Genomic DNA, 57290 nt, shown 5'->3' on the forward strand with positions numbered 1-57290 from the left:
CAACGTGAAGCCGGCCGGCGCCGGCACGGTCAACTACGTCGCCGACTGGATCGGCGAGGTGCTGGACGATCTGGTCGGCCAGATCGATGAGAGCATCAAGGTCGAGACCACGATCGATCCGAAGCTTCAGAGCGTGGCGGAAGCCGCCATCATCGACGAGCTCGCGGCCAAGAGCGTCAAGTTCAATGTCAGCCAGGGCGCGCTCGTGGCGATGACGCCTGACGGCGCGGTGCGCGCCATGGTCGGCGGGCGGAACTATTCCGACAGCCAGTACAACCGCGCGGTCACTGCGAAGCGCCAGCCGGGCTCCTCGTTCAAGCCGTTCGTGTACCTGACCGCGCTCGAGCAGGGGCTGACGCCGGACACGGTGCGCCAGGACGCGCCGATCGAGGTCAAGGGCTGGAAGCCCGAGAACTACACCCATGAATATTTCGGCGCGGTGACGCTGACGCAGGGGCTGGCAATGTCGCTCAACACCGTCGCCATCCGCCTCGGTCTCGAGGTCGGGCCGAAGAACGTGGTGCGGACCGCGCACCGGCTCGGCATCTCCTCGAAGCTCGAGCCCAATGCCTCGATCGCGCTCGGCACCTCCGAAGTCTCGGTCGTCGAGCTGGTCGGCGCCTATGCGCCCTTCGCCAATGGCGGCTTCGCCGTGGCGCCGCACGTCGTCACGCGGATCAGGACGCTCAGTGGCAAGCTGCTCTACATGCGGCAAGCGGAAGAGCGCAACCCGGTCATCGACCCGCGCTATGTCGGCATGATGAACACGATGATGCGGGAGACGCTGATATCAGGCACCGCCAAGAAAGCGGAGATCCCCGGCTGGCCGGCGGCCGGCAAGACCGGTACCAGCCAGGATTACCGCGACGCCTGGTTCATCGGCTACACCGCCAACCTCGTCACCGGCGTCTGGCTCGGCAATGACGACAACTCGCCGACCAAGAAGGCGACCGGCGGCGGCCTGCCGGTCGAAGTCTGGTCCCGCTTCATGCGCACGGCGCACGAGGGTGTGCCGGTGGCCGCCTTGCCGAACTCGCAAGCGACCTGGGGCCTCTCGAATCTCGCGCAGGCGGCATCGCAGGTATCGCCGCCGACGGCAACGACGGCGCCAGGGCCGGCACCGGCGAGCAGCGGCGGCTATCGCCCGCCTCCGACGCGCGCCAATGTGCGGCCGGAAGCCGCAGCAGGCCTCGACGGCTGGCTGATGGACCGGCTGTTCGGCGGAAATCGGTAGCCTCGAGCTGAGGTCCCCAGGGCCTCAAAACAAAAAACGTGAAAACAACCCCATGCACAGTAGCCGGTGATATCCGGCGCGATGCGCGGTGAAGCTCGCGAACTCATTGGCGCGTCAGAGCATTCGGTCGCCAGCGCGCAAGGCGTGGCGGCAGCATAGCATTTGACGATTGAGTGGACCGAATGCAGCTGCAATGCACGCATTCGAACTCATTCGCGCGATGCCACAGTCCGCGGTTCCCAAAGGCAAGTCCTGCCTATGGCGGCAAGATTTACCGACGCCGGGAAGTTTCCGAACGCCAAAACACCAGTCTCTTCAAAGCTCCGACATCGGCCCAGGAATTGCTCTCTTAGGTTGAGTCGCGAAGACTCGGGTTTAGTGGGAAGGAGCGTTCCATGATTTCAGGCCTGTCCAACCCGGCATCGAGCTATCTGCGTCCCTCATCAACGTCCAATTCAAACCCGACATCGGGTGTCCTCTCGGAGGCGCCCGCCGAGACCGACGCAGCGACCAGCGCACCTGGAATTGACGTGTCGCAGCTCAAGCCGCTGCAAGGCGCCAAGCCGATCTCGGTGGCGGATAACCCGGTCCTGCGCGACCTGATGGCAACGAATTGGCTGATGACCCACGGCGCGAGCGCGACTCAACCGGCCGTCTCGGACGATGCGCCTGAGAATACCTATGCCCAGGTGAAGGTTGACGGCAAGGTGGTGGCCACTCTGTACAATGGCGGGTCCTCGACGATGACCAACGCGGCGGCCGCAAAGATCGGCAAGCTCGAGGATCCTCCCGGTCTGAGTGGACCCGATCTGGCGCAATGGCGAGCCGACAATTACGCCAAGCTGCTTGGCGGCTCCGTCGAAAAAGCGTCCACCGCGATCACGCAATCGCAATGGACACCGCGTCAAAGCAATTCTGCGATCTATAGCCGCGATCAACTCGACGCGGCCTTCCAGGCGATGCTGGCCGAGGGTCAGAAAGCCAGCGCCCAATTGCAATCGTTCTATCTCGCGTCACGGGCGCAGCCGGGAGCAAGCGCGGATTACAGCGCCTGATCCGAGCGACGAATTGATACCGCGGGTCAGCTGTCGTCCGCTGTCATTCTCCGCCACCGGGTCTCGCCTTCGGCGAGCCCGATGACGGGCTCCAACGGGGAATCCGGTACGCCGCGGCGTTTCGGCTCAACAACAACAGTCTCTGGAATACTGGGTCGCCCGGTCAAGCCGGGCGACGACAGTCAGTGTTGGGCTAGCAGCGCGCCCTAATTCTCGACGCCGTAGCGGTGCAGGTCGTTGCCGTGCGTGTCGAGCCACTTCTTGGCGCGCTCCATCGACGGGCAGACCTTTCCGCAGACGCGCCAGAACCGCGCCGAGTGGTTCATCTCGACGAGATGGGCGACCTCGTGCGCGGCGAGGTAGTCGAGCACGTAAGGCGGCGCGAGGATCAGGCGCCAGGAGAACGACAGCGAGCCCGCCGAGGTGCAGGAGCCCCAACGGCTGGACTGATCGCGGATCGAGAGGCGCTTGACCTTGACGCCGAGCTCGACGGCATAGGCCTCCGCCGAGCGCTGGAGATCGTGGCGCGCCTCGCGCTTGAGGAAGTCGCTGACGCGGCGGTCGACATATTCGACCCCGCCGGCGACGCAGAGAATGCGTTCACCGCTGTCGCGCACTTCCGTCCAGACCGTGCCGCGCGTGCCGGCACGATGAACGATACGATGGGGGTTGCCGCGTAGCGGTATCACTGTGCCGGGTTGGAACGGCGCAGCCTTCGGCAAACGCCCGAGACGCGCAGCGATCCACGCACCGTGACGTTGCGCGAAGTCCTTGGCTTCGGCCAGCGTGCCGCGCGGCGGGATGGTGAGGATGGCTTCGCGATCGCTCGGATGGATTCTGAGCGTGTAGCGGCGCGCGCGGCGGTGCCGGCGCAATCGAATCGCAAAAAACTGCGATCCATGGGTGATGACCAAGGTCTTCGGCTCGTGGGGCCGCCGATAGAGAAGTGCGCGAGTGGCCATGTCTGTCAGTCCGGGGGGCAGGAGGGCGCCCGGATTCTGCCATAACCGCCGCCAGGGAAAGCGCTCGGCGCAAAAACAAATCATTTGCCCAATATACAGCGGTCCAGCGTCCGGGAGACCCTACAGACTGGGGTTGGAACCCGGTTTTTTCGCCCCCGCTGGACGCATGCGGCACCCCCAAGGGGTGAGGTAGGAATCACTCCTACAAAGCTACCTAAATACCGCGAATCTGGAGGGAACCAGCCCCTGCTGGAACCCCCGGCGAAGTGTTGATTTTCAGCGGGAAAGCCGAAAAACGCGCTTATTCGGCCGCGAGAGCCTGCAACGAGCTCGGATTCGCAGCCGAGACCATGAAGTCATGGATGCGCGGCACGATTTCCGACTTGAAGCGCGAGCCGTTGAACACGCCGTAATGTCCGACGCCCTTCTGGACGTAATGAACGCGGCGATGATCGGGGATCGAGCTGCACAATGTGTGCGTTGCTTCGGTCTGACCGAGCCCGGAGATGTCGTCGTTCTCGCCTTCGACCGTCATCAGCGCCACGCGCGTGACCTTCGAGGGGTCGACGCGTGTTCCGCGATGGGTCATCTCGCCCTTCGGCAGCGAGTGCTTCACGAATACGGTATCGACCGTCTGCAGATAATACTCGGCGGAGAGATCCATCACCGCGAGATATTCGTCGTAGAAGTCGCGATGCTTGTCGACGAGGTCGCCGTCGCCCTTCACCAGGTTGGCGAACAGGCGCTTGTGGGCGTCCATGTGCCGGTCGAGGTTCATGCTGATGAAGCCGTTGAGCTGCAGGAAGCCCGGATAGACGTCGCGCATCATGCCCGGATGCGGGAACGGCACCTTGGTGATGACGGTGTTGCGGAACCAGTCGATGCCGCGCTCCTGGGCGAGCTTGTTCACGCCCGTCGGATTGCGGCGGGTGTCGATCGGGCCGCCCATCAGCGTCATCGAGGTCGGCACGAAGGGATCGCGCCGCGCTTCCATGATCGAGACGGCGGCAACGACGGGAACGGAGGGCTGGCACACCGCCATGACATGGGTGTTGCCGCCAAGGACGTGCAGCATCTCGATGACGTAGTCGATGTAGTCGTCGAGATCGAAGCGGCCTTCGCTCAGGGGCACCATGCGGGCGTCGGCCCAATCGGTGATGTAGACCTCATGCGCCGGCAGGAAAGCCTCGACCGTGCCGCGCAGCAGCGTCGCGTAGTGGCCGGACATCGGCGCCACGATCAGCACCCGCGGCTGCGGGCTGCGCAAGGGACGAGCGAACTTGCGATCGAAGTAGAGCAGGTTGCAGAACGGCTTTTCCCAGACCGAGCGGACCTCGACGGGGACGCGGATGCCGTTGACCTCGGTGTCGTTGAGACCCCATTCCGGCTTGCCGTAACGGCGCGTGGTGCGTTCGAACAATTCACAGGCCGCGGCGACCGACTTGCCGACCTCGGTGCGCGCCCACGGATTGAGGGGGTTCTGAAACAGGAGCTTGGTCGCGTCGGTGACCGCACGCGCCGGATTGAGAGAGGCCTGCGCCATCTCGTACATCCAGTACATCGGCGTCGTCAGGACCGGACTGCCTTCGGCCGCCAGGGGCGGCGCGCCGCCGAACTCACCAATAGGCATCGTTATATTCCTCTTCGCATCGCAGCATACTGCCGAATGCGTAATATTGCGTCAATGCATGGTTCCGTACATCTACGGGCCCTGAACGGCCAAACCAGCCTGAATCCACGGGAAAGTGAGGTTATTCACCGCTCGAGAGCAGCGAGCCGTGCTTCTTGGCGCTCCGCAAAAGGGCAAGGAATGCCCCAAAAGATGCAACCAGCAGCACCGCATTGATGGCCAACGCACTCAACATCAGATCGGTCCTGAAGGTGTGTTCGATCAGGAGTGTCCGCATTCCCTCGAACACATAGGTCGGCGGCAGCGACCAGGCGACGTATTGCAGCCATGCCGGCAGCACGCTGACGGGATAGTAGACGCAGGCGAGCGGCATGATGGCGAACATCAGGGTCCAGACGATGCTCTCGGCGCCGAGGCCGTTTCGCAGCACCAGCCCCGAGACGAAGATGCCGACCGCCCAGCTGGTGAAGATCAGATTGCAGAAGAACGCGATCAGCGGCAGGCCGAGGGCGTAGACGTTGAAGTGAAACAGGAACAGCGCGAGCAGCGTCATCGGGATGACGCCGATCGCGAGCCGGATCATGCTCATGATCATCAGCGACAGCAGAAACTCGATCGGCTTCAAGGGACTCATCATGAGGTTGCCGATGTTGCGGGCCCACATCTCCTCCAGGAACGAGATCGAAAAGCCGAGCTGGCCGCGGAACAGAATGTCCCAGAGGATGACGGCGCCGATCAGCGTGCCGCCGGCGCGCGCGAAGAAATTGGCGTTCTCGGCGATGTAGAGCTGGAGAAAGCCCCAGGTGATGACCTGGAGCGCGGGCCAATAAAGCAGCTCAAGCAGCCGCGGCCAGGACGACATCAACAGATACCAGTAGCGCAGGATCATCGCGCCGATGCGATGGATGGAAATGCCGCCGTGGAGGGAGAGCTCGGTCATCGCGCCGCCTCCTTCGCACCGTTCACCCGCCCGCGCGCGACGTCCAGGAACACCTCCTCCAGCGTGGTGCGGTTGTAGCGCGCCATGATGGCCTCCGGCGTGTCGTCGTCCTCGATGCGACCGCGCTTCATGATGATGACGCGGTCGCAGAGCCGCTCGACCTCGAGCATGTTGTGCGAGGCCAAAAGGATGGTGGCGTTGTTCTCCTTGCGATAGCGCTCCATATGCGCCCGCACCCAGTCGGCCGTATCCGGGTCGAGCGAGGCGGTGGGCTCGTCCAGCAGCAGCAGCTCGGGCTGGTTGATCAGCGCCTTCGCCAGCGCGACGCGGGTCTTCTGCCCGGCGGAGAGCTTGCCGTTGGCGCGGTCGATGAATTCGGTGAGATCGAGCTCGTCGGCCAGCCTGGCGATGCGATCGGAGACGTCCTTCACCGCATAGAGCTTGCCGAACACGGTGAGGTTCTGCCGCACCGTGAGCCGCATCGGCATGTCGACATAGGGGCTCTCGAAATTCATCCGCCCCAGCACCGCCGCGCTCTCCTCCGGCATCCGATGCCCGAGCACCTGCACGCGGCCCGAGGTCGGCAGCACCAGGCCCATGATCATCGCGATGGTCGTGGTCTTGCCGGCGCCGTTGCCGCCCAAAAGCCCGGTGATGCTGCCGCGCGGCAGCGAAAAGGAGATATCGTCGACGGCGCGGGTCTGCTTGTAGACCTTGACGAGGTGATCGACCGCAATGGCCGCAGAGGAGCCGCGCTCCGCGACAGTCGGCGGACTTGAAGCTTTGTCGTTCCCGGTCATGCTAGCCGTTCTTCTGCTATTGCAGCGGGGAGCGCAAGGCTTGTAATCCGGGTGGTTCCGCGAGCCCTGCGTTTGTGACCGAGAAGGCACCACCACATTGGCCGAGATGACTGAGACCGCCGATACCGACTTCCGCCATGCACAGCGGCACATCCGCCTGGACACGATCCTGCGGCTGCGCTGGCTGGCGGTGCTCGGCCAGCTCGCCGCGATCTTCATCGTGGCGCAGGGGCTGGAGTTCAACGTCGAGATCGTCCCCTGCGTCAGCATCATCGCGCTGTCGGCGGCGCTCAACCTGGCGCTCCAGACCGTGTCCAATCCGCTGCAACGGCTGGAGCCGATGCAGGCGGCCGGACTGCTCGCGCTGAACCTCGTGGAGCTGGCGGGGCTGCTGTTCTTCACCGGCGGACTGCAGAACCCATTCTCGTTCCTGTTCCTCGCGCCGGTGCTGATCTCGGCCACCGCGCTGCCGGCCCGCTTCACCTTCGGCCTCGGCCTGCTGGCGGTGGCCTGTGCCTCGGTGCTGTTCTTCTTCCATCTGCCGCTGCCCTGGGATTCCGACGATCCCCTGGTGCTACCGCCGATTTATCTCATCGGCATCTGGCTCTCGATCGTGCTCGCGATCGGCGTCACCAGCCTCTACTCGTTCCAGGTGACGGAGGAGGCGCGCAAGCTCGCCGACGCGCTGGCTGCGACCGAGCTGGTGCTGACTCGCGAGCAGCATCTGACCCAGCTCGACGGCCTGGCTGCCGCAGCCGCGCACGAGCTCGGCACGCCGCTCGCGACCATCTTCCTGATCTCGCGCGAGCTGGAAAAGACGGTGAAAGACCCAAGTTTCGCCGCCGACCTGAAAACCCTGCGCGAGCAGACCCAGCGCTGCCGCGACATCTTGAGCAAGATCACCCAGCTTTCCTCCGAAGGCGCGCCGTTCGACCGCATGAAAATGTCTGAGCTGATCGAGGAGGTGGTGGCGCCGCACCGCGATTTCGGCGTCGACATCAAGGTGCGGATCGCGGTCGCGGCCTTCGCCGAGCCGATCGGCTCGCGCAACCCGGCGATCCTCTACGGCGTCGGCAACATCGTCGAGAACGCGGTCGATTTCGCCCGCACCACCGTCGAGGTAAATGCATGGTGGAACAAGGAAACGATCGAGCTCGTGATCTCCGACGACGGCCCGGGTATCCCGCCCGACATCCTTAACCGGATCGGCGAGCCCTATTTGTCGCGGCGGCGCAATCTGGATGACGGCGGCGGCGAACGGCGCGGGCTCGGACTTGGCGTGTTCATCGCGCGCACCTTGCTGGAACGCACCGGGGCCAAGGTTTCGTTTACCAACCGGACCTTTCCGGAACACGGTGCTGTGGTTCACATCAGTTGGCCGAGAGAGCGTTTTGAGACTATCGAGACGCTCGAAGAAACAATAGGATAGCCCGCGACCTTGCGTCGCACGGCAGGGCCGATCGACTATTTGCGGCCTTGGCACCGCCTGATTGCGACGCCATATGTGGATGTGCAGAGAGAGGACAACACCTTGAACGCCATCGCCGAACTGAACGAACAGACCGACCGCTCGCTTCTCATCGTGGAGGACGACAAGCCGTTCCTGGAGCGGTTGTCGCGCGCGATGGAGACCCGTGGCTTTGCGGTGACGTCGTGTGACACCGTCTCGGATGGCCTCGCGCAGATCGGCAAGGCCGCGCCCGCATTCGCCGTGGTGGATCTGCGGCTCGGCGACGGCAATGGTCTCGACGTCGTCTCCGCGCTGAAGAAGAAGCGCCCCGAAGCCCGCGCGATCGTGCTGACCGGCTATGGCAACATCGCCACCGCCGTGACCGCCGTGAAGATGGGTGCGATCGATTATCTGTCGAAGCCCGCGGATGCCGACGACGTCGTCGCCGCGCTGCTCTCGACCAGCTCGGAAAAATCCGAGTTGCCGACCAACCCGATGTCCGCCGACCGCGTCCGCTGGGAGCACATCCAGCGCATCTACGAGATGTGCAACCGCAACGTCTCGGAGACGGCGCGCAGACTGAATATGCACCGTCGTACGTTGCAGCGGATTCTGGCCAAGCGCGCGCCGCGGTAACGGTCTCGTAGGGTGGGCAAAGGCGCGTAGCGCCGTGCCCACCATCCCTGCTTCAATCGTGGTTGGTTGAAATGGTGGGCACGCTTCCGCCTTCGCTCTTTGAGCTACGGCGGACAAGTCGCTTTGCCCACCCTACGGCGTCCGCGCCCGCGGCGCCGCTATTCCCAAAAATCCGCGTGGCCCTGCGGGTCGACCAGACGGTTGATCCGCAAGGCTGCCGCCATGGCAAAACGCACCGTCATCTGCTTGCGCGTGGCAGCGGCGATCTTGTGCTCGGGCGCCTCGCAGTGCAGATGCGCGCCGTAGGCGTCCGCGATGATCAGGCCGGTGTCTTGCGGGAAGATCTCGCACGGCAGATCCTGCGTGAAGGCGAAGAACAGCCGATCGCAATGGGCGCGGTATTCGTGCCATTTCTGGTCGGCACGCAAATCCTCGACCGACGATTTGATCTCCACGATCCAGATCTCGCCGCGCTCGTTGAGCGCCACCAGATCGGCGCGCCGGCCCGACGGCAGCGGCAGTTCGCTGATGCAGGTAAAGCCGAGCGAGCGTAAGAGCCGCGCCGTGCCGCGCGCGATCGCCAGCGCCGTCTCGGACTGGCGGCGGTCGGGCGGCGGAACCAGGGCGATGTTGCGGGCGGTGCTGTCCATGGGGGGAGCTTAGCCGATTCCGGTGGGCCCGTCATTCCGGGGCGCGCGGCTTGTCCGCCGTAGCTCGAAGAGCGAAAGCGGAAGCGCGAGCCCAGAATCCATAACCACAGGGAGGAGTTGTGGGGCGAAGCCGGCAACCCCGAGTCTTCGCAAAACCACTCCCTGTGGCTATGGGTCCCGGGCTCGCGACTTCGTCGCGCCCCGGGACGACAGCGGAGCGCGGGAACCTCCCCTTCCCCACGCACTTATCACGCAGCCGCCGCACCTCGGCGGAGCATCGAGGCGGCGCGCGCATGATCGACGATCTCTGGTACAAGAACGGCGTGATCTACTGCCTCTCCGTCGGCACCTATATGGATGCCAATGGCGACGGCGTCGGCGACTTCAAGGGCCTGCTGCGGCGGCTCGACTATTTGCACGGCCTCGGCATCACCACGATCTGGCTGATGCCGTTCCAGACCTCGCCGGGCCGCGACGACGGCTACGACATCGCCGACTATTACAGCGTCGATTCCCGCTACGGCACGCTCGGCGACTTCGTCGAATTCACCCATGGCTGCAAACAGCGCGGCATCCGCATCATCATCGACCTCGTCGTCAACCACACCTCCGACCAGCATCACTGGTTCAAGGAGGCGCGGCGCGACAAGAATTCGCCCTATCGCGACTGGTATGTGTGGTCGGACAAGAAGCCGGCCGGCGCCAACAAGGGTATGGTGTTTCCCGGTGTGCAGAAATCGACCTGGACGCGCGACAAGGAAGCCGGCGCCTGGTTCTTCCACCGCTTCTACGATTTCCAGCCCGACCTCAACACCTCGAACCCGCGCGTGCAGGCCGAGATCCTGAAGATCATGGGCTTCTGGATCCAGCTCGGCGTGTCCGGCTTCCGCATGGACGCCGTGCCGTTCGTGATCGCCACCAAGGGCGCGAAGGTGAAGAAGCCGGTCGAGCAGTACGACATGCTGCGCGTGTTCCGCGAATTCCTGCAATGGCGGCAGGGCGACGCCATCATCCTCGCCGAAGCCAACGTGCTGCCGGAAACCGACATGGAATATTTCGGCCGCGACGGCGACCGCATGCACATGATGTTCAACTTCCACGTCAACCAGCATCTGTTCTATGCGCTGGCATCCGGCGACTCGCGTCCGCTGGCGAAGGCGCTGAAGGCGACCAGGCCACGGCCGGCCAGCGCGCAATGGGGCCTGTTCCTGCGCAATCACGACGAGCTCGATCTGGGACGCCTGACCAAGGCGCAGCGCGACATCGTGTTCAAGCGCTTCGGACCGGACAAGGACATGCAGCTCTACGATCGCGGCATTCGCCGCCGCTTCGCGCCGATGCTCGGCGGCGACCGAAGGCGGCTCGAGCTCGCCTACAGCCTGATGTGCACGCTGCCGGGGACGCCTGTCATCCGCTACGGCGACGAGATCGCGATGGGCGACGATCTCGCGCTGCCGGAGCGCAATTGCGCGCGCACGCCGATGCAATGGTCGACCGAGCCGCATGGCGGCTTCACCAAGAGCAACAAGCCGGCATGCCCGGTCATCGACACCGGCCCCTACGGCTACGAGCACGTCAATGTCGCGAAACAGCGGCGCGATCCCAATTCCATGCTGAACTGGACCGAGCGCATCGTCCGCATGCGCAAGGAGGTGCCCGAGATCGGCTGGGGCGACTTCGCGATCATTCCGACGCGCGATCCCGCCATGTTCATCATGCGCTACGACTGGCGCAACAATTCCGTGCTGTTCGTGCACAATCTGGATGAGAAGCCGCGCGAGATCGCGTTCTCGGCGGGATTGCCCGGCGACGCCGGCGCGCACCTGATCAACCTGCTCGCGGAGGATCACAGCCACGCCGACAAGCGCGGCCAGCATCGCGTCGTGCTGGAGCCCTATGGCTATCGCTGGTACCGCGTCGGCGGGCTGGATTATCTCTTGAAGCGGAGTGATATCGACGGGAATACGGCGGGCAACAAGCATCCGGGGTGATGTCGAGATGCCGTGGCCTGCACCGCTGCTTCAAGGATCGTCATTGCGAGCGTCGCGAAGCAATCCAGACTTTCGCCGCGAAAAGATTCTGGATTGCTTCGCTGCGCTCGCAATGACGGGGAGATAGCGGTGGCCACCTCTTAGCTCTGCTCTTGCGGGACGACAGCTAGGTATGTGGCTGCATCACCACCACGCCCTCGTTCCCGCGCAGGTCCAGCACGCCTTCCAGCCTCTCGCCCTCGCGATCCAGAAACGTCGACAGCAAGATCTCGCTGTCGAAACGGATCGCACTGGTGGTCACGGCGATCGGGTCGGGCCCGAGATTGAGCACGACGATCACCGCGGTGCCCTCCGCCTCGCGGCGATAGATCAGGAGATCGCCTTGCGCCGCGATCGGATGGTAGTCGCCCTCGACCAGCGCCGGAGATGCCTTCCGCAAGGCAATCAGCCGCTTGTACAGACTGAGGATCGAACGCGAATCGGCTTCGAGGTCGGCGACGTTCTCGTGGATATGGTCCTCCGGCAGCGGCAGCCAGGGCCTTACGCCGGAGAAGCCGCTGGCCGGCGACGCATCCCACTGCATCGGCGTCCGGCAGCCGTCGCGCCCGACGCCGATGCCGGGCACGTTCTTCTCGAAGGGATCGCGCACGTCCGCAGGCGCAATTGCCAGCTGATGCATGCCGATCTCGTCGCCGTAATAGAGCGTCGGCGTACCGCGCAGGGTCAGCAGCAGCATGGCGGCGACGCGGGCCTGCTCCGGCCCGACACGGCTTGCGACGCGCGGACGATCGTGATTGCCGAGCACCCAGTTCGGCCAGGCGCCCTTCGGCAGCGCCTTCTCGTAATCCTCGACGATTGTCTCGATCGAGCGCGCGCTCCAGAACGTCGAGAGCAGCGCGAAGTTGAACGGCATCTGCGCGCCGGTGAGATCGTTGCCGTAATAGGCCATCAGCCGGTGCAGCGGCAGATAGATCTCGCCGATCAGCACGCGGTCGCGATATGCATCCGTGACGCGCCGCATCTCGGCGATGACGTCATGCACCTCCGGCTGGTCGGTGGAGTATTGCGTCAGGATCTTCTCGTTCGGCGGCCGGCCCTCGACGTAATGCGGGTTCGGCGGGTTGTCGCGGAATTCGGCATCCTTGATCAGGTGCCAGATCACGTCGACGCGGAAGCCGTCGACGCCCTTCTCCAGCCAGAACCGCATCGCGTCGTAGATCGCCACGCGGACATCCGGATTGCGCCAGTTGAGATCCGGCTGCTCGGCAAGGAAGGCGTGGTAGTAATACTGACCTGCCGTCTCGTCGAACTGCCAGGCGCTGCCGCCGAATTCGGACAGCCAGTTGTTCGGGACCCCGCCATCGGCGGCCGGATCGCGCCAGACGTACCAGTCGCGCTTGGGATTATCGCGCGAGGACCGGCTCTCGACGAACCAGGGATGCTGGCTCGATGTGTGGTTCGGCACGAGGTCGAGGATCAGCTTCAGGCCGTTGTCATGCGCAGCCGCGAGCAGCGCATCGAAATCTTCCATCGTGCCGAACAGCGGATCGATGCCGGTATAGTCGGAGATGTCGTAGCCGAAATCGGCCATCGGCGAGGGAAAGATCGGCGACAGCCAGATCGCGTCGACGCCGAGCGATTTCACGTAAGGCAGCCGCCGCAAAATGCCGGCGAGATCGCCGACGCCGTCACCGTCTGTGTCCTGAAAGGAGCGCGGGTAGATCTGATAGAAGATGCCGTCGCGCCACCAATTGTCGCCGCCCTGAGCCATGCCGGAAAACCCACCCAAAAATCTGCGTCTCGCGCGAGTGAACGCGGAACGAACGCTGCGGTTCAAACCAGCAGGCGAATTGGGACGGCCGTGTGACGGTAGGTGCGGCCGTTCCGGGGCGAGGCACGAATCTTTTGCTTGGCGGCATGGCAAAAATCGGCATTGTGAGGCCCATGACCGAGCAAAATGACACCCAAGAGTCCTCGCAAGCCAAGGCCGGCGCGATCATCGTCCCCGTGACGCTGTTCGAGCAGAACTGCACCATCATCTGGGACGAGCCCGGCAAGAAGGCCGTGGTGATCGACCCCGGCGGGGACGTGCCGAAGATTCTGGACGCGATCAAGCAGACCGGCGTCACCGTGGAGAAGATCTGGCTGACCCACGGCCATATCGACCATGTCGGCGGCGCGGCCGAATTGCGCGATGCGCTGAAGGTGCCGATCGAGGGGCCGCATGTCGCGGATAAATTCCTGCTCGACAACGTGGTCGAGAGCGGCGCCCGCTTCGGCATGACAGGCGGCCGCAATTTCGAGCCGGACCGCTGGCTCGACGAGGGTGACAGTGTGTCGATCGGCGGGCTGCATTTCGACATTCTGCACTGCCCGGGCCACTCGCCCGGCAGCGTGGTGTTCTTCAACAAGGACTTGCGCTTTGCCCATGTCGGCGACGTGCTGTTTGCCGGCTCGGTCGGGCGCACCGACCTGCCTGGCGGCAGTCACGCCACGCTGATCAACTCGATCACGACCAAGCTTTTGCCGCTCGGCGACGACGTCGGCTTCATCTGCGGCCACGGCGCCGGCTCGAGCATCGGCCAGGAACGGATGACCAATCCGTTCATCACCGGTGAGATGTGAGCGTTACTCGGCGGCCTCCGCCAACGCTGCCGTCTCACTGAGGTTGCGCTCGCCCCATTCGCGGATCGCCGCAACGACCGGCACGAAGCTCTTGCCCTTGCGGGTCAGGCGATACTCGACCTTCGGCGGCACCTCGCCAAAATCCTTGCGGTCGATCAGGCCGCTTTGGGTCAGCGCCTTCAATTCGCGGCTGAGCACGCGCGGGGTGATCTCGGCGCTGCCGGCCATGCCGCGCAACAGGCCGCTCCTGATCTCGCCATAGCGGCGCGGACCGTCCCTGAGGTCCCAGACGATGCGGAGCTTGTACTTGCCGCTGATCATCTTCTGAAACGCAGCGACCGGGCAGGCGCGAGCCGGAATTGCCTTTGCCATGTCGTCTCCTCCATGCGCAGCCAGCCATTCTTGTTTTGACGCGTTTTCTTTACGCGAACCGGTATCCACTTCGCTCGAAAACGCTATGCGAAAGCGACGGCGAAAAAGTCCATACTATCAATTTTGTCCATACTTGCAGGGTCGCCTGCAAGGCGCAGATGATGGCGCACATGACGAACAGGGAGCGTCACATGAAGCACTTCATGATCAGGTACGAATTCAGGAACGGCACGACGCAAGCCTGGCACCAGGAGATCGGCCGCTTCATCAAGGCGATCGAAGGCGATCCGGAGTTGAAGGGGCGGATCGGCTATCGGGTCCTGAAGAACCGCGACGACGCCAGCTACTTCCACCTCGCCAGCGTCACCGACGAGGCCGCGCAAAAAGCGCTGCAATCGCGCGACTTCTTCAAGGCCTATCAGGAGATGACGCGGAAGGTCGCCGGCGGCGAGGTGACCGTGGCGCCGATCGAATGGATCGATCAGACGGCGTAGCCGTCATTCCGGGGCGCGCGACTACGTCGCGCCCCGGGACGACAGTGGGGTTACTTCATCAATCCCGCGGCGGTCAGCGCGCGGGTGATGATCTGGCCGAGATCGAAGCCGCGCGCCGCCGCGCGCTTCGGTTCGGCCGACTCTTCGGCGATTGCGGCACGGATCGAGCGGGCGAGATGCGGCGCGGGTGAAAGCGCCGGCTGCAACGTCCCGGGCCCGGCCTTCTTCCCGGCCGCGTCCGGAATCCAGCCGGTGAGGCCGAAGAACTTCGCGATGTGGTACGACGAGGAAATACCGGCCTCGATCAGGAACGCGCCTTCGATGCCGTAACGCTGATCATTGTCGGCGAGGCCGAGCGGCGTGCCGTGGGCCATGTCGGTGATGGCGTAGGACTCGACCAGCGTCTCGCCGTCCTTGTTCCACCAGGCCTGGCGCGGATAGCCGTCGACGATGGTCTCCGCCATCGGCACGGCCGGCAGATCGTGCAAATCGAGCCACTGCTTGACGATCTCGCTGGCGTTGCCGGGATTGACGGTGCGGTCGGCGCTGCCGTGCCACACCGACATCTTCGGCCAGGGCCCGCGATGGTTCGAGGCGCGCCGCACGAAATCGCCGAGCTCGCGCTCCGGCCGCGCCGGCGAATGAAACATGCCGTCCAGCGCCTCGCGCAGGTTCGAGGCGATGCCATAGGGCAACCCGGCGATCACCGCGCCGGCCGCGAAGACTTCCGGATAGGTCGCGAGCATCACCGACGTCATGCCGCCGCCGGCGGAGAGACCGGTGATGAAGACGCGCCTGGGATCGATGCGGTGCGCTTCGGCCATATGCGCGATCATCTCGCGAATCGACCGCGCCTCGCCGCCGTCCCGCGCAGTGTCTTCCGGATTGAACCAGTTGAAGCAGGTGTTGCCGTTGTTGACGCGCTGCTGCTCGGGCATCACCAGCGCGAAGCCGTAATGCTTCGCGAGCGTCGACCATCCCGCACCGAGATCGTAGCTAGCGGCGGTCTGGCCGCAGCCATGCAGCACGACGACGAGCGCGCGCGGCTTCTGGAGCTGCGCCGGCACGAACGCGAACATGCGCAGGCTTCCGGGATTGTCGCCGAAGCCCGTGACTTCTTCCAACGGGCTGGACACGTCCGCGCTCCGGCCGAATTCGGCAAGGCGCAGACCATCCACCTTTGGCAGATGTCTCAAGAGAGCAAGATTTTTGGCAAGCGACACGGCAACTCCTGGCAGGCGACGTTCAACGTTCACCCAAACCAAATAGTTGCTGCGGTGCAAAATAAAAAGCCCGTGTGCTGTCAATCACCCGAAATCACGCAGAAATCCGCAGGAATCCGCATAGATTAACCGCAATGCCTCAACTTCATGCAGAGACGCGGCGCATCCACGCCAGAAATGCGGCGCAGATCGTGATTAACGCCGCAAACACGGCGAGCGAAACGAACAAGCCTGCGCGCGCTGATTGCAGCGCTTCAACCGTGAAGAACACCGCGCCGATTGCGGCCACTCCGGCCGCATTTCCGATCTGCGCCGTCGTGCCGTACATGCCGGACGCCGAGCCTGCCGCGACAGGCTTCACCGTCGAGAGCACCGCACCGGATAGCGGCGCCATCACCAGCCCCTGCCCGTAGCCGAAGATGATCATGACGAGTGCAAGCAAGATCGGCGCTGGCGCATCGATATAACCTGTGACCAGCGCGAGTGCGGCGAGGCCCGCGATCTGCAGCATGCAGCCTTCGATCAAGACCTTGGTCCCGCGACGGCGCGCCCGCGCGCCGCTGTGACGCGATGCGACCACGAAAGCCAGCGCGAGCGGAATGAAGGCCATGCCGGCCGCGAGCGGCGGGATCTTCAGACCGCGCTGCATGAACAGCGTCATGACGAGATAGAACGAGAGATTGGCGACGAAGAAAAAGAACGCCGCGCCGAGCCCGCGCAGGAAGGCTGCGTCGGACAGCAGCGTCAGATCGATCAGCGGCATGCCGCCGGCGCGCGCCACCGCATGCTCGAGCTTCAAGAACGCGACAAGGATGGCGCCGCCGCTCGCCATCACGGCCCATAGCCAAGGCGCCCAGCCGACATCGTGACCGAACAGCAGCGGTCCGATCAGGCACAACAGCCCCGCGAACAGCACCATGCTCCCCTTGATGTCGAGCCGCGTGCCGGCCCGGCGCGGCACCGACGGCATGATGCGCCAGGCGGCGGCCGCAATGACGAGGCCGCAGGGCACGTTGACGAAGAACACCGAGCGCCAGCCGGTCCCGGCGAGGTCGATCGTGACCAGGAGACCACCGAGCAGGAAGCCCGCGGCGCCTGCGAGCCCGAGCACGATGCCGTAGATGGCGAAAGCGCGGCTGCGCTGTTCGTCGGTGAACAGCAGATGCAGTGTCGCCAGCACCTGCGGTACCATCAACGCTGCAGTCGCGCCCTGCGCCAGCCGCGCGATGATCAGCTCCGCGCCAGATTGCGCGAGGCCGCACCACAGCGAGGTCACCGTGAAGCCGAGCACGCCGGCCAGGAAGACATTCTTCGTGCCGTGGATGTCGCCGAGGCGACCACCGGTGACGACAAGTGTCGCGTAGGCGATCAGGTAGATTGCGATGACGGATTCGATCTGCGCCGGCGTTGCATGCAGATCGACCGCGATGGTCGGAATGGCGACGTTCACGATGAAGGCATCGACGCCGAACATGAACTGCGCGGCGACGACGATCGCCAGCACTCCCCAGCGGCGCGACGAATCGACTGGTTTTGTGACGGTTTGATGCATTTTCGCGCGAGCCTTCAGCGATTTATTTGCGCGCAAAACTCGCAGATCGGCGTCATCGGTGCGATTACCTCCGAGGTAGGACTTGCTTTCCCCTTGCCGCTTTGGCCCGATTGCTGCATGTCGGTTCCCACTGGGTTTGCGGGCGCGGAAGTCTTCCGGATGTACGACTACGACATGGTGGTGATCGGCTCGGGCCCGTCGGGGCGCCGGGCCGCGGTGCAATGTGCCAAGCTCGGCAAGGCCGTGCTGGTGGTGGAGAAGGGCCGGCGGGTCGGCGGCGTCTCCGTCCACACCGGCACAATTCCTTCAAAGACCCTGCGCGAGACCGTGCTCAATCTGTCCGGCTGGCGCGAGCGCGGCTTTTACGGCCGCTCCTACAAGGTGAAGCAGGACATCGCGGCGAGCGACCTGATGATCCGCTTGCAGAAGACGCTCGATCACGAGGTCGAGGTGCTCGAGCATCAGTTCAGCCGCAATCTGGTCCGCACCGCCAATGGCGAGGCGCGCCTGGTCTCGCCACACGAAGTGGAGATCACCAGCGCGATCGGCGAAGTGAAGGTGGTGTCGGCCGCTTTCATCCTGATCGCCTGCGGCACGCGCCCGTTCCGCCCGGACTACGTGCCGTTCGACGGCACCACCGTGCTCGACAGCGACGAGATCATCGAGCTGCCAAAGCTGCCGCGCAGCCTGGCCGTGATCGGCGCCGGCGTAATCGGCGTCGAATACGCCACGATCTTCAGCGCGCTCGACGTGCCGGTGACCCTGATCGAACCGCGGCCGACCTTCCTCGATTTCATTGACAAGGAATTGATCGACGAGTTCGTGCACGAGCTGCGCGACCGCAACGTCGCGCTGCGGCTCGGCGCCAAGGTCAACGCTATCGAGAAGACCGCGCAGGGTGGCATCGTCACGAACCTTTCGGACGGGCGGCACGTCACCACGGAAATGCTGCTGTTCGCGGCGGGGCGCGTCGGCGCGACCGACCGGCTCAACCTCGAAGCCGCCGGCATCGTCGTCGATCATCGCGGCCGCATCTCGGTCGATCCTGTCACCTTGCAAACCAGCGTGCCGCACATCTACGCCGCCGGTGACGTGATCGGCTTTCCGAGCCTCGCTTCCACCTCGATGGAGCAGGGACGCGTCGCCGCCTGCCACGCGCTCGGCATGGAGCCGCTCGCGCCGCCGGAGTTCTTCCCCTACGGCATCTATTCGGTGCCGGAGATATCGACCACAGGGCTCACCGAAGAAGAGGTGCGCACGCGCGGCATTCCCTACGAGGTCGGCATCGCGCGCTTCCGCGAGACTTCCCGCGGCCACATCATGGGGCTGAACAGCGGCATGATGAAGATGATCTTCTCGACCAAGACGCGCCGGCTGCTCGGCGTGCACATCCTCGGCGAAGGCGCCACCGAGCTGATCCATATCGGCCAGGCCGTGCTGAACCTCAAAGGCACCATCGACTATTTCATCCAGAACACGTTCAACTATCCGACGCTGGCGGAGGCGTACAAGATCGCCGGGCTGGATGCGTGGAACAGGATGACGCGGTGATGTTCTCTTACCTCTCCCCGCTTGCGGGGAGAGGTCGGATCGCTCTTGCGATCCAGGTGAGGGGGTACAGGTCTCACGACGATCTCATCTGCGGAGAGAGGCCCTCACCCCGCCCTCTCCCCGTAAGAACGGGGAGAGGGAGACGAGATACCTGATCTCGCCTCAGCACATATCTGCATTCCGCCGCGCGGGACATCGCGCGATTGCGTTCAGTGCCCCCACCACGTAGCCTCATCGCCTCAACAAACAGAAAATTCAGCCGGAGAGAACGCCATGGCGCGCCTGAAGTTCGGAGCCTTCCTTGCCCCGCATCACCCGATCGGGGAGCATCCGATGCTCCAGTTCCGGCGCGATCTCGACCTGGTCGAGCAGCTCGACGCGCTCGGCTATGACGAGTTCTGGTGCGGCGAGCACCATTCCTCCGGCTGGGAGATGATCGCCTCGCCCGAGATGTTTCTGGCCGCGGCCGGCGAGCGCACCAAGCGGATCAAGCTCGGCACCGGCGTGGTGTCGCTGCCCTATCATCATCCCTTCAACGTTGCCCAGCGCATGGTGCAGCTCGACCACATGACCGGCGGCCGCGCCATCTTCGGCTCCGGTCCCGGTGCGCTGGCGTCGGACGCGCACACGCTCGGCATCGACCCGATGACGCAGCGCGACCGCCAGGACGAGGCCATCGGCGTGATCCGCCGACTGTTCAACGGCGAGCGCGTCACCGCCAGGAGCGACTGGTTCACCATGAACGACGCCGCGCTCCAGATCCTGCCCTTGCAGGAGGAGATGCCGTTCGTGGTGGCCTCGCAGATCTCGCCCTCGGGCATGACGCTCGCCGGCAAATACGGCATCGGCATCATCTCGCTGGGCTCGATGACGACGCAGGGCTTGATGTCCCTGCAACAGCAATGGCAGTTCGCCGAGGACGCCGCCAAGAAGCACGGCACCAAGGTGGATCGGGCGAACTGGCGCGTGCTGCTGACCTGGCACCTCGCCGAGACCCGCGAGCAGGCCCGCCGCGAAGCCGGCGCCGGCCTGATGCGCTGGCACAACGAATACAATGTCGGCACGCTGCAGCGGCCGGGCCTGACCGCGTTCGCCTCACCCGACGAGGCCGTGGACAAGACCGCTTTCGTCGAGGGTGCGGCCTCCGTCATCGGCACGCCCGACGACCTCGTCAAGATGATCAAGAACGTGATGCAGGTGTCGGGCGGCGTCGGCGCCGTGATCGGCTTCGTGCACGATTGGGCCAACCCCGAGAATACCCGCCGAAGCTGGGACCTGGTGGCACGTTACGTCGTGCCTGAAATCAACGGCTATATCGACGGACTGCGCAAGTCGCAAAAGTTCGTGATCGAGAACCGCGCGATCTTCGAACGCGCCGGGCAGGCGGTGATGGCGAAGATCATGGAGAACGAGAAGGCCGCAGAGGCCCTGAAGGTCACCGGCGCCGGCCGCGTCGCCATTCCCGCCGTCAACGCCCCGGATTTGCAGAAGGAAGCGGCGAAGCGGTAAGGCCCGTTGGGACTACGCATGTAACGACGTTCACAAGAAAGACATACCGGCCTGTGCTATGCTGACCCCGGTCAGCTGGCGCGGGCCGTAGTCATCTGTGTTCGCGCGCCTGTTCGGTCGGTCAACCGGAGCAACCGTCATGTCGATGCAGAATGTGGCCGCCCCTGCGCTTCAGTTCACCGCGCCCAGGCGCAACGAGCTGACGCACATCCCCGGCGACGAGGGCTGGCCGGTCATCGGCAAGACCTTTCAGGTGCTCGCCGATCCCAAGGGACATATCGAGGCGAACGGCGCCAAATACGGCCCGGTCTACCGCACCCATATTTTCGGCGAGACCAATGTCGTGCTGCTCGGCCCCGAGGCCAACGAGCTCGTGCTGTTCGACCAGCAAAAGCTGTTCTCGTCGACCCATGGCTGGAACAAGGTGCTCGGCCTGTTGTTTCCGCGCGGCCTGATGCTGCTCGATTTCGACGAGCACCGGCTGCATCGCAAGGCGCTGTCGGTCGCGTTCAAGTCGGGGCCGATGAAGTCGTACCTGAGCGATCTCGACCACGGCATCGCCGCGCGCGTCGCGCAGTGGAAGGCGAAACCTGGCGAGATGAAGCTCTATCCGGCAATGAAGCAGCTCACGCTCGACCTCGCGGCGGCGTCCTTCCTCGGCGCCGATATCGGGCCGGAGGTCGACGAGATCAACCGCGCGTTCGTCGACATGGTCGCGGCCGCGGTCGCCCCGATCCGCCGGCCGCTGCCGGGCACGCAGATGGCGGCCGGCGTGAAGGGACGCAAGCGCATCGTCGCCTATTTCCGAGAGCAGATCCCGCTGCGACGCGGCAATCACGGCGGCGACGACCTGTTCTCGCAGCTCTGCCGGGCCACCCACGAGGATGGCGCCCTGCTCTCCGAGCAGGACATCATCGACCATATGAGCTTCTTGATGATGGCGGCGCACGACACGCTGACCTCGTCGCTGACCTCCTTCATCGGCGAGCTCGCCGCCAATCCGGACTGGCAGGATAGATTGCGCGCAGAGGTTCTTGCTTTGGGACTCGCACCGGGTTCGCCGAGCAGCTTCGACGACCTCGAAAAAATGCCACTGTCGGAGATGGCGTTCAAGGAGGCCCTGCGGATCAAGCCGCCGGTGCCGTCGATGCCGCGCCGCGCGATGCGCGATTTCACCTTCAAGGGTTTTACGATTCCGGCCGGCACCGCCGTCGGCGTCAATCCGCTCTACACCCACCACATGAAGGACATCTGGCCGGAGCCGGATCGCTTCGATCCCTTGCGCTTCACCGAGGAAGCCCAGCGCAACCGGCATCGCTTCGCCTGGGTGCCGTTCGGCGGCGGGGCGCATATGTGCCTCGGTCTGCACTTCGCCTACATGCAGGCGAAGTGTTTTGCGCGACACTTCCTGCAGAACATCGAGGTGTCGCTGGAGCCGGGCTACAAGCCAGACTGGCAGATGTGGCCGATCCCGAAGCCGCGGGACGGGTTGAAGGTGCGGGTGAAGGCGGTGTAGGCACCGCTCTCGTAGGGTGGGCAAAGGCGCGTAGTGCCCACCATTCCTCGCGAAGAAAGCATTGGTGGGCACGCTTCGCTTTGCCCACCCTACGGCGCCGTCGCCCACAGCGACTACGCCCCTTGATCGAACGCCTTGCGCATGGCGACGTAGCCCTGTTGCTGCTGGCTCCAGTTGCGGCCGCCGGTGACGGCGCCGTCGACGACGAGATCGTGTCCGTTGACGAAGCTGGATTCGTCGCTCGCCAGAAACACCGCGGCCTGCGCGATGTCATCAGGGAGGCCCGCGCGCGGGATCGGCTGTGCGGTCTTGAAGACTTCGCGCATCACGGCCGGCGTCGCCTCCGCGGCATCGGTCGCGAGCCCCAGCGCCTTGCCGAAAATGCCGGTCGCGATCGCGCCGGGCGAGATCGAGTTGACGCGCACGTTGGACTCGCCGAGCTCCATCGCCACGCATTTGGTGAGATGGATCACCGCCGCCTTGGCCGCGCCATAGACGACCGAGGAGGAAAAGCCGGCGAGACGGCCTGCGATGCTGCCATTGTTGATGATGCTGCCAGACCCCTGCTTCTTCATGACGGGCGCGGCATGCTTCATGCCGAGCATGACGCTGCGCACCAGGGTCGCCATCGCCGCGTCGAACCGCTCGACATCGAGGCCTTCAATGCCCCCGGGTCTGCGCCGGGCCGCCGGCATTGTTGAACAGGCAGTCGATCCGGCCGAACTTCTCCACCGCGAGCGCGATCAGCGCCTGCATCTGCGCTTCGACCGTCACGTCGGTCTGGCGAAAGATGCAATTGACCCCGAGCTGCTTCGCCAGCGCCTCGCCTTCCGGTATGCGCCGCCCCGCGATCACAATTTTGGCACCTTCGGCAACGAAGACTTCCGCGGTACGCAAGCCGATCCCGCTCGTCGCGCCCGTAATCACCGCAACCTTGCCATCCAACCTACCCATGGAATGTTCCTGTTTTCGAATGATTTGATGTCAAATGGCGGACGCCGATCGATCTCGGCGCCGCGACGGTCACTATTCCTGCCGGTCCGCGACAAGGCAAGCTTTGCTTGTGCATGCGACATGCGTAACATTCCCGCTCCTCTCTCGATTTACGCGCGCATAGCGCAACCGGGCCGGGCATGGAGAAGCTGATCGACGAATTCCGCAAGGGCTGGCAGGGCGTGGCGCCGCCGTCGCTCGCGCTGAGTCTCGGCTTCGCGGTTGCCTGCCTGCTGGTTGCGACGGTGGCGCGCTGGGGTCTCGCGCATGTGCGGCCCGACGTCTACTTCACCCCGTATTTTCCGGCCGTGTTCTTTGCCGCCGCATTCGGCGGCTTGCGGATCGGCATCATCACCGCGCTGGTCGGCGGCGTGCTCGGCGTCGTCGTCAATTTCAGCGACGCTTTTGCCGATCGCTCCAGGTTCACCTTGCTGACCCTCTATTGGGGCGTCTCCGCACTCACCATCTGGGGCGTCGAGCATTATCGCGCGATGCTGGCGGAGCAGCGCCGGATTTCCAAACGCCTGATCGAGGAGGAAGAGTATCGCAAGCTGCTGGTCGACGAGCTCCAGCACCGGCTGAAGAACAAGCTGTCGACTGCGCATGCCGTGTTGCACCAGGTGCTGCACGACCAGCCGCAGGTCTGGGCCCGGATCGACCCGCGGCTACGGTCGCTGGCCGCAACCGACGATCTGATCTCGCGAATCGACAAGGGCGGCTGCGATATCCGCGATCTCCTGATCGCGGAGCTCGGACCTTACGGCCATGTCCGCTTCACGCTCAACGGCGACCGGCTGTTCCTGCCGCCGAAGCTCGCGGTCACGCTGTCGCTGATGTTTCACGAGCTCGCCACCAACGCGGGCAAGTATGGCGCGTTCTCCTCGCCGCGCGGATTATTGCAGGTGTCATGGACCGTCAATGGCGACCGCCTGACCGTCACCTGGGATGAAACCGAGGGCCCGAGCATCGACAAGGTCTCCGAGCCCGGCTTCGGCACCAAGCTGCTGAAGTCGGCGCTGTCGGCTTTCGACGGCAAGTCCGAGGTCTCGTATCTCAAGACCGGCCTGCATTGCATCATGCAATGCCGCATCCCGCAAAACGGCTAGACGCGGCACGAACGCAAGAGACGCGCGCTCCGCTCGCAGTTTCGCTTGGCGCGTTGACGCTCCGTTAATGACGATGGGTCGGGCGCGTCGCATCGCCGCAAAACACCCCCGTATTTCTCCGTACCCCTTAACCAAACCTAAGAGGGAACTGCGCAAGATCGCGTCCATTGCAAAGGCGCGCTGAAACAACAAGATTCATGACTTCTATGAACGACAACAGATATTCCGGCGCGAGTGAAGCCGAGCTCGGATTTCTCAAGGAAATCATTAGAATGCTGCCTGCCGGTCTGACCGTGCAGGACGCGCAAGGCGACCTTCTCCTGGTTAACGACGTCGCCGCCGCCCAGCTCGGCATGGACGGCAGCCGTCCGTCGCCCGATCTGACGCCGCGCCGGGAAGCCTGCCAGCGGGCATTGAAGTCCGGCGAGGCGGTCATCTCCGAGGAAGCGCTCCACGACGGAGCTGCACGCCAGGTGCTGCTGACCACCCATCGCCCCGTCCGCGTCGCCGGACGCGAGCTGCTGATCTCGGCCTCCTCCGACATCACCGAACAGAAGAACTTCGAGGACCAGCTGTTCCGCTCAGCCTATTTCGACGAGCTAACCGGCCTGCCCTCGCGGCGCGTGATCGAGCATCGCGCCGGCAGCCTGCTCGCGCGCGACGGCAAAGACGAGCGTTTCGCGCTCGCCTTTCTCGACGTCGACAATTTCAAGCACATCAACGACTATTACGGCCACGCCGTCGGCGACGCGCTGCTGGTCGAGCTGTCGAAGCGGCTCGGGCGCGACCTGCGCGATTCCGACATGCTCTCGCGCATCTCCGGCGACGAATTCCTGCTGCTGCTCTCCCCGATCCAGAGCCAGGAGGAAGTCGCCGAATTCATGCAAGCGACGCTGGAGCGGCTGACCGCACCGTTCTTCATCGACAATTCGGAAGTCTTCGCCTCCACCTCCGTCGGCGTCAGCCTCTATCCCGACCACGGCCGCAGCTTCGAGACGCTACGCCAGAACGCCGACATCGCGATGTACCGCATCAAGAACGGCGGCAAGGGCTCGGCGGCGTTCTTCGACGCCAGCATGGAGCGCGAGGCGCAGGCGCGGATGAAGATCGAGCAGTCGCTGCGGCTCGCCATCCTCGAAAAGCGCTTCTGCTGCGCGTTCCAGTCCAAGGTCGACATCCGCACCCAAGCCGTGACGGGCATCGAGGCATTGGTGCGCCTGCGCGACGACGAGGGCGTGATCCAGGCGCCGGGCTCGTTCATCAACCTCGCCGGCGAATTGGGACTGATCGACGAGCTCACCCATCTCGTGCTCGCCGAGATCGTCAAGTCGATCGACCTGATCAACGACAGCTTCGGCGCGGAGGCGACCATCAGCATCAACGTCGCCGCCAAGCAGGCCGGCAACCCCGAATTCATGCGCAGTTTCGCGCGCGCGCTGGACGAGACCGGCTTTCCGCAGCGCTTCATGATCGAGGTGACGGAAGACGCCTTCGTCGCCAAGAATCACTTCCAGACCGAGATCCTGCCGATGTTCCGCAAGCTCGGCGTCGGCATTTCCATCGACGATTTCGGCACCGGCTATTCCTCGCTCTCGGCGCTCGCCGACATCACCGCCGACGAGATCAAGATCGACCGCTCGTTCATCACCGACATCCATAAGCGTCCGCGCAGCCAGGGCATCTTGCGCGCGATCGAATCCCTGAGCGAAGCGCTTGGGATGACCGTGATCGCCGAAGGCCTCGAATCCTACGAGGAGCTGGCCTATCTCCAGGCCGCGACCAAGATCCGCTACGCGCAAGGCTATTATTTCGCCCGGCCGATCTTCCTGGAGGAGCTCAAGCTCGCGACGCCCGCCTCCAGCGAAGCCCGCCCCGGCGTGTCCAGCCGCCCGACGCAGCAGAACCGCCAGGGCTATTCGCGGGCGAGCGGGTACCGGCGGTAGGGGCACAAGCCGCTCCAATCTCGATGTCGTCGCCCGGCTTGACCGGGCGACCCAGTACGCCGAGACGGTTGTGGTTGAACCGATAGGCCGCGGCGTACTAGATGCCCCGGTCAAGCCGGGGCATGACAGCGGTGGGGCGGCTCGCATCCGCAACACCCATTTCCCCCTTTGAAATTGCTGCCCTTTTGCTAATACACGGGCGGACTTCCCTGAGGTACGCCATGCCCTCCTCCTCCGCCGTCAGCGATCCCGCCTATGTCCGCGCGCGGGCGATGGTGACGCTGTTCGAGCGGCTGGAGCATCTGTGCGAGGGCGCGATCGCGATCGATCGCAAGGGACGGGTCGTCTACGTCAACGAGAAGTACCTCGCGGCGCTCGGCCTCAAGCGGACATCCGAGGCAATCGGCCGGCCGATCGAGGAGATCATTCCGAACAGCCTGATGCGGAAGGTGGCCGAGACCGGCGAGCCGATCCTGCTCGACATCATGGAGCTCGGCGGCGAACAGCTCGTGGTGACGCGCATGCCGATCGAGGACGAGGACCGCAACGTCATCGGCGCGATCGGGTTCGTGCTGTACGATCATCTCGAGAGCCTCAAGCCGCTGCTCGCCCGCGTCACCCAGCTCGAGAGCGATTTGCGGCTGGCGCGGCGGCAATTGTCCAACGCGCGCGCCGCGCGCTTCACCTTTGCCGACTTCGTCGGCGCGACGCCGGGAATCGCGCAGGCCAAGGAGCTCGCGGGCCGCGCCGCCCGGCAGAACGTCACCGTGCTTCTCACCGGCGAAACCGGAACGGGCAAGGAGATGCTGGCGCAGGCCATTCACAACGCGTCATCCCGCGCCGAAAAGCCGTTCGTCAGCGTCAACGTCGCCGCGATCCCGGACACATTGATCGAATCGGAATTTTTCGGCACCGCGCCGGGCGCTTATACCGGCGCCGACCGCAAGGGCCGCGAGGGCAAATTCCGGGTCGCCGACGGCGGCACGCTGTTTCTCGACGAGATCGGCGAGATGCCGCTGCAACTGCAGGCCAAGCTCTTGCGCGCGCTGCAGGAGCGCGAGATCGAGCCGCTCGGATCCGACAAGATCTCGAAGGTCGATGTCCGCATCGTCGCCGCCACCAATGTGGACTTGCGCAAGCGCGTCAGCGACGGCGCATTCCGGCCCGACCTCTATTACCGGCTCAACGTGCTCTCGATCGACCTGCCGCCTCTGCGCGACTGCCTTGGTGATCTGCCCGAGATCAGCGCCCGGCTGCTCGAGGACATCAGCGCGTCCGGCGATTATGTCAGTGCGAAGATCACGCCGAGCGCGCTCTCGGCACTCGCGCGTTACGACTGGCCGGGCAACGTCCGCGAACTGCGCAACGTCCTGGAGCGCGCGCTGATCCTCAGCGATTCCGGGCGACTGACCGGCGACGATTTCGCGCGCATCCTTCCCGTCGGCACGGATGCGCGGCCGGCGGCGCCGGTGCGAGCGGCTGGCATCGTGGTGCCCTATGCCGAGGCCGAGGCGGAATTCGAGAAGCACACGCTCGAACAGGCGCTCGCTGCCAGCAACGGCCAGATCTCCGAAGCCGCCAAGATGCTGCGCATCTCGCGCGCGACCTTCTACAAGAAACTCGCCAAGTTCGGCCTCGCTTCGGGACCGGCCGTCGTCTGAGTTTCGAGACTCGATTTGTCCGGAGTCTCGGATTCCTGACATTGCCCCCTGCACCTCTTTCCCGACGCCGGTGCGGGAATTGCCGGGTTTTAAGCCATTTTGCGTAAAGCGACCGCATCTGGCGCGGACCTTGCTCTTCGCTTTGCACAATGACGCATGCTGCACATGCGCATTTGCAAACAGGGAGGACGCCAGATGAGTGGAGCGATCGCCGTCAATCAGCTTCAAGCACGGCAGCCGTCACACGTCACCGTTGCCACCGCGAGCCTGATCGGCACGGCCATCGAGTGGTACGACTTCTTCCTCTACGGCACCGCCGCGGCGCTGATCTTCAACAAGCTGTTCTTCCCGACCTTCGACCCCATGATGGGAACGCTGCTGGCGTTCGCGACCTACGCGCTCGGCTTCATCGCGCGTCCGCTCGGCGGCGTCGTGTTCGGCCATTACGGCGACAAGATCGGCCGCAAGACCATGCTCTATCTGACCCTGCTGATCATGGGCGCCGCGACCGCGGCGATCGGCTTCCTGCCGACCTACGAGACCGCCGGGATCTGGGCCGCGGTCCTGCTGGTGACCTGCCGGCTGATCCAGGGCTTTGGCCTCGGTGGTGAATGGGGCGGCGCGGTACTGATGGCGGTCGAGCATGCGCCGGCGGATAAGAAGGGATTTTACGGCAGCTGGCCGCAACTCGGCGCGCCGCTCGGCCTCGTGCTCGGCACGCTGGTGTTCTCGGTGGTGTCGGCGATGCTGACCGACGCGCAGCTTTTGGCCTGGGGCTGGCGCATCCCGTTCCTGTTCTCGATCGCACTGGTGCTGGTCGGCCTGTGGATCCGCTTCACCATCGCGGAATCGCCGGAGTTCCAGAAGGTCAAGGACAGCAAGCAGGAAGTGAAAATGCCGATCCTCGAGGCTCTCAGGATGTATCCGAAGAACATCCTGCTCGCGATGGGCGCGCGCTTCGCCGAAAACGGCTTCTTCTACATCTACGCGACCTTCGTGCTGGCTTATGCCACGCAATCGCTCGGCATGAACAAGCAGGACATGCTCAACGGCGTGCTGATTGGCGCCGCGATCGAGACCTTCACCATTCCGGCCTTCGGCGCGCTGTCCGACCGCGTCGGGCGGCGGCCGGTCTACATCTTCGGTGGTGTTCTCGGCGCTGATGTCGTTCCCGCTGTTCATGCTGCTGGCGACCAAGAACCCGCAATATGCCTGGATCGCGATCGTGCTGGGCCTCGCCATCGGCCACGCCGCGATGTACGGGCCGCAGGCGAGCTTCCTGTCGGAGCTGTTCGGCACCAAGGTGCGCTACAGCGGCGTCTCGCTCGGCTACAACCTCGCCTCGATCTTCGCCGGCGCGCTGTCGCCGCTGATCGCAACGGGCCTGATGACGGCCTATGCGCCGGCGACCTGGCCGATCTCGCTCTACATGATCGCGCTCGCGATCATCACCATCGTGTCGGTTTACTTCGCGACCGAAACACGCAAGGTCGCTCAGCCCTGAACGGTTGATCGCAGCTTCCACGGTGCCGGAGCGGCTATCGCAAGCCGCTCCTGATAATACCAACATGGGAGGAAACGCCGTGAGCCAGCATCCTGCCTTGGCCTATCTGCCCAATTCCGAGAAAGGCAAGGTCGTCACGGCGGCCGAAGCGGTCATGCTGATCCGCGACGGCGACACGGTGGCGACCGGCGGGTTCGTCGGCATCGGCTTTGCCGAGGAGATCGCGATCGCGCTGGAGGAGCTCTATCTGTCCAACGAAGGCGATGCACCCTACACGCAAGGCAAGCCGCGCAATCTGACGCTGGTCTATGCCGCGGGCCAGGGCGACGGCAAGCATCGCGGCCTCAACCACTTTGCGCATGAGGGCCTGGTCCGGCGCGTGATCGGCGGGCATTGGGGACTTGCGCCGAAATTGCAGCAGCTTGCGATCGCCAACCAGATCGAGGCCTATAACCTGCCGCAGGGCGTGATCACGCATCTGTTCCGCGACATCGCGGCGAACAGGCCCGGCCACATCACCCGCGTCGGCATGGGCACCTTCGTCGATCCCAGGCATGGCGGCGGCAAGCTGAATGCGCGCACCACCGAGGACATGGTGGAGCTGATCACGCTTCGCGGCGAAGAGTGCCTGCTCTACAGGACGTTTCCGATCCATGTCGGGATCATTCGGGCCACGACCGGCGATCCCGACGGCAACCTCACCATGGAGAAGGAGGCGCTGACGCTGGAAGCGCTCGCCATCGCCATGGCCGCGCATAATTCCGGCGGCATCGTCATCGCCCAGGTCGAGCGCGTCGCCGAGGGCGGCAGCCTCAATCCGCGCCAGGTCAAGATTCCCGGAATCCTCGTCGATTGCGTCGTCGTGGCCAAGCCCGAGCATCACTGGCAGACGTTTGGTACGCAATACAATCCGGCCTTCAGCAGCGAGATCCGGGTCCGTGCCGCCTCGCTGCCGGTGATGCCGGTCAGCGAACGCAAGATCATCGCCCGCCGCGCCGCCTTCGAGCTCAAAGCCAACAGCGTCGTCAACCTCGGCATCGGCATGCCCGAGGGGATCGCTTCCGTCGCCAATGAAGAGCGGATCATCGACCTGATCACGCTGACGGCGGAGCCCGGCGTGATCGGCGGCATCCCGGCGAGCGGCATCGATTTCGGCGCGGCGATCAACACCCAGGCGGTGATCGACCAGCCCTATCAATTCGACTTCTACGACGGCGGCGGTCTCGACGCCGCCTTCCTCGGGCTCGCCCAGGTCGATCGCGCCGGCAATCTCAATGTCAGCAAGTTCGGGCCGAAGCTTGCGGGCGCCGGCGGCTTCATCAACATCAGCCAGAACGCCAAGGAGGTCGTGTTCGTCGGCACGTTTGCTGCCGGCAAACAGCGGATTGTAGTCAACGATGGCGAGCTCGCCATTGTTGAGGAAGCAAGATCCCGCAAATTCGTCGACAAGGTCGAGCACGTCACCTTCAGCGGCCCGTTCGCGGCGGCGCGCGGACAACGCGTGCTCTATGTCACCGAACGCTGCGTCTTCGCGCTCAGGCCCGACGGGCTCGAACTCACGGAAGTCGCGCCCGGCATCGACATCGAGCGTGACATCCTGCGCCTGATGGATTTCAAGCCGCTGATCCCGCGCGATCCTGCGCTGATGGACGCCCGCATCTTCGGCGAGGGCCCGATGGATTTGCGCGAGCGCCTGCTGACGATCCCGCTCGACCAGCGTTTCACGCTGGACGAGCAGCAGAACCTGTTCTTCATCAACCTCGAGCGCTATCCGCTGCGCAGCAAGGCCGAGATCGACACGATCGCGGCCATCGTCGAGACCCGCCTGGCGCCGCTTGGCCGCCGGGTCTACGCCATCGTCAATTATGACAATTTTTCCATCCTGCCGGAGTTGATGGACGATTATTCCGCCATGGTCCGCAGTCTCGTCGATCGCTTCTATTCCGGCGTGTCGCGCTACACCACGTCGGGCTTCCTGCGCATCAAGCTCGGCGAAGCCCTGGAGAGGCGGGGCGTAGCGCCGCATATTTTCGAGAGCGCGGACGAAGCGCAATTGGACTGGCGCCAGATCGAGGGAGGCGGCGCAACGCGTAGCGCGCGGCTAGCCCAAAAATGATGCATGCTCGATAGGCCGATACACTCGGCCGGAAGGTTCAATTGCAATGTTCGCAAGCTTGTGCAAATCGCTGTTACCGAGAAACTTTGAATCAGGAGGGATCATCGTGCGTCGATCATTCATCATAACAACAACCATTCTCGCCCTCGCCGCGGTAACCTCCGCGCACGCGGACGACCTCAAGGTCGCGCTGATCTACGGCAAGACCGGCCCGCTCGAAGCCTATGCCAAGCAGACCGAAACCGGCCTGCAGATGGGTTTTGAATACGCCACCAAGGGCACCATGACGCTCGACGGCCGCAAGATCGTCGTCATCACCAAGGACGACCAGGGCAAGCCCGACCTGTCGAAGGCCGCACTCGCGGAAGCCTATCAGGACGACAAGGCCGACATCGCGATCGGCACGACCTCGTCGGCCGCGGCGCTCGCCATCCTCCCCGTCGCCGAGGAGAACAAGAAGATCCTGATCGTCGAGCCCGCCGTCGCGGACCAGATTACCGGCGAGAAGTGGAATCGCTACATCTTCCGCACCGCGCGCAATTCGTCGCAGGACGCGATCTCGAACGCGGTCGCGATCGGCAAGCAGGGCGTCACCGTGGCGACGCTGGCGCAGGACTACGCCTTCGGCCGCGACGGCGTCGCCGCCTTCAAGGAGGCGCTCGCCAAGACCGGCGCGACGCTCGCCGCGGAAGAATACGCCCCGACCAACACCACCGACTTCACCGCGGTCGGTCAGCGCCTGTTCGACGCGCTGAAGGACAAGCCCGGCCGCAAGGTGATCTGGGTGATCTGGGCCGGCGCCGGCAATCCGCTGGCGAAACTCCAGGACATGGACCCGAAGCGCTACGGCATCGAGCTCTCCACCGGCGGCAACATCCTGCCGGCGCTCGCCGCGTATAAGGGCCTGCCCGGCATGGAAGGCGCGACCTATTATTACTACGAGATCCCGAAGAACCCGGTGAACGACTGGCTGGTCGCCGAGCACCAGAAGCGCTTCAACGCACCGCCGGACTTCTTCACTGCGGGCGGTTTCGCCGCCGCGATGTCCGTCGTCGCCGCCGTCACCAAGGCGAAATCGACCGACACCGAGAAGCTGATCACGGCGATGGAAGGCCTGGAGTTCGACACGCCGAAGGGCAAGATGGTGTTCCGCAAGGAAGACCATCAGGCGCTCCAGAGCATGTATCACTTCAAGGTCAAGGTCGATCCGAACGTCGCCTGGGCCGTGCTCGAGCCGGTGCGCGAGCTGAAGATCGAGGACATGGACGTTCCGGTCCGCAACAAGCGTTGAGATCAAATCTCCTCTCCCCGCACGCGCGGGGAGAGGCTTCTTCCACATTCCCCAGAGTTTCCCCGATGGCCCTGACGTTAGAGACCCGCGACCTCACCATCCGCTTCGGCGGTCATGTCGCGGTCAACAACGTCACCTGCACGTTCCGCCCCGGCGAGCTCACCGCCATCGTCGGGCCGAACGGCGCCGGCAAGACCACCTATTTCAACCTGATCTCGGGCCAGCTGCGCGCCTCACACGGCAGCATCCTGTTCGACGGCACCGACATCACGCAGCATTCCGCGCCGCTGCGCACCCGCGCTGGCCTCGGCCGCGCCTTCCAGCTCACCAACCTCTTTCCGAACCTCACCGTGGAAGAGAACGTCCGCCTCGCGGTGCAGGCCGCCAGCGGCACCCATTACGACATGCTGCGGCCCTGGATGGTCCGCCGCGACCTGATCGCCCGCGCCGATGCCATCCTCGACCAGGTCGCACTCGGCAATCGCCGCGGTGTCGCGGCGACTGCGCTGTCGCATGGCGACCAGCGCAAGCTCGAGGTGGCGCTGATGATCGCGCTCGAACCCAAAGTGTTCATGTTCGACGAGCCGACCGCGGGCATGAGCATCGACGAGGTGCCGGTGGTGCTGAACCTCATCGCGCAGCTCAAGCAGGACAAGAGCAAGATCATCCTCCTCGTCGAGCACAAGATGGACGTGGTGCGCTCGCTCGCCGACCGCATCATCGTGCTGCACAACGGACAACTTGTCGCCGACGGGCCGCCGGCCGAGGTGATCGCCTCGCCGATCGTGCAGGAAGCCTATCTCGGCGTTGCACCAAAGAATTCTGCCGAGAGCGCCGCATGACCGATCTGCTCAAACTCTCCGGCGTGCACACGCATATCGGCCGCTACCACATTCTCCAGGGCATCGACCTCGCGGTCCCCCAGGGCCAGACCACCATGCTGCTCGGCCGCAACGGCGCCGGCAAGACCACGACGCTGCGCACCATCATGGGCCTGTGGCAGGCCTCCAGCGGCGAGATCACGCTCGCAGGCGAGCGCATCGAGAGCCGCGCCACGCCCGACATCGCGCGGCTCGGCGTCGGCTACGTGCCGGAGAGCATGGCGGTGTTTTCCGACCTCACGGTGAAGGAAAACCTGGTGCTGGCGGCGCGCGACGGGCCGCTCGACGATACCCAGCTCGACTGGATCTTCGGCTTCTTCCCCGCGCTGCGCCGGTTCTGGCTGTCGCGGGCGGGAAGCCTCTCGGGCGGACAGAAGCAGATGTTGTCGATCGCGCGCGCCATCGTCGAGCCGCGCAAGCTGCTGCTGATCGACGAGCCGACCAAGGGGCTGGCGCCCGCGATCGTCATGGCACTGATCGAGTGCCTGAAGGAGATCAAGCGCAAGGGCGCGACGATCCTGCTGGTCGAACAGAATTTCTTTGCCGCCCGCGAGCTCGGCGACAACGTGCTGGTCATGGACAATGGCACCATCGTCCATCGCGGCGAGATGGCGGCGCTCGCCGCCGACGTGCCGCTGCAGGAGCGGCTGCTCGGCCTGAGCCTGGAGGCGCATCAGTGACTGAACTCGCCGCAAATGATCCGCTGCCGAAGCCGAGGCGCGATCTCGCGCCGATCCTGCTGCCGATCGCACTGGCGCTTGCGATGATTCCTCTGGTGGGGTCACCCAGCACCTGGCTGACATTGACCGCCGCTAGCCTCGCCATGGGCATGATGATCTTCATCATGGCCTCGGGGCTGACGCTGGTGTTCGGCCTGATGGACGTGCTCAATTTCGGCCACGGCGCCTTCATTGCTGTCGGCGCCTATGTGGCAACCCTCGTGCTGGCGCCGTTCGCGGCCTCGATGCAGGCGGATTCGCTGTGGATCAACCTCGCGGTGCTGGCGCCGGCGGCGCTGCTGTCGATGGCAGTGTCCGGCGCGCTCGGCTTGGTCGTCGAGCGCGTGCTGATCCTGCCCGTCTATGGCCAGCATCTGAAGCAGATCCTGATGACGACGGGCGGCCTGATTGTTGCGGAACAGACGCTCTATGCGCTGTGGGGACCGCAGATCATCCCGATGCCGTTGCCGACATCGCTGCGCGGCTCCTTCATCCTCGGCGACGTCGCCATCGCCAAATACCGTGTGCTGGCGATGCTGATCGGCCTCGCCGTCTTCATCGCGATCCAGCTCGTGCTCAACCGCAGCAAGCGCGGCCTTCTGATCCGCGCCGGCGTCGAGAACCGCGAGATGGTCGAGGCGCTCGGTTATCGCATCCGCCGCCTGTTCCTCGGCGTGTTCATGACGGGATCGGCGCTCGCCGGCCTCGGCGGCGTGATGTGGGCGCTCTATCGCGAGCAGGTCCACGCCTCCATGAGCGACGACCTCACCGTCTTGATTTTCATCGTCGTCATCATCGGCGGCCTCGGCTCGATCGGAGGCTGCTTCATCGGCGCCATCCTGGTCGCGATGGTGGCCAATTACGGCGGCTTCCTGCTGCCAAAACTCGCCCTCGTCTCCAACATCCTGCTGATGGTCGCCATTCTGATGTGGCGGCCGCGCGGCCTCTATGCGGTGACCAGCCGATGATGCTTCTTTCCGGCGACCCGCCGCGCAGCCGCGTTCTCACGCTCGTTCTCGTCGTCATCATCCTGGCGCTGGCGGCGACGCCGTTCCTGTTTCCGGGGGCCAAGGCGCTGAACGTCGCGGCCAAGATCTGCGTCTTCGCCGCGCTCGTCGCCTCCTACGACCTGCTGCTCGGCTATACCGGCTCGGTGTCGTTCGCCCACACCATGTTCTACGGCATCGGCAGCTACGCCATCGCGATCGCGCTGTACGGCATGGGTCCGAACTGGGCCGCGGTCGCAACCGGTATCGTCGTCGGCCTGCCGCTCGCGGCGCTGCTCGCGCTCGCGATCGGCCTGTTCTCGCTGCGGGTCGCCGCGATCTTCTTTGCCATGATCACGCTCGCCGTCGCCTCCGCCTTCCAGGTGCTGGCCTCGCAGCTCTCCTGGCTGACCGGCGGCGAGGATGGTCGCAGCTTCCAGCTGCCGGAGTTGCTGCGGCCCGGCACGGTGCTGATCTCCAAGAACCTGTTCGGATTCGAGATCAACGGCCGCATCCTCACCTTCTACCTGGTGTTTGCCGTCTCGGCCCTGATGATCCTCGCATTGTTGCGTGTCGTGAACTCGCCGTTCGGACGCGTGCTCCAGGCGATCCGCGAGAACCGCTTTCGCGCCGAGGCGCTCGGCTTTCGCACCGTCTTCCACCTGACCTACGCCAACTGCCTCGCCGCGCTGGTCGCCGCCAGCGCCGGCATTTTGAACGCGCTGTGGCTGCGCTATGCCGGCCCTGATACCTCGCTCAGCTTCTCGATCATGCTGGACATTCTGTTGATGGTGGTGATCGGCGGCATGGGCACGATCTACGGCGCGATCATCGGCGCAACCATCTTCATCCTCGCCCAGAACTACCTTCAGTCGCTGATGGGCGTCGCCTCCAAGGCGGCGAGCGAAGCCGGCCTGCCGCTGCTGCCGGGGCTGTTGCATCCCGACCGCTGGCTGCTGTGGCTTGGGCTGCTGTTCATCGCCAGCGTCTACTTCTTCCCGACCGGCGTCGTCGGACGTCTGCGCAACGCCGGCCGCGACAAGAGCGCGAACGTCTCGCATTAAGCTGCCGTTAATGATGCAGCGCAGCGGTTGTGATGGGCACGGCACAACCGCGACGTGATTCCCGTCCCACTGCATACGGGCGCACTGCACAACCGGATTAATGCTTAGGTAACTGGCTTTCCTAAGGTTTGCGCCATTTGTGCGGTGTATTCCTGTCCTTCCAGGGAGGGGGGAATGCGCCAGGTCTTTTCCACGGTGACAGCCGGAATGTCATCAGCCGTGACCAACGGCTGGGCGGCCTTGACGCGGCGTGGTCCTGTCCTCTGGCTGACCTTGTGCGGCGTGTTGCTGGTCGCTGGGATCTTCGCCGTGACCGCCATGGCGGTCGGCGAATTCCGCGAGCGCACCCTGGCCAACCGCGAGCGCGAGCTGGAAAATACGGTGCAGCTGATCGCACGGCACTTCGATCAGCAATTCCAGGATTCCGACGTCGTCGCCGCCGACCTGATCGGGCAGATGAACCTGCCGGAGATCACCTCGTCGTCGATGTTCCGCGAGCGCATGTCCGGCCTCGCGACGAACCAGATGCTGCGGAGCAAGATCAGCTCCGTCTCCTATCTCGGCGACATCGCGATCTACGATGCCGACGGCGAGCTGATCAACTGGTCGCGGGCCCAGCCGCTGCCCAAGATCAACGTCTCTTCGCGCGCATACTTCCAGACGTTCCAATCCGATCCGATGGCCGAACCGGTCATCCTGGAATCGGTCCGCAGCTTCATCATCGGCAAATGGACCACGATCGTCGCGCGGCGGCTGAGCGGCGCGGACGGCACCTTCCTCGGCGCAATGGTCCGGCGGATCGATCCGGACAGCTACCAGCAGTATTTCGCATCTGTCGCACTTGCCGAGGGTACGGCGATCTCGCTGTTCGATCGCGAAGGTAAGATGCTGGCCCGCTATCCGCATGTCGAAGAGCTGATCGGCAGGAATTTCAAGGACGCGCCGCTGATGCGCAAGATGCTGGCCGAGGGCGGCCGGCACACGCTGCGCGTCAAGGGACCGATCGACGGCGAGGACCGCCTCGGCTCGGGAGCCTCGCTGTCGCATTTCCCGTTGGTCATCGTCGCGACCAACACCACGAGCGCCGCGCTGGCCGACTGGCGTCAGCAGACCGGCTTCATGGTCACCACGGCAACGCTTTCGGCGATCGTGATCGCGTTGATCCTCTTCCTGATCATCCGCCAGATCAACCGGCAGAACCGGGAAGCCCAGGAGCGGATCGAAGCGGAACGGCTGCGGCTCGACACCGCCCTGAACAACATGTCGCAAGGGCTGATCCTGTACGACGCCGCTGGTTTCATCGTCACCTGCAACCGCCGCTACGCCGAGATGTTCGGCTTGTCCCACGACGTCATCAAGCCCGGCTGTCACATCCGCGAGGCGATGCAGCACCGCAAGGAGCGTGGCGCGTTCGGCGCCGACGTCGAGGCGTTCTGCACCGACGTGATGCGGATCGTCGCCGAAGGCAAGGTTTCCAGCAGGATCCACGAACTGCCCAACGGCCGCGCCTTCCAGGTCATCAACACTCCGCTGGCGCAGGGCGGATGGGTCGCCACGATCGAGGAAATCACCGAGCGGCGCAATCTGGAGCAGGAACGCGACCGCAACTACATGTTCCTGCGCGAGATCATCGATCACATCCCCTCGCAGATCACGGTGAAGGATGCCCGGACGCGGCAATATCTGCTGGTCAACCGGACCGCCGAGGAGCAGTTCGGCCAATCGGGTGACGTCATCGTCGGCAAGACTCCCTTCGACATGTATCCGGATGCCGCCGCCAGGATCGTCACCGACGACGACAGCAAGGCGCTGCAGGCGCCCGGGGGATTGTTCAAGGACGAGCACGTCTGGCAGAGCCAGACCAAGGGACCGCGCTACATCACGTCGACCCGGATCGGCATTCGCGACAAGTCCGGCGAGCCGCGCTACCTCATCAGCGTCGTCGAGGATGTCACCGAGCGGCGGCGCGCCCACGAGAAGATCGCGCATATGGCGCATTACGATGCGCTGACCGACCTGCCGAACCGCACGCTGTTCCGCGAACAGATCGAGCGCGAGCTGGCGAAGGTCGCCGGCGGCGAGCAGTTCGCGCTGCTCTATATCGACGTCGACGAATTCAAGGGCATCAACGATTCGCTCGGCCATCACGTCGGCGACGAGCTGCTGAAGGCGATCGCGACCCGGCTGCGCGGCTGCCTCAAGAAGAGCGATTTGATCGCACGGCTCGGCGGCGACGAATTCGCCGTGATCCAGACCGGAATCCAGTCCTCTGCAGACGTGCTGTCGTTCGTGACGCGGATCTACGAGGCGATCCGCCAGCCCTATCACTGCCTCGGCCATCAGCTCTCCACCGACGCCAGCATCGGCATCGCGCTGGCGCCGCAGGACGGGACCGATCTCGACCAGCTCATCAAGCACGCCGATCTTGCGATGTACGGCGCCAAGGCTGAAGGGCGCCGCACCCATCGCTTCTTCGAGCCGGAGATGGATGCGAGCGCCAAGGCGCGCCTGACCATGGAGCAGGATCTGCGCCAGGCGCTGGTGAACGGCGGCTTCGAGATCCACTACCAGCCGCTGGTCGATCTGCGCACCAACGACGTGTCGGGCTGCGAGGCGCTGCTGCGCTGGCGGCATCCCGAACGCGGCTGGGTGTCGCCGGCGGAGTTCATTCCGATCGCCGAGGATACCGGCCTGATCAACGAGCTCGGCGACTGGGTGCTGCGCATGGCCTGCAACGAGGCCGCGACCTGGCCGGCGCATGTGCGGATTGCGGTCAACGTCTCGCCGGTGCAGCTCAAATGCGATACGCTGGCGCTGCGGATTGCCGGCGCACTCGCCGCCTCCGGACTCGCTCCATCCCGGCTCGAGCTCGAAATCACCGAGGCCGTGCTGATCCGCGACGACGAGGCCGCGCTCTCGATCCTGCACCAGCTCCGTGCCATCGGCGTGCGCATCGCGCTCGACGATTTCGGCACCGGCTATTCCTCGCTGAGCTATCTGAAGCGCTTCCCGTTCGACAAGATCAAGATCGACCGCTGCTTCGTCGCCGACATCGCGGAGACCAGCGGCGCGCCTGTGATCGTGCAGGCGGTGGTGAACATCGCCGCGGCGAGCCACATGACCACCGTCGCCGAGGGCGTCGAGACCGAGGCGCAGCGCGAGATGCTGCGCGCGCTCGGTTGCACGGAGATGCAGGGTTATCTGTTCAGCAAGCCGAAGCCGGCCGCCGAGGTGCGAAAGCTGTTCGGTCCGAACGATGCCGCGCCGGTGGCGGCGGTGGCCTGAGATGGCGAAGCCGAGGAAAGCCTCAGCGAAAGCCGTCGACGTCGCGGATTCCTATGCCGTGCGGCTGATGCAGCATCTGGTGGTGCCGACCTTCGTGATCGACCCCAAGCGCCGCGTCGTGATCTGGAACAGAGCCTGCGAGCGGCTGACCGGCGTCCCCGCCGCGGAGGTGATCGGCACGACGAAACACTGGCAGGCCTTCTACGAGACAAGGCGCCCCTGCCTCGCCGACCTGGTCGCGCTCGACCGTCCCGAGCAGCTGCCGGAGTTTTATTCGGAATATGCCGCACGCGGCCACAACGGGCTCGGCTTTTCCGCGGAAAACTGGTGCGTGATGCCAAAACTCGGCAGCCAGCTCTATCTCGCGATCGACGCCGGCCCGATCCATGACGAGGCCGGCCACCTGATCGCCGTGGTGGAGACGCTGCGCGACCTCACCGACCAGAAGCGCGCCGAGACGGCGCTGAAGGAGCTCGCCGCCAAGGACGGGCTGACCGGCCTGTCGAACCGCCGCGCCTTCGACCAGATGCTGATGAGCGAATGGGCCCGCGCCCAGCGGACGCAGAAGCCGATGGCGCTGCTGTTCGTCGACGTCGATCATTTCAAGCTGTTCAACGACCGGCACGGCCACCAGAGCGGCGACGAATGCCTGCGCGCGGTCGCTGATGTCGTCAGCCGCCATGCCGTGCGCCCGCTCGACCTCGCCAGCCGCTATGGCGGGGAAGAGTTCGCGCTGATCCTGCCCGACATGGATAGCGATGCCGCCAGCACCATCGCCGAGGAGATCCGCCGTGCCGTCATGGCCTTGCGGATCGCTCATGGAGCTGCTGGCGCCGGCGACCACGTCACCCTCAGCGTCGGCGTCGCCAGTCATATTCCCACTGAGGCCGACGGCAGCCCCGACCGGCTGCTGGGTGCGGCCGACGAGGCGCTCTATGCGGCAAAACGGCTCGGCCGCAACCGCGTCATCTGCGCCGAACGCCTGCTTGCGGAGTTCGCGCGCGCCGATCGCGGCTCGCCCGGGATTCAAGTCGCCGTCAATCGCCGGTCCAGCCGGGGCTGACCTTCATCCCACCGAAGGTTCTATTGCGTTCGGCCTCACCAGCAGGTGATGTTGCGCCAAAACAACACGGACATTTTCTTCTCGAAAAGCCGCAATTTCTCGGGCGCTCATTTGAATATAGATAAGTCGTTGCCTGGAGCCGTATTCGCTTTGAAATTTCCCCGCCCATCCCGCAGTGCCCTCCCCTCCGCCAAAAACGCCATCGCCTGGTCGCGAGTGACGGCCGAACCCGGCTCGGCCGAGACCAACCGCCGATGACCGAAGCAGCCGGTTCGTTTCGCGGACGTGTCCACCGCGGAACGCAGCAAATTGGTGGCACCTGCATCGAGCTCGAGGCCGCGGGTGAGAGAATCCTGCTCGACCTTGGACTTCCGCTCGATGCCGACGGCGCGTCCGATGATCTTCTCCCGCCGGTGGCCGGGCTTCGCGTCGAAGATCCGGCGCTGCGTGCGATCGTCCTGTCGCACGGACACGGCGATCATTGGGGTTTGCTCCCCCTGTGCAGACCCAATGTCCCCCTCGCCATGGGCGCTGCGACCGCGCGCATCATGTGTGCGGCAGCTCCTTTCGTGCCCAACGCCTTCGTGCCCAATGTTTCATTCGAGCTGAATGATCGCAGGACCTTCCAGCCCGTTCAACATCACGCCCTATCTCGTCGATCACTCGGCCTATGATGCCTATGCGCTGCTGATCCAGGCTGCCGGCCGGCGTCTGTTCTACAGCGGCGATATCCGTGCGCATGGTCGCAAGCGCGGTCTGGTCGAGCGATTGGTGAGCAATCCGCCCCGCGGTATCGACACGATGCTGATGGAGGGGTCGAGCCTCGGCCGTCTCGACGAGCACACGCAATTCCCGACGGAGGACGGCATCGAGGCGAGGCTGACCCAGAGTTTTAAACAGCCAGGCTTCGTCATCCTCTCGGCATCCGCGCAGAACATCGATCGCATCGTCAGTATCTATCGCGCCTGCAAGCGCAGCGGCCGGACGCTGCTGCTGGACCTCTATGCGATGGAGATATTGCGGGCCACCGGCAACGAGCGCTTGCCGAACGCCGGCTGGCCCAATTTGTCGGTCTATGTGCCGGAATATCAGCGGCGACAGATCGCAAGGAACAAGCGCTTCGACCTGCTGGATCCCTACAAATCCGCACGGATCTATCGCGAGCGCATCACCGAGATCGCCGATCGCACCGTGATGCTGTTTCGTCCGGCAATGGCCCACGACGTGGAGGCCGCCAATCTCTGGCCCGGCACCAGAGCGATCTGGTCGCAATGGGACGGATATCTGAAGGACGGTCCTGGCGCCAGACTGAAGGCGAATCTCGCGACACGCGGCGTTCCCATCGAGATCATCCACACCTCGGGCCACGCCAGCATCCTGGATCTCAAGCGGCTCGCGAACGCAATACAGCCGGACAGGCTGGTGCCCATTCACACATTCGAAGGCGACAGTTTCTCCAGATATTTTGACAACGTCACGCGACGCAGCGATGGCGAATGGTGGGAGGTATGAGATGAGCTTCAAGCGCGGCATTCGGGATAACGACTTTCGCGAGGCACTCAGGGCACTCGCCCAGCAGGATGGCTGGTGGAGGGACGTTCTTGCCGATCCCTCCCTCATCATCGGCGTTCGGGACGAGTACCTGAACGTCTATTGGCAGGGACAATCCATCTTCAAAGTGTCGTTCAAGGGCGGGAAGGTGACCGCCACGACGCACGAAAAGTATCTCCTGAATCCAGATTTGAAGGATCAGGTCTCGCTAGTCGAGGGGAAGTTCGCCTTCGGCAACGCCGAGCCAAGAATGCTGACGCGCGACTACGAGGGCGCAAAGACCCTAGAGAAACTCAAAAGGGCCGCATCGCTCTATTCCGGCCAGGAGAAGGAAGGCGTCCACGAGATCGCGACGGCCAATAACTCCGTCGTCGACGTCGAGATTGCGATCAACGCTTCCGGCATCCCCGACGTCGAGAGGAACCTTCCGCGCATGGACCTTGCCAACTTCGAAACGACGGCGAACGGCGTGGACCTAGTGTTCTGGGAGGCCAAGACGTTCAGCAATCCCGAACTGGAGAACGGCAAGATTGTCGGCCAGATCAAGGACTATCGGACGGTGATCGACCTTCACCAGACCGAGATCGATAAGAGCTATCGATGCGTTGCGGAGAATCTGACTGCGATGGCGGAATGGAGCAACGGGCGTCGCAGTGTGGCTGCGGCAATCAGCGCCGTTGCGGACGGGACCAAACTCAAAGTGAACAGCGCTAATGTCGGGCTGCTCGTCTATGATTTCACCGCGGATCAACGCGACCGCGAGGACAAGAGTGGCAAGACGTTGAAAGAAAGAGTAACTGAATCGCTCGCGGAGGTCGGCGTGGGTCCGGAGCGGATCAAGTTCAAAGGCACGCCAAAAGGTCTCACCATCTGAGCTGGCACACGGGAGAAACCTTGCCCCTTCCCGAGCACGAAATGCTCACCTTCGCGATCGGCGACATCCACGGCTGCTTCAAAAAGCTGACGTCGCTTCTCGCCGCGTGCGACCAGATTCGCGGCTTGCGGAGCGCCCAGTTCGTCCTTGTCGGAGACTACATCGACAGGGGGCCCCAAAGCCGCGAGGTGATGGATTTTCTCGTCGGCAGCGAGGGGAAGCAGGACCGCTCCTTCGTCTGTCTGCGGGGCAACCATGAAGAGATGCTGCTTCGCGCGGCCGACAGGGAGCGCACCGACCGGGACCTGATGAATTGGTGGGGAAACGGCGGTGAGCAGACGCTCGACAGTTACGGGGATCGACGATCCGGCCGATCTGCCGCGCGAGCATCTCGACTGGATCCGCGCGCTTCCGCTGATAAAAATGGAGCATGGACGAATTTTCGTCCACGCAGGGCTACGGCCGGACGTACCGCTGGCGTCGCAGTCCGAGCGAGACTTGCTGTGGATCCGGGAACCCTTCCTGTCGTCGGATCACAACCACGGACTTTTCGTTGTCCATGGTCATACGCCGGTCCGGTCCGGGACACCTGATCTGCGGGCCAACCGGTTGAATCTGGATACCGGCGCCTGCTTTGGCGGCCCGCTCACGGCGGCCGTGTTCACAACCTCAGAGACGGGCCCGCTGATGTTTGTAAACGATTCCGGCGAGATCTCGGGACCGGCAGCCCTCCGGGATTGAAAAGCGAAGCATAAGACCAGGAATTGGGCGATGCCGGGCGTCCGGGCCTGGGCAAAGCGGAGGTTGCCCACCCCCCGCCAATCGGCTAAATGAACCTCGACTAGCACCCGTAGCTCAGCTGGATAGAGCGTTGCCCTCCGAAGGCAAAGGTCACACGTTCGAATCGTGTCGGGTGCGCCAGCAAAATCAGCCATTTACGCATTTTCGCCCATTTCGGCCTTTGATCCGGGTAAGCACCGGGTAAGCACGGAATTATCAATCAGGGCGCCTGCTGCCTCGCGATTGGGTCGATAGCGCCTCCTCAATAGAGCGCACTACAATTAGGGCCGACCTTTCGTCGAGATGCACCCCATCTGCCCAGCGGAGTTCCGCCGACGGTGGATCAACAGGCAGCCAGCGGTTCGGGTCGGGGAAAGCGCCATGCACGATGTTCTTGGTCACCCTGACGAAGCGTGAACCTTCGATCTCGGGCGAGAATGGAATTTCGATCAGGAGAGCTCTCGCACCACGCCGCTCGATGTCCGCGATGAGCCCTTTGATGAGGGCGACATTCTCGCGGGCCGGCTCGATCGGGTCTCCCGCGTTCATCTCTTTCAAGGCCCGCTCGACATAGACGCGATTGTCGAACCTGGAAGGCCCCTCTCTGATCAAGTCGCGCTGCACAGCCCGCGCCAGTTCAGGACCGGGCGGGGCATGGTTCCACGTCTCGTACGCGGCGATGGCGGTCCGCACGGGACGGAGGAAGAGGGCATCGGAGCGTGCTGCTGTGAACCGCTCGACCAGCGCACGGTCCACACCGCGCGACAGAACGTTGGTCTCGATCAGGACGACCTTGGGCAGGCCGCGTTGTTTGGCGATGATTTCAAGGCTTGTCACCGGCGAGCCGCCGGCAAGCGCTAGATTGCGAACGCCGGGCGTTGCAAAGTACTCCTCTTTGAGCCGCCACGTCACCGAGCTACCAACAAGCACGATATCGGGGGGCGGCTCTCCAACGTAACGGTTCAGGGTGATGAGACTGCCATCCCGCGTCGTCGCGACAGGCTGTTGCAGGCTGGAGCCGACCCAGATAGTCGCCAGCCGGCTTGTGAGCAGCACGGCCAGCGCCGTCATCGCACATTTGACCAGCCATGTAAGTGAAGAGGAGCGCATGATCAGAATTGGAAGTAGATGAAAGTGGTGTCGGGTCCGGCATCGAGATAGGCGAGCGCAGCGAGCGCACCGTAGAGATAGGGCTCCCAACCTCGCAGCGCCCGCGAGACGCGCTCGACCACGCCGAGATGCTGGATCAGTACTGGCAGCCCGTAAAGCAGAGCAAGGTTGTAAAACAGCTTCGTCGGGTTTGGACTATTCGTCGCCGTGAACATGCCATGCAGATAGGACATTGCATGGTCGAAATTCGGAAGCTTGAAAAAAATCCAAAGCATCGTCACGCAAAAGAACACCGCACCCATACGCAACGTTTGCACGATCGGGCCAGGGGTCCGGAATAGCGCCAGAACCGGCCGCTCGATCACGAGCAGCATGCCGTGCAGCAGGCCCCAAAGCGCATAACTCAGGCTTGCACCGTGCCAGAGCCCGCCAAGCGTCATCACGATCATGAGGTTTAGATAGGTCCGCGTCGGGCCGCGCCGGTTGCCGCCTAGCGGGATGTAGAGATAGGTCTTGAGCCAGTTTGACAGCGAGATGTGCCAGCGTGTCCAGAACTCGGAGAACGACGTCGAGATATACGGCAGGTTGAAGTTCACGGGAAGGCGATAGCCGAACAATAGCCCAAGGCCGAGCGCAATCGCCGAATAGCCGAAGAAGTCGGCGTAGATCTGGTAACTATAGAGGGTCAGCAGCAGCCAGCGGTCTTGCGTCCGCAGGGTCTCATAGAGCGGGAAGTCCATATAGGACGTCATCTCGTTGAGATTGTTGGCTACGTAGAGTTTGAAGAAGTAGCCAATCACGATCCACTTCGCGGACTCTACGAAGGGGACGTCAGCCAAGCGCTTTGGCGCGATCTGCGGCATGAATATCGAGGCCCGGGTGATCGGACCCGAGATAAGCTGCGGAAAGAAGATGATGTACAGGAAGATATCTGCCAGCTTCGCTGGCTTCTTTTCACGCGTTAGGTCAACCAGCAGGCTGATGTTGTGAAACACAAAGAACGAGATGCCGATCGGCAAGGGTAGATTTAGCACAAAATCAACGGCTGCGTTCCCTGTGCCTATCGGCGGATTGAAGAACAGAAACTTGTATTTGAAAAACGCTAAAATACCCAGGTTGAGGGCGATGCCGGCCCAAAGCCACAATCTATCGCGCGACGCCCCCACTGCACAGAGATACGTACCGAGCACCGCCACTAACAGAAGCGGAAGCAAATCGGGCTGGCCAAAGCTGTAGAAGAAGATGCTCGCGACGATCAGTACGTAAAGCTGGACCTGGCAGAGGGCAGGAACATAGTAGATGGCGAAGACCACGGCCGAAAAGACGCCAAATTGCCAAGACGTGAAGGTCATTGCTATGCCGTCTTTGGCTTCCGTGTTCGCTTGACAAGTCGCACACCGGCGCCCCCGCCATTTTCCGGGATGAACTGCACGCCGGCTTTTTCAAGGGCGGCGGCGATGGCCTGGATGGTCTCATCAGCGACTTTGATCGGGCCGCCGGCCTCCGCACGCTTCAGCGTTGGGACGGACACGCCAGCAGCCTCAGCGACCTCCGGCTGAGACAGTCCTGTGAGCGCGCGTGCTGCTCTCAACTGAAAAAAATCAACCAAGCCTATTGATCCTTTTAGATCATTGTGTATGATCCTTTTGTATCAAGACTGACTCCTGAAGGCAACCCCGATGAGCAAAGACGCCTTCCCGGTGAGCGGCGAAGTTATGTCCGCACCTATCCTCACCATCGCGAACCTCACCGACCAGCAGACCGGCCGGCTCAACCGCGATGTGTATGTTGCCATGGTCCGCCGCGAGGCAATGCGGACGTTCGGTTCGGCTGCTCCGCGCTATAACCGCATGTTCCCAACCAAGTACGCGCCACCGTCTTTGGATGCGCCGACATTCCACGATAGCAATACGCCGCTGATCGAAAGGATTAGCGTGGGTCTTTGGTCTTGAAGGCCTACTGGCGGAGCTGACCTGATCCGAAGAAGGAGGCCCGCGTGGCCAAGCTCGCGGGCCATTTCTCGCGCGCTCGGGTTTAGGGCTGGAACTCTTGGTTAGCGCTGATGTCCTAGACCAATTCCAAGGCTGCGTGCCTTCTGCCTCAGCGAGCCCTCGGATCGCTTCATGAGCTTCGAGAGTTTAGCTACCGGCGTACGGGATTTGGAATGTGCCTTGAGTAGCTTGACGTCGTCCTTCGTATACTCTTTGCGTTTGCTCTTCGTCTTTTTTGCCACTCGATTTTCTCCAACGTGATCACGCGCGGGAGTAAAGTGATCATGCGAATGCGTCAAGCGCCCGCCCCATTGGATTGGCGCGCACACCCTATTTGGACTTCACGTCTTCTTCTTGTCACCCGTGTTAGTAGGGCTGCCATCCACCGCGATAGGCGCGGTCGCGCGCAAAGGCGTAGGCCGGATTAATGCCGCAATAGGCGTTGGTACCTGAGGCGCTTGCCATACACTGATCGTAGGTCGCGAATTGGCAGTTGCCTGGGTAACCCCAGATACGTCCCTGCAGGCAATACCGATCATACAAATCCGATTGAGAGTAGTCCTGACGATACCGTCGGCCGTCTGCCGGCGAGGTCGAAGCAGCCAACACAACAATTGAGCTAGCCGATGCAATTGCGAGAAGCAGGCGGATCATCTTCATCTCCTTTGTTCCGGCTCTTCCATAGACATCCTTCCCCGTGGCCGGATCGGATTCATTCGAGACCTCATATTCAAATGCCACGCCCTCGGGGTCGTTCTCCTCGAACCATGTCTCTGCCGCATCCTGGCTGGCAAACACTTTGATGTGGTCTTTATCGCCGACCTGTTTGGCATTGTTCACGTAGACGAAGACACCCATTGATCCCTCTTCAGCTTGCGCTGGCCCCAGTGGGGTTCTTTTCCCTTCGGGTTCAACTCCGGGACATAGTATCGGTTCAGGGCCCGCATGACGCCAATACGGGCGAACATCGTCGGGCCGCCGCCTTCAGCCACCAGGATCAACGCCTGCATCGCGGCTTGCCATTCTGGCGCGGTGTGCACGTTCCTCGGCAGCGCAGCGATGTACTCGCCGGCATCGAGCAGCGTTACAGCCTGCGGCCGTCTGCCTCTATCGGCTCCTCGAAAGGCCGCCCCCAGCCACCCGTCATCCCTTGCTCTTCAAACCCTCCACGACCGCACGCTCGACCTCGGCAGCGAGCACGCTCAAGTGATCCGCCAGCCGGGTGAATAATTCGCGCTTCTTTCGATCTGTCGCCAGATCTCGGATCAGCGCGCACTCTGCCGCATCCACGCGGAGCTTTTCCGACTGAGCCTGCATGTCTTTCATTGCAGCTGCTCCGTTCCGCCGATAGAACTGTATACCCTTGTTCAAAAGTGAACAGAGCGGATTGCCGGATTTTCCTAGGCTCGGGATGCTTGGCGATCCCATTACCGCCAAGCTCTCCAACGGTCCCGGCATGTAGGGGTGCTGGGGCCGTTTTTTATCGGCAATCAAGCCGCGTCGATCATGGGCTTCCCAAAGCTTCAGGAGACTTGCGATGAGTGGCAGGGGCTGTCGCGGACATCATCTCAGGCGCGGGAGAGCGACGAACCCTGGTGAGTGTTTATCTTCTTCCTTGTTCGATGCGCTCGGGTGTAACCTGCACCCGGGCGGAGAGGCATCCGACCAGGTGTTCAGAGGTCCCCCATGCAATACGTCCACCTTGTCATCCCACTCGCTATTGGCGTGCTCGCCGGCCTGTTCTTTCTTGGTCACGGTTAGTTCCACACCGACGGGTAGGATGGGGCTGGGCGTTGGCGCCGGCCTGTTTCCCGGATGCGTTCACTGGCCGCAAGACGCAGGAGTCATTTCTGGCTGAAGAAGGGTGGCCGAGATGCTTTACCCGCACTTGTGGTTTTTGGCGTGCAGCGCGGTTCGATCGCCGGTCATCTCACCAACGTAGTCGTCAATTGCGTTCATCAGCTTCTCGCGGTCGGCGCCGCCGGCACGCCGCTTGAAGATCAGGTAATTGCGCAGCCGGCCCAGCTCTGCCAGATCCGCGGCGACATCCGCGGCGCGCGATTGCTCATCGAGTTTACGCATCCGCTCCTGGTAATACGCTCTAGCGGCTGCCCGGTTCTCTGCTTTCGTCATGCCGCCATCGAAACGCGGCGCAGGCCAGCGTCAAATTATCAATCCCTTGGGCCACGAAACGCGCGCTAGCTACTGCGCGTCGTGGGTGTGGAAAACGCGCACACTTCGAATCGAAGAGCTACTTTCGATATACCGAAATTTAGCTTGCTCCGTCGGCAAATAGCCGCGAGTGCGCTCGCTTGTCCACGCACTCGCCGCTAGTAGACCTGCAAATGTAGTCGCACCCGTTGCGGCTTTGCCGCGGCAGCCGGCGTGCCCTCGGAGGCAGCTCCAGCATGTGGACCGCGGCGTCGCGCAAGGTGTCACCTCTATCGGATCATCGAATGGCCGCCCCCAGCGCCGGTCAGCCGCAGCCGTCCCCCCTCTGTAACGGGGGCGGCCCCCATGCTCCGTCTATCGCTCATTTGGTGACCAGTGCTTGCGCCATGGCACAAGTTATGGTTGTTTCGCACCTGCAGGTTTGAGGGCCGGGGGGCCTTTTTGAATTACTCTATTGCCGGCACTCAGTCCGTTGCTCGGGCTGAGGTGCGATCCATTGTGTATATTTCTGCGCTGGCGCTTGCGGCAGCGTACTTCCTCGCGTGGCCAGTCTGGCGCGCTCAATTTTTCATTGAGATCTGGTTCACGGAGTCGTGGAATGCGTATTGGCAGGACGTAGCTGCGGCTTGGCGGCCAATTTATCCCGCGGCCGAAGCGCTGATCGGCAACAACTACCCTCCGCTGTCTTTCTATGCAGTGGGGATTCTCGGGAAACTACTGCACGTCGATAACCTCTATGTCGGGCGCTGGCTATCTTTAGTCGGGCTTGGGGCCCTGGCGGTAGAAGTCTTTCTTGCTGTGCGGATATTGACGGGCGGGAAGATCGGGGCAGCCGTCGCGGCGCTTTGGTATGTCGCCATTATGGCTCGCAATTCTACGATCTATGTTGGGGCGAATGATCCGCAGATAGTGGGCCTTGCGATCATGGGGGCTGCGTTAGTGTGGTTCTTGCGACGGACCGCAGTAGGTTCTTCACCCACGCCGGCACTCCTGCTGATGGTCGTTGCGGGCTTCTGGAAGCACAACAACGTTGCCATTCCTCTGACGGCACTGGCATGGCTTCATTTGGTCCGCAGCAAGTATGCCTATCGATCGACGCTCGCGAGCGCTGAGGCCGTGGTTGTGGGGCTGGCCGCTTGTATCGTGGTGTTCGGCGCCAACTTCATTCCGAACCTTTTAGCGACACGGCAATACGCTTGGTCGAATGTCATTGGCAACATCGGTCACCTGCAATGGTCAGCGCTGGCGCTCCTAATTTGGGCGGCGTGGGCAGTCTTTGATCGCTCTCAATCGTCTAAGTTCACGGCTCTACATATCGGCTTCGGGCTATCCACCTGCATCGTGCAATGGCTTGGCCACGGCGTTTTTGGAAATGCCGAGTTTGACTTTCTCTTTGCTCTGGCGATTGGCCTAGGTGTTGCCTTCAATCGCATGGAATCGAGTGTGCTAGCGAGGCGCATAGGTCCAAACCGATGTCGGGACGCGATGATTGTGTCGCTGTTATTGCGTCTGTTCTTGGCCGATCGGCAGGAAACCGCGCTGCTGGCGCTGAGCCCTGAGTTTCGCGAAGCGATCTACGCCAGCGAGCGGAATGTGATAGCTGAGGCTCGAGCTGTAGCCGAACAGCCTGGAGATGTGGCCTGCTTCGTAAAGCTGGTTTGCCGTCTCGCGGGTAAGCCTTTCGTCGTTGATGAGTTTAAGACTGACGAGCTTGTCGCAACCGGAAAAGCCACGCCGGCCGATATCGCGGGCATGCTGGAAGAGAGGGGTATTCGCTATCGCCCAAAGACGTTGCCGACCGGCCCGGAAGCGAGCCGGTCTATTTCCCGCTGGTGGGGTTCCTAGAGAAGTCCCGCCCCGGCATGATCCTTGAAAAGCTCAGCCTCTTGGACATACCCGCGCAGCGTATCAACTGATTTGTGGCGGCTCACGTCCATCATGCGGAAGATGGACTTGCCGGCTGCCGCGGCTGAGGTGAGGACCCCCCCCTGTGAAGCCTTAGGGCTTTGGCCGAATTTCCGCATCAGCAGGGATCTTCTAGCCGCTGGATTTCGCAGGATTGAAGCGGCCGAGCCCAAGCCATAGGTCAATAGGCCAGCGGTCGGGGACGCCAAAGCACCTTATCGATAACCGTCGCCATTAGAAGAATAGACGCGCCGTCAGTGAGATGCACTGCATCACTGGAGGTGAGATCGGCCGCCGCTGGTCCGAGCCGCGTCAGGCACCCCTGAGGATCGCAAAAAGCATCCCAAGCCGAAACGAATTCTGCCCCAAGCGGCTCGAGCTTTGCCCGCATGGCCGCATCCTGCCAATTCGGGGAAAGACCTTCCCTCGTCCTCTCCGGAAGAAGTTCCTGGTGCTGCAAATAGTGCATGATCGCTTCTTGAGGGAGGCCGCGGCGCCACACGGGGACTCGACCAAGCACCACGACACGAGCGTGAGTGCGCCGTTTAATGGCGGCCACCAGATCGGCGATGCCATCGAAGTTTATCCCCCAGTAGGCATGAAGCAGCACAATCTCTGGATTCAGCCTTATTGCGGCTTCCAAGACGCGCGCGTTATTTTTGCGGCAACTCGTGGCGACACCACCTAATTCAGGCAGGCAAGAGCTAGCGGTAAACTGGGCAATCCCAAATTGCTGCGTCTCTTGGGCGCGACGCAATCCAGGCAGCAGAGCGCCGGCCGTTGAATCTCCCCAGAGCAAAATCATGGGGTGCTTGTCGCGATCAACACACGTTTCCGCGTAGTCCGTTTGCCGGCTTAAGTCGAGGAGACATTCCCCGACGCGCCAGTTGGTGCCGTCGGTTCGAAGCGACGCTATCGCCCGTACCTCCAAAGGAAGTCGATCAGCGAAGCCATCCCAGCGCACTACGATTATGCCGACAGCCGCCACCGCGGCCATACCAGCGATCAAGCAGGCAGCTTTCAGCTGCCGACCTCGGCCAAAGCGGATTGGCCTTTCTATGGCGCGATAAGTGACCCAAGCCAAGACGAGACTGAGGCAGATAATCAGGCCCCGTTCGATTTCAGTCAGGCGATTGACCTTAATCATCGCGAAATAGACGAGCAGCGGCCAATGCCAGAGGTAATACGGATAACTGATCAGACCGATGCTAACCATCGGTCGGCTCGAAAGAATGGTTCGGCAGGCCCATGCGCCTGGTGAGGAAAGCACAAGCAACGTGGCGGCGACGGGTAGTGCCGCCCGCCAGCCTGGGAAGGGAACGGAGCTATCGAACGTCGCGACCGAGATGCAAATCAACAGCGCACCCGCCAAGGCCGTAGCGTCGTGCCACCGCCCTTCGGAGACACCACGCCAGCCTAAGGCCAGCGCTCCGCCTGCGAACAGCTCAAAGGCACGGGTGAACGGCAGATAGAAAGTCGCTACCGGATGTGTGCCGATCAGCGTCAAATTCAGCGCAAAGGAAGCCAAGCCGAGAACAAGCGACGCGCGAAACAGGATCGATCCTCTGCGCGCTGCCATCATCAAGACCAGCGGCCAGAAGAGATAGAACTGTTCCTCGATACCGAGCGACCACAAATGCAAGAGTGGCTTCTTTGCAGATTCCACGTCAAAATAGCCGGACTGCATCATGAGCGCGATATTGGCCGAGAACGCCGCACTCGCGACCGTATCGATGCCTAATTGCCGGTAGGCGTCGGGAAGCATCCACCTGTAACCCACAACCAACGTGGCGGCGAGCACGATTAAAAGCGCCGGGAATATTCGACGTGCGCGCCGAGCGTAGAAGCCGATTAGACTGAAGCGGCCGAGCCGCAGGTCTCGGGCAACAATACCTGTGATCAGGTAGCCGGAGATGACGAAAAATATGTCAACGCCGATGAACCCGCCCGGGAAGGCCGAGGGATAGGCGTGAAACAGGACAACCAGCGAAACCGCGACTGCGCGGAGCCCGTCAACGTGCGGCTTGTAAGTGCTTTCTTGAATGCCCATGTCCCAGCGCCTGCCCGGTGCCTCCGGAAACATTGGGCAATAAAGCGTAACGAGCGCACAAGAGCAACCATTGCGCGAGCGGGACTATTCCGGGGGCGGGGATCGACTAACTGGCAGGTGCTGCGCAGGTCTTTTCTATCAATCTGGTCAGCAGGTGGCCCGCGACGTTCATGTCCGCTCGGGCGGGCAGGATGCGCTGACCAGCAGTCAACTTCAGGCGGGGCAGCACCCACGTTTCCTTCATGACAATGTATCCTGGTCCGGTCCGGTGGACGTTGGCGCAAATTTCCGGATTAAGCCGTGGGGCCGGGCGCTGGAACTCAGGCTCGCGGGTCAGCTTGGCCTTCCGCCGGCGGTCGGCGTTCGCTCGAGTGAGGGCGTTGAGGCCTACCATTGATGAACCTTGGGTTGTAGTGCTAGGTTGCCGGCACTGTATTGGGGGCCGGGTTACATCGTGCGATACAAAATCTTTGCTGTACTCTTCGTTTTGTCGTCGCTCTCGCTGCCCTTCGCGGCGTTCCTGTTTGCACGAGACCCTTCCGATCCGCTGACCCTGAGGCCGCCATTTGGTCACCACGCAAACCATGCCTACGTCGTCGGCGCCTTTGCCGCATGGTCTGAAAATGACGACGAGAGGGGCGAGAAGACTTCAACAATCGCAGTCTATGAGAACGGCGTTAAACTAGGGCCCGCTCACTCTTCAGTGCCAGACATCGTCGGGCTTGGGGGTGGCCGATACAGGTACATGAAGGTTGACCCGGTCAACAACTCAAGCGGCCTGATCTTCTCCACCAGTGACAACACCGACCCAAACACAAATGGGCGGCTGTACAGGGTGTTCAATCCCAATGCGAAAAATCTCAGTCAACGGCAGCCGGCTGACTAGGACTGGCTCCCGCTTCGGTCATTGTGGCTCTGGGCGCCACATTCGCGACGGTCATCTATTTCGATGCTCGAGCCGATCGCAAGCGCCAACAGTAAGGCCACGCCGAAAGTTGAATGCCTGATGAACAGGATCACTCAAACGTTGGGCCGGACGGGGGTGTCCCTTGTTGTCGTCTCTCTTGTCTCTGCCTGCTCCAACTCAGAACATGTCGCTCCGAAGTCAGTTGCCCGATCTGGCGCGCCGTGGGCTCGAGACCTCAATGAGCCGCCCCCAAATCGAGAGCCCGCGAGTGCCGCAACTGCACAGACAAAAGCAGACCTGAACGCTGCGCGCCAGAAGGCGGTTACCAGGCGGTAGCGGCGCTGAGTCGTCCGCCAGCTTACTTGCGCTGGCAGAACTTCACGAGCGGCGGGGCTTCGGTCCCGGGCTCATGGCGGCCATCCCTCACGCCGTTTTGGCGGAATCGTGAGACAATCATCCGACGACCTACCATCTAGGCCTCTTTCGGGATCGCGCCGGAGGTGGATGCTCTTGACGGCCGGAAATTGACGCCGAGCCAACTTCCTTCAAGACGAACTGCGAGGGGGCGCCTCGAGTATTTCCGTGCACTGCTCTCTCATCTCTCTTATCAACGCCGCAATCTCGCGCCGTTGCAGCATTGCCCGCGTCGAATAATACCCGTGCTTGAAAGCGTTTTTATTCCCTTTAGGCGCTCCCGGAGACGGGCCCCCGTGCATTCTGCAACGACCGTTCGGCATCCCGGGTGCTTGGCAGGGCTTGCCGGAGCGGGTCCGCGCACCGCAGCGAGGCGCTTGGCGCATATCCAACAGCATGGGGTTGACCCTCCTGAATCTGGCCCACCCCCTCCCCGGGGGTGACGTTGGCGATGAATGCGGCCTGACCGCCCTGGTAGACGTGAACGTGCTCGACCGTGACCTTCTGCTGCCCTTTGTTGCGATGTTTCGCGAGGGCTTCGACATGAGCCGCATTGGCTCGAGTCAGTTTGGCCGCATGCCTCAGGTTCATATCTCGACCTTGCGAGGTCTGCTCCGGCAGCGCCGCCCTCCGATAGCACTCCATGGCCGCCGCGTGAGAGGCGAACAGCTGAGCTGCCATCATGCCCTCAATGACGTCCTTCGGGCTGACCCCTGCGAGAAAAGCGAGGTTGCCGTAATACGCATCCTGCCGGGTCTTCAGGCCAGGATCGCTACCGTACCAACCCGCTTTGAGAACTTGGTTGCACAGCACCTGATTCCATTCGTCGTGCTTAGACCCGCCGAGGTGGCTTAGCTGAGGTGCGCTCTTGTCCAGATCAGGCGGCGGCGGACACAAAGCTTTCCTTGAGGCTTGAGCGTCTTCGACCTTTGCCGGCTTTGCTTTGGCGCCCTTCCGCGGCACTGACTTTTTTGGTTTGGTCAATTGTGGCTCCCATTCGTAGCAGCACCCGCCAGCATGTAGACCGCAGCAAGAACCTGAATTTCGAGATAGGATTTAGTGCGGCTAAAGAAAGCAATATCTGCCACTGCTGTGAAAGCTGCGATGCCCGTTCCAACGGTCCAGTTATTGGCACTTCTGCGCGGTCCTCTACAGACTCATAGAGAAGCCCACGCAGGGATGTGGCAAAAGCTTTTCGTATTTTACGACGAGAAGTCAGTATCAAACAGCTTGCCCGACACCAGGACCGCCTTCCGGATTGTCCCTACAAACTGCTGCCCCGCGGGATCCGTCACGCCCTTAGTGTTATAGGGCGCGAGCGATTGCGTTCCGCCAGAAGTCGCTCCTGGCGGCAGACTAACCGCTGGAGGCATTGTGACAATTGAGCCGGTCACGCGGCCCCCTGCAGTTCGGAGGGGTCAACGCCATCCGCCTCGAGCCGCATAATAACCGACTGGCGCACGAATTCAGATTTGGATTGGCACTTCCGTCGGGCCGCGGAGTCGATCGCTTCCGACAGACCAGCCGGCGCACGAAATTGCACCAACTGCTCAAACTTGCGGAGATCGTCCATCTCTCGTCCTCATGCAATCTGCATGAGATTGTCAGTACGCGAGATAAGTGGGGCCTTGCCACGCTAACGCTGCGGGTGTTGCGAGTTTAGTGGAAGCTGCGAATTTTTCGGGTCGCTAGCCAGTCGGAAACTCTGGCGCTGCCGCCACCTTCGAAAGGGGCCAGCTTCGATCATTCCGGGAAGGCTAGAGACAATTACTCCAATAAAAAGTCGAGAAAGTGCAAATGCTCCCGCACAAAGACAGGACGCAGGTGGACACCGTCCGTAAACTTCGGCTCGTGTGCTCCGAAGAAGGGGGCGCACGTTTCACCGTTCCCGCAAACGTCGGGGAAGGGATCTAGGAGCTTCGCTCCGGTGCGCTCTGCGACGGCACGCAGATCAGCGTCATGCTGATCATAAATTGATCGCAAATCGGCGATTGGCACGGATTTCTGGGCGTTCGGATCGATGCGAATCCCAGTGAAGCCCCGCGTGACCATTTGTTGAGGGTTTAGAGCTGTAGGAGACTGCGGCGCACCTAGCACGAGGTAAACTGTCGCGTTCCGGTTCAGTTCACGAACATAATCTTCGAGGTTGGCGTAAAAAGCGCGCCTCCCTTCGTCTCCTCCATCCAGAGGAATAGACTTGCCCTCCCGTTCGATGAAGGCATTTTTCCTCGGCCAATAATGAGGACTGATGACGACCGCTTGCACCCTCTCTCTTTGCACCAACTCCGACAACCTGTTCGCGACGACGGCGCAGTTTGCAAATTCATCGCGGGCGGTCACACCGGGCACCAACGGGCATGCTGGGCCTGTCACGAAATAGGCACGGACCGCCAACCGCCCTTCGTCTGCGAGACGCTGCAAACGAGGGCCGTATTGGAGCATCGTACTACTGCCGGCGAGCGCGACTTTGCGCGCGCCTTGGCCGATTTGAGCCACTATGGAATTTCCGCGGCGATCATACTCAAAAACGTGCATGCCGTTCGTCGGCGCGTAGGTCTCGTCGAGAGTGGCGGCATTCATCTTTTCGAGATCGAGGCTGGCGTGAAAACGCTGCGGCACACCATCTATGACCCATACCGTCAAGCCAGAAGCGCCAAGCACGGCAACGCAGGCCGCGACAATGGAAGTGCATCGCAAGCGATTTGGATTAAGGCGAACAGGTCGTTCAATGAAA

Annotated in this window: 52 protein-coding genes, 1 tRNA gene and 2 pseudogenes (2 of these 55 running past the window's edge); 31 read left to right on the forward strand and 24 right to left on the reverse strand. The window is 63.0% G+C overall.

The features are described 5' to 3' along the window. Together OWC48_RS26190 and OWC48_RS26195 are read left to right on the forward strand one after the other, a co-directional pair. Window positions 1-1234 carry the 3' portion of a transglycosylase domain-containing protein gene (locus OWC48_RS26190; RefSeq protein WP_282522551.1) on the forward strand. Its footprint begins 983 nt before the window's first position, so 1234 of the gene's 2217 nt are visible here — the last part of the coding sequence; its start codon lies beyond the left edge, outside the window; the stop codon is at window positions 1232-1234. A gap of 395 nt (window positions 1235-1629) precedes the next feature. After that, window positions 1630-2289: a hypothetical protein gene (locus OWC48_RS26195; protein WP_282522552.1), complete on the forward strand. Its 660-nt coding sequence runs from the start codon at window positions 1630-1632 to the stop codon at window positions 2287-2289. A 206-nt stretch (window positions 2290-2495) separates the two neighbouring features. Here OWC48_RS26195 and OWC48_RS26200 read toward each other — a convergent pair whose 3' ends face one another. The 4 genes from OWC48_RS26200 to OWC48_RS26215 form a co-directional block, all read right to left on the reverse strand. Next, complete coding sequence (locus tag OWC48_RS26200; RefSeq protein ID WP_282522553.1) at window positions 2496-3335, reverse strand: M48 family metallopeptidase; 840 nt, start codon at window positions 3333-3335, stop codon at window positions 2496-2498. Between the two features lie 217 nt (window positions 3336-3552). Then, window positions 3553-4881, reverse strand: coding sequence for a polyhydroxyalkanoate depolymerase (locus OWC48_RS26205; RefSeq protein ID WP_282522554.1), 1329 nt, complete (start codon window positions 4879-4881; stop codon window positions 3553-3555). A 121-nt stretch (window positions 4882-5002) separates the two neighbouring features. Continuing rightward, window positions 5003-5821, reverse strand: coding sequence for an ABC transporter permease (locus tag OWC48_RS26210; protein ID WP_282522555.1), 819 nt, complete (start codon window positions 5819-5821; stop codon window positions 5003-5005). Continuing rightward, window positions 5818-6621, reverse strand: a complete 804-nt coding sequence (locus tag OWC48_RS26215) for an ABC transporter ATP-binding protein (RefSeq protein ID WP_282522556.1) — start codon at window positions 6619-6621, stop codon at window positions 5818-5820. The genes OWC48_RS26210 and OWC48_RS26215 overlap by 4 nt, the downstream gene beginning before the upstream one ends. Window positions 6622-6727: 106 nt before the next feature. On the opposite strand from OWC48_RS26215, the gene OWC48_RS26220 reads away from it, so the two are divergent. Together OWC48_RS26220 and OWC48_RS26225 are read left to right on the forward strand one after the other, a co-directional pair. Beyond that, the gene (locus tag OWC48_RS26220) at window positions 6728-8050 is read left to right on the forward strand and encodes an ActS/PrrB/RegB family redox-sensitive histidine kinase (RefSeq protein WP_282522643.1); all 1323 of its coding nucleotides are present in this window, start codon (window positions 6728-6730) and stop codon (window positions 8048-8050) included. A 102-nt stretch (window positions 8051-8152) separates the two neighbouring features. Further along, window positions 8153-8707, forward strand: coding sequence for an ActR/PrrA/RegA family redox response regulator transcription factor (locus tag OWC48_RS26225; RefSeq protein ID WP_014491094.1), 555 nt, complete (start codon window positions 8153-8155; stop codon window positions 8705-8707). 158 nt (window positions 8708-8865) lie between these two features. Here the strand turns inward: OWC48_RS26225 and OWC48_RS26230 are convergent, their stop codons facing one another. Further along, window positions 8866-9357, reverse strand: a complete 492-nt coding sequence (locus OWC48_RS26230) for an MmcB family DNA repair protein (RefSeq protein ID WP_282522557.1) — start codon at window positions 9355-9357, stop codon at window positions 8866-8868. Window positions 9358-9650: 293 nt separating this feature from the next. Here OWC48_RS26230 and OWC48_RS26235 point away from each other — a divergent pair, with 293 nt between their 5' ends. Beyond that, complete coding sequence (locus tag OWC48_RS26235; protein WP_282522558.1) at window positions 9651-11348, forward strand: alpha-amylase family protein; 1698 nt, start codon at window positions 9651-9653, stop codon at window positions 11346-11348. A 166-nt stretch (window positions 11349-11514) separates the two neighbouring features. Here OWC48_RS26235 and OWC48_RS26240 read toward each other — a convergent pair whose 3' ends face one another. Next, on the reverse strand, window positions 11515-13119 hold the full coding sequence (locus tag OWC48_RS26240; RefSeq protein WP_282522559.1) for an alpha-amylase family glycosyl hydrolase: 1605 nt from the start codon (window positions 13117-13119) through the stop codon (window positions 11515-11517). A gap of 173 nt (window positions 13120-13292) precedes the next feature. Here OWC48_RS26240 and OWC48_RS26245 point away from each other — a divergent pair, with 173 nt between their 5' ends. Beyond that, a complete protein-coding gene (locus tag OWC48_RS26245) occupies window positions 13293-13973 on the forward strand; it encodes an MBL fold metallo-hydrolase (RefSeq protein ID WP_282522560.1) in 681 nt (226 codons plus the stop codon). Window positions 13974-13976: 3 nt separating this feature from the next. Here OWC48_RS26245 and OWC48_RS26250 read toward each other — a convergent pair whose 3' ends face one another. Further along, entirely contained in the window at window positions 13977-14345 is a 369-nt protein-coding gene (locus tag OWC48_RS26250; RefSeq protein ID WP_282522561.1) for a helix-turn-helix domain-containing protein, read from the reverse strand. 191 nt (window positions 14346-14536) lie between these two features. On the opposite strand from OWC48_RS26250, the gene OWC48_RS26255 reads away from it, so the two are divergent. After that, window positions 14537-14839, forward strand: coding sequence for a hypothetical protein (locus OWC48_RS26255; protein ID WP_282522562.1), 303 nt, complete (start codon window positions 14537-14539; stop codon window positions 14837-14839). 50 nt (window positions 14840-14889) lie between these two features. On the opposite strand, the gene OWC48_RS26260 is transcribed toward OWC48_RS26255, so the two are convergent. Next, a complete protein-coding gene (locus OWC48_RS26260; RefSeq protein WP_282522563.1) occupies window positions 14890-16062 on the reverse strand; it encodes a PHB depolymerase family esterase in 1173 nt (390 codons plus the stop codon). A gap of 145 nt (window positions 16063-16207) precedes the next feature. Then, window positions 16208-17614, reverse strand: coding sequence for an MFS transporter (locus OWC48_RS26265; protein ID WP_282522564.1), 1407 nt, complete (start codon window positions 17612-17614; stop codon window positions 16208-16210). A 159-nt stretch (window positions 17615-17773) separates the two neighbouring features. Here OWC48_RS26265 and sthA point away from each other — a divergent pair, with 159 nt between their 5' ends. From sthA to OWC48_RS26280, 3 genes are all read left to right on the forward strand, one after another. After that, complete coding sequence (sthA, locus tag OWC48_RS26270) at window positions 17774-19165, forward strand: Si-specific NAD(P)(+) transhydrogenase (protein WP_282522644.1); 1392 nt, start codon at window positions 17774-17776, stop codon at window positions 19163-19165. 273 nt (window positions 19166-19438) lie between these two features. Continuing rightward, a complete protein-coding gene (locus OWC48_RS26275; RefSeq protein ID WP_247313092.1) occupies window positions 19439-20674 on the forward strand; it encodes an LLM class flavin-dependent oxidoreductase in 1236 nt (411 codons plus the stop codon). A 139-nt stretch (window positions 20675-20813) separates the two neighbouring features. Beyond that, the gene (locus OWC48_RS26280; protein ID WP_282522565.1) at window positions 20814-22190 is read left to right on the forward strand and encodes a cytochrome P450; all 1377 of its coding nucleotides are present in this window, start codon (window positions 20814-20816) and stop codon (window positions 22188-22190) included. A 113-nt stretch (window positions 22191-22303) separates the two neighbouring features. On the opposite strand, the pseudogene OWC48_RS26285 reads toward OWC48_RS26280, so the two are convergent. Continuing rightward, a pseudogene (locus OWC48_RS26285) lies at window positions 22304-23144 on the reverse strand (SDR family NAD(P)-dependent oxidoreductase). Window positions 23145-23323: 179 nt separating this feature from the next. On the opposite strand from OWC48_RS26285, the gene OWC48_RS26290 reads away from it, so the two are divergent. From OWC48_RS26290 to OWC48_RS26370, 18 genes and pseudogenes are all read left to right on the forward strand, one after another. Continuing rightward, window positions 23324-24289 carry a sensor histidine kinase gene (locus tag OWC48_RS26290; protein WP_282522566.1) on the forward strand — a complete coding sequence of 322 codons (966 nt, stop codon included), beginning with the start codon at window positions 23324-23326 and terminating at the stop codon, window positions 24287-24289. A gap of 206 nt (window positions 24290-24495) precedes the next feature. Next, window positions 24496-26232, forward strand: coding sequence for a bifunctional diguanylate cyclase/phosphodiesterase (locus tag OWC48_RS26295; protein WP_282522567.1), 1737 nt, complete (start codon window positions 24496-24498; stop codon window positions 26230-26232). Between the two features lie 221 nt (window positions 26233-26453). After that, the gene (locus tag OWC48_RS26300) at window positions 26454-27893 is read left to right on the forward strand and encodes a sigma-54-dependent Fis family transcriptional regulator (RefSeq protein ID WP_282522568.1); all 1440 of its coding nucleotides are present in this window, start codon (window positions 26454-26456) and stop codon (window positions 27891-27893) included. 195 nt (window positions 27894-28088) lie between these two features. Further along, window positions 28089-29405 carry an MFS transporter gene (locus tag OWC48_RS26305; RefSeq protein ID WP_282522569.1) on the forward strand — a complete coding sequence of 439 codons (1317 nt, stop codon included), beginning with the start codon at window positions 28089-28091 and terminating at the stop codon, window positions 29403-29405. Window positions 29406-29476: 71 nt separating this feature from the next. Next, entirely contained in the window at window positions 29477-31513 is a 2037-nt protein-coding gene (locus OWC48_RS26310) for an acyl CoA:acetate/3-ketoacid CoA transferase (protein ID WP_282522570.1), read from the forward strand. A gap of 106 nt (window positions 31514-31619) precedes the next feature. Further along, window positions 31620-32804, forward strand: a complete 1185-nt coding sequence (locus OWC48_RS26315; RefSeq protein WP_282522571.1) for a substrate-binding domain-containing protein — start codon at window positions 31620-31622, stop codon at window positions 32802-32804. Window positions 32805-32869: 65 nt separating this feature from the next. Further along, the gene (locus OWC48_RS26320; RefSeq protein WP_282522572.1) at window positions 32870-33646 is read left to right on the forward strand and encodes an ABC transporter ATP-binding protein; all 777 of its coding nucleotides are present in this window, start codon (window positions 32870-32872) and stop codon (window positions 33644-33646) included. Then, window positions 33643-34365 carry an ABC transporter ATP-binding protein gene (locus OWC48_RS26325; RefSeq protein WP_014491076.1) on the forward strand — a complete coding sequence of 241 codons (723 nt, stop codon included), beginning with the start codon at window positions 33643-33645 and terminating at the stop codon, window positions 34363-34365. The genes OWC48_RS26320 and OWC48_RS26325 overlap by 4 nt, the downstream gene beginning before the upstream one ends. Next, complete coding sequence (locus OWC48_RS26330) at window positions 34362-35372, forward strand: branched-chain amino acid ABC transporter permease (protein WP_282522573.1); 1011 nt, start codon at window positions 34362-34364, stop codon at window positions 35370-35372. The genes OWC48_RS26325 and OWC48_RS26330 overlap by 4 nt, the downstream gene beginning before the upstream one ends. After that, window positions 35369-36454, forward strand: a complete 1086-nt coding sequence (locus tag OWC48_RS26335) for a branched-chain amino acid ABC transporter permease (RefSeq protein ID WP_282522574.1) — start codon at window positions 35369-35371, stop codon at window positions 36452-36454. The genes OWC48_RS26330 and OWC48_RS26335 overlap by 4 nt, the downstream gene beginning before the upstream one ends. A 174-nt stretch (window positions 36455-36628) precedes the next feature. After that, the gene (locus OWC48_RS26340) at window positions 36629-39739 is read left to right on the forward strand and encodes an EAL domain-containing protein (protein ID WP_282522575.1); all 3111 of its coding nucleotides are present in this window, start codon (window positions 36629-36631) and stop codon (window positions 39737-39739) included. A 1-nt stretch (window position 39740) separates the two neighbouring features. Further along, a complete protein-coding gene (locus tag OWC48_RS26345; RefSeq protein WP_282522576.1) occupies window positions 39741-40802 on the forward strand; it encodes a diguanylate cyclase domain-containing protein in 1062 nt (353 codons plus the stop codon). A 353-nt stretch (window positions 40803-41155) separates the two neighbouring features. Further along, complete coding sequence (locus OWC48_RS46945) at window positions 41156-41476, forward strand: hypothetical protein (protein ID WP_308777015.1); 321 nt, start codon at window positions 41156-41158, stop codon at window positions 41474-41476. Beyond that, a complete protein-coding gene (locus OWC48_RS26350; protein WP_306664475.1) occupies window positions 41412-42314 on the forward strand; it encodes an MBL fold metallo-hydrolase RNA specificity domain-containing protein in 903 nt (300 codons plus the stop codon). Before OWC48_RS46945 ends, OWC48_RS26350 begins: the two co-directional genes overlap by 65 nt. A gap of 1 nt (window position 42315) precedes the next feature. Further along, window positions 42316-43227 (forward strand): hypothetical protein, encoded by a 912-nt coding sequence (locus tag OWC48_RS26355; RefSeq protein ID WP_282522577.1) that lies wholly within the window; start codon window positions 42316-42318, stop codon window positions 43225-43227. A 41-nt stretch (window positions 43228-43268) separates the two neighbouring features. Continuing rightward, a pseudogene (locus tag OWC48_RS47080) lies at window positions 43269-43526 on the forward strand (metallophosphoesterase); the annotation flags it as partial. Between the two features lie 31 nt (window positions 43527-43557). Then, window positions 43558-43968, forward strand: a complete 411-nt coding sequence (locus OWC48_RS47085; RefSeq protein WP_282522649.1) for a hypothetical protein — start codon at window positions 43558-43560, stop codon at window positions 43966-43968. 103 nt (window positions 43969-44071) lie between these two features. After that, window positions 44072-44148: transfer RNA gene (locus OWC48_RS26370), tRNA-Arg, on the forward strand. Window positions 44149-44223: 75 nt separating this feature from the next. Here OWC48_RS26370 and OWC48_RS26375 read toward each other — a convergent pair. Genes OWC48_RS26375 through OWC48_RS26385 form a run of 3 tightly spaced genes read right to left on the reverse strand, consistent with a single transcriptional unit; the run spans window position 44224 to window position 46726 of the window. Further along, the gene (locus tag OWC48_RS26375) at window positions 44224-45078 is read right to left on the reverse strand and encodes a hypothetical protein (RefSeq protein WP_282522578.1); all 855 of its coding nucleotides are present in this window, start codon (window positions 45076-45078) and stop codon (window positions 44224-44226) included. Between the two features lie 41 nt (window positions 45079-45119). Next, window positions 45120-46469 (reverse strand): MBOAT family protein, encoded by a 1350-nt coding sequence (locus OWC48_RS26380; protein ID WP_282522579.1) that lies wholly within the window; start codon window positions 46467-46469, stop codon window positions 45120-45122. Between the two features lie 2 nt (window positions 46470-46471). Further along, window positions 46472-46726 (reverse strand): helix-turn-helix domain-containing protein, encoded by a 255-nt coding sequence (locus tag OWC48_RS26385; protein WP_282522580.1) that lies wholly within the window; start codon window positions 46724-46726, stop codon window positions 46472-46474. A gap of 70 nt (window positions 46727-46796) precedes the next feature. Here OWC48_RS26385 and OWC48_RS26390 point away from each other — a divergent pair, with 70 nt between their 5' ends. Further along, window positions 46797-47069 carry a hypothetical protein gene (locus tag OWC48_RS26390; RefSeq protein WP_282522581.1) on the forward strand — a complete coding sequence of 91 codons (273 nt, stop codon included), beginning with the start codon at window positions 46797-46799 and terminating at the stop codon, window positions 47067-47069. Between the two features lie 101 nt (window positions 47070-47170). Here OWC48_RS26390 and OWC48_RS26395 read toward each other — a convergent pair whose 3' ends face one another. From OWC48_RS26395 to OWC48_RS26415, 5 genes are all read right to left on the reverse strand, one after another. Beyond that, window positions 47171-47350: a hypothetical protein gene (locus tag OWC48_RS26395; protein WP_282522582.1), complete on the reverse strand. Its 180-nt coding sequence runs from the start codon at window positions 47348-47350 to the stop codon at window positions 47171-47173. A gap of 124 nt (window positions 47351-47474) precedes the next feature. Then, a complete protein-coding gene (locus OWC48_RS26400) occupies window positions 47475-47762 on the reverse strand; it encodes a DUF3551 domain-containing protein (RefSeq protein WP_282522645.1) in 288 nt (95 codons plus the stop codon). A gap of 182 nt (window positions 47763-47944) precedes the next feature. After that, window positions 47945-48118, reverse strand: a complete 174-nt coding sequence (locus OWC48_RS46955) for a hypothetical protein (RefSeq protein ID WP_306664477.1) — start codon at window positions 48116-48118, stop codon at window positions 47945-47947. A gap of 133 nt (window positions 48119-48251) precedes the next feature. Beyond that, a complete protein-coding gene (locus OWC48_RS26410; RefSeq protein ID WP_282522583.1) occupies window positions 48252-48434 on the reverse strand; it encodes a hypothetical protein in 183 nt (60 codons plus the stop codon). Between the two features lie 552 nt (window positions 48435-48986). Next, window positions 48987-49241: a hypothetical protein gene (locus OWC48_RS26415; RefSeq protein WP_282522584.1), complete on the reverse strand. Its 255-nt coding sequence runs from the start codon at window positions 49239-49241 to the stop codon at window positions 48987-48989. 480 nt (window positions 49242-49721) lie between these two features. Here OWC48_RS26415 and OWC48_RS26420 point away from each other — a divergent pair, with 480 nt between their 5' ends. Next, entirely contained in the window at window positions 49722-51125 is a 1404-nt protein-coding gene (locus OWC48_RS26420) for a hypothetical protein (protein WP_282522585.1), read from the forward strand. A 241-nt stretch (window positions 51126-51366) separates the two neighbouring features. Here the strand turns inward: OWC48_RS26420 and OWC48_RS26425 are convergent, their stop codons facing one another. After that, window positions 51367-53235: an acyltransferase family protein gene (locus OWC48_RS26425; protein WP_282522586.1), complete on the reverse strand. Its 1869-nt coding sequence runs from the start codon at window positions 53233-53235 to the stop codon at window positions 51367-51369. Between the two features lie 106 nt (window positions 53236-53341). Next, entirely contained in the window at window positions 53342-53479 is a 138-nt protein-coding gene (locus OWC48_RS26430) for a hypothetical protein (protein ID WP_282522587.1), read from the reverse strand. Window positions 53480-53689: 210 nt separating this feature from the next. Between OWC48_RS26430 and OWC48_RS26435 the strand changes: the two genes are divergently transcribed. Beyond that, a complete protein-coding gene (locus OWC48_RS26435) occupies window positions 53690-54121 on the forward strand; it encodes a hypothetical protein (protein WP_282522588.1) in 432 nt (143 codons plus the stop codon). A 566-nt stretch (window positions 54122-54687) separates the two neighbouring features. Here OWC48_RS26435 and OWC48_RS26440 read toward each other — a convergent pair. The 4 genes from OWC48_RS26440 to OWC48_RS26455 all read right to left on the reverse strand — a co-directional run. Continuing rightward, on the reverse strand, window positions 54688-54942 hold the full coding sequence (locus OWC48_RS26440) for an HGGxSTG domain-containing protein (RefSeq protein ID WP_282522646.1): 255 nt from the start codon (window positions 54940-54942) through the stop codon (window positions 54688-54690). Further along, window positions 54827-55540 (reverse strand): hypothetical protein, encoded by a 714-nt coding sequence (locus OWC48_RS26445; RefSeq protein ID WP_282522589.1) that lies wholly within the window; start codon window positions 55538-55540, stop codon window positions 54827-54829. The genes OWC48_RS26440 and OWC48_RS26445 overlap by 116 nt, the downstream gene beginning before the upstream one ends. Window positions 55541-55946: 406 nt before the next feature. Then, on the reverse strand, window positions 55947-56129 hold the full coding sequence (locus OWC48_RS26450; protein WP_282522590.1) for a hypothetical protein: 183 nt from the start codon (window positions 56127-56129) through the stop codon (window positions 55947-55949). Between the two features lie 194 nt (window positions 56130-56323). After that, window positions 56324-57290, reverse strand: partial view of an acyltransferase family protein gene (locus OWC48_RS26455; RefSeq protein WP_282522591.1) — the 3' end only. 1049 nt of this gene lie beyond the right edge of the window; only the last 967 of its 2016 coding nucleotides appear in the window; the start codon falls outside the window, past its right edge — the gene reads right to left on this strand; its stop codon occupies window positions 56324-56326.

The organism is Bradyrhizobium sp. Arg816 (assembly GCF_029989365.1).
Classification (GTDB): domain Bacteria; phylum Pseudomonadota; class Alphaproteobacteria; order Rhizobiales; family Xanthobacteraceae; genus Bradyrhizobium.

What these genes read in the sequence shown, in the direction of transcription:
- OWC48_RS26195 (WP_282522552.1), top strand. Translation starts at nt 1,630, where the DNA reads ATGATTTCAGGCCTGTCCAACCCGGCATCGAGCTATCTGCGTCCCTCA.
- OWC48_RS26200 (WP_282522553.1), bottom strand. Translation starts at nt 3,335, where the DNA reads ATGATTTGTTTTTGCGCCGAGCGCTTTCCCTGGCGGCGGTTATGGCAG.
- OWC48_RS26205 (WP_282522554.1), bottom strand. Translation starts at nt 4,881, where the DNA reads ATGCCTATTGGTGAGTTCGGCGGCGCGCCGCCCCTGGCGGCCGAAGGC.
- OWC48_RS26210 (WP_282522555.1), bottom strand. Translation starts at nt 5,821, where the DNA reads ATGACCGAGCTCTCCCTCCACGGCGGCATTTCCATCCATCGCATCGGC.
- OWC48_RS26215 (WP_282522556.1), bottom strand. Translation starts at nt 6,621, where the DNA reads ATGACCGGGAACGACAAAGCTTCAAGTCCGCCGACTGTCGCGGAGCGC.
- OWC48_RS26220 (WP_282522643.1), top strand. Translation starts at nt 6,728, where the DNA reads ATGACTGAGACCGCCGATACCGACTTCCGCCATGCACAGCGGCACATC.
- OWC48_RS26230 (WP_282522557.1), bottom strand. Translation starts at nt 9,357, where the DNA reads ATGGACAGCACCGCCCGCAACATCGCCCTGGTTCCGCCGCCCGACCGC.
- OWC48_RS26235 (WP_282522558.1), top strand. Translation starts at nt 9,651, where the DNA reads ATGATCGACGATCTCTGGTACAAGAACGGCGTGATCTACTGCCTCTCC.
- OWC48_RS26240 (WP_282522559.1), bottom strand. Translation starts at nt 13,119, where the DNA reads ATGGCTCAGGGCGGCGACAATTGGTGGCGCGACGGCATCTTCTATCAG.
- OWC48_RS26245 (WP_282522560.1), top strand. Translation starts at nt 13,293, where the DNA reads ATGACCGAGCAAAATGACACCCAAGAGTCCTCGCAAGCCAAGGCCGGC.
- OWC48_RS26250 (WP_282522561.1), bottom strand. Translation starts at nt 14,345, where the DNA reads ATGGCAAAGGCAATTCCGGCTCGCGCCTGCCCGGTCGCTGCGTTTCAG.
- OWC48_RS26255 (WP_282522562.1), top strand. Translation starts at nt 14,537, where the DNA reads ATGAAGCACTTCATGATCAGGTACGAATTCAGGAACGGCACGACGCAA.
- OWC48_RS26265 (WP_282522564.1), bottom strand. Translation starts at nt 17,614, where the DNA reads ATGCATCAAACCGTCACAAAACCAGTCGATTCGTCGCGCCGCTGGGGA.
- sthA (WP_282522644.1), top strand. Translation starts at nt 17,774, where the DNA reads ATGTACGACTACGACATGGTGGTGATCGGCTCGGGCCCGTCGGGGCGC.
- OWC48_RS26275 (WP_247313092.1), top strand. Translation starts at nt 19,439, where the DNA reads ATGGCGCGCCTGAAGTTCGGAGCCTTCCTTGCCCCGCATCACCCGATC.
- OWC48_RS26280 (WP_282522565.1), top strand. Translation starts at nt 20,814, where the DNA reads ATGTCGATGCAGAATGTGGCCGCCCCTGCGCTTCAGTTCACCGCGCCC.
- OWC48_RS26290 (WP_282522566.1), top strand. Translation starts at nt 23,324, where the DNA reads ATGGAGAAGCTGATCGACGAATTCCGCAAGGGCTGGCAGGGCGTGGCG.
- OWC48_RS26295 (WP_282522567.1), top strand. Translation starts at nt 24,496, where the DNA reads ATGAACGACAACAGATATTCCGGCGCGAGTGAAGCCGAGCTCGGATTT.
- OWC48_RS26300 (WP_282522568.1), top strand. Translation starts at nt 26,454, where the DNA reads ATGCCCTCCTCCTCCGCCGTCAGCGATCCCGCCTATGTCCGCGCGCGG.
- OWC48_RS26305 (WP_282522569.1), top strand. Translation starts at nt 28,089, where the DNA reads ATGAGTGGAGCGATCGCCGTCAATCAGCTTCAAGCACGGCAGCCGTCA.
- OWC48_RS26320 (WP_282522572.1), top strand. Translation starts at nt 32,870, where the DNA reads ATGGCCCTGACGTTAGAGACCCGCGACCTCACCATCCGCTTCGGCGGT.
- OWC48_RS26325 (WP_014491076.1), top strand. Translation starts at nt 33,643, where the DNA reads ATGACCGATCTGCTCAAACTCTCCGGCGTGCACACGCATATCGGCCGC.
- OWC48_RS26335 (WP_282522574.1), top strand. Translation starts at nt 35,369, where the DNA reads ATGATGCTTCTTTCCGGCGACCCGCCGCGCAGCCGCGTTCTCACGCTC.
- OWC48_RS26340 (WP_282522575.1), top strand. Translation starts at nt 36,629, where the DNA reads ATGCGCCAGGTCTTTTCCACGGTGACAGCCGGAATGTCATCAGCCGTG.
- OWC48_RS26345 (WP_282522576.1), top strand. Translation starts at nt 39,741, where the DNA reads ATGGCGAAGCCGAGGAAAGCCTCAGCGAAAGCCGTCGACGTCGCGGAT.
- OWC48_RS26350 (WP_306664475.1), top strand. Translation starts at nt 41,412, where the DNA reads ATGATCGCAGGACCTTCCAGCCCGTTCAACATCACGCCCTATCTCGTC.
- OWC48_RS26355 (WP_282522577.1), top strand. Translation starts at nt 42,316, where the DNA reads ATGAGCTTCAAGCGCGGCATTCGGGATAACGACTTTCGCGAGGCACTC.
- OWC48_RS26375 (WP_282522578.1), bottom strand. Translation starts at nt 45,078, where the DNA reads ATGACGGCGCTGGCCGTGCTGCTCACAAGCCGGCTGGCGACTATCTGG.
- OWC48_RS26380 (WP_282522579.1), bottom strand. Translation starts at nt 46,469, where the DNA reads ATGACCTTCACGTCTTGGCAATTTGGCGTCTTTTCGGCCGTGGTCTTC.
- OWC48_RS26390 (WP_282522581.1), top strand. Translation starts at nt 46,797, where the DNA reads ATGAGCAAAGACGCCTTCCCGGTGAGCGGCGAAGTTATGTCCGCACCT.
- OWC48_RS26400 (WP_282522645.1), bottom strand. Translation starts at nt 47,762, where the DNA reads ATGATCCGCCTGCTTCTCGCAATTGCATCGGCTAGCTCAATTGTTGTG.
- OWC48_RS46955 (WP_306664477.1), bottom strand. Translation starts at nt 48,118, where the DNA reads ATGCAGGCGTTGATCCTGGTGGCTGAAGGCGGCGGCCCGACGATGTTC.
- OWC48_RS26410 (WP_282522583.1), bottom strand. Translation starts at nt 48,434, where the DNA reads ATGAAAGACATGCAGGCTCAGTCGGAAAAGCTCCGCGTGGATGCGGCA.
- OWC48_RS26415 (WP_282522584.1), bottom strand. Translation starts at nt 49,241, where the DNA reads ATGACGAAAGCAGAGAACCGGGCAGCCGCTAGAGCGTATTACCAGGAG.
- OWC48_RS26425 (WP_282522586.1), bottom strand. Translation starts at nt 53,235, where the DNA reads ATGGGCATTCAAGAAAGCACTTACAAGCCGCACGTTGACGGGCTCCGC.
- OWC48_RS26430 (WP_282522587.1), bottom strand. Translation starts at nt 53,479, where the DNA reads ATGAAGGAAACGTGGGTGCTGCCCCGCCTGAAGTTGACTGCTGGTCAG.
- OWC48_RS26440 (WP_282522646.1), bottom strand. Translation starts at nt 54,942, where the DNA reads ATGCGCCAAGCGCCTCGCTGCGGTGCGCGGACCCGCTCCGGCAAGCCC.
- OWC48_RS26450 (WP_282522590.1), bottom strand. Translation starts at nt 56,129, where the DNA reads ATGGACGATCTCCGCAAGTTTGAGCAGTTGGTGCAATTTCGTGCGCCG.